General features: G+C 72.2%; 44 protein-coding genes and 1 pseudogene (1 of these 45 running past the window's edge). 25 read left to right on the top strand and 20 right to left on the bottom strand.

Annotation, left to right across the window (positions count from 1 at the left end; genetic code table 11):
* Window positions 1–1,382 carry the 5' portion of an FAD-dependent monooxygenase gene (locus AC07BS_RS23685; protein WP_478934306.1) on the bottom strand. 106 nt of this gene lie to the left of the window's left edge, so only the first 1,382 of its 1,488 coding nucleotides appear in the window; its start codon is at window positions 1,380–1,382; its stop codon lies off the left edge, out of view.
* Between the two features lie 206 nt (window positions 1,383–1,588).
* On the opposite strand from AC07BS_RS23685, the gene AC07BS_RS23680 reads away from it, so the two are divergent.
* Window positions 1,589–2,440, top strand: a complete 852-nt coding sequence (locus tag AC07BS_RS23680; protein ID WP_478934304.1) for a hypothetical protein — start codon at window positions 1,589–1,591, stop codon at window positions 2,438–2,440.
* A gap of 44 nt (window positions 2,441–2,484) precedes the next feature.
* Window positions 2,485–3,081: a hypothetical protein gene (locus AC07BS_RS23675; protein ID WP_478934302.1), complete on the top strand. Its 597-nt coding sequence runs from the start codon at window positions 2,485–2,487 to the stop codon at window positions 3,079–3,081.
* A 24-nt stretch (window positions 3,082–3,105) separates the two neighbouring features.
* Here AC07BS_RS23675 and AC07BS_RS23670 read toward each other — a convergent pair whose 3' ends face one another.
* Window positions 3,106–5,772 carry a SpoIIE family protein phosphatase gene (locus tag AC07BS_RS23670; RefSeq protein ID WP_478934300.1) on the bottom strand — a complete coding sequence of 889 codons (2,667 nt, stop codon included), beginning with the start codon at window positions 5,770–5,772 and terminating at the stop codon, window positions 3,106–3,108.
* 229 nt (window positions 5,773–6,001) lie between these two features.
* Here AC07BS_RS23670 and AC07BS_RS23665 point away from each other — a divergent pair, with 229 nt between their 5' ends.
* The 9 genes and pseudogenes from AC07BS_RS23665 (at window position 6,002) to AC07BS_RS23625 (ending at window position 19,601) form a co-directional block, all read left to right on the top strand.
* Window positions 6,002–8,179 carry a SpoIIE family protein phosphatase gene (locus tag AC07BS_RS23665; protein ID WP_478934298.1) on the top strand — a complete coding sequence of 726 codons (2,178 nt, stop codon included), beginning with the start codon at window positions 6,002–6,004 and terminating at the stop codon, window positions 8,177–8,179.
* Between the two features lie 383 nt (window positions 8,180–8,562).
* On the top strand, window positions 8,563–9,819 hold the full coding sequence (locus tag AC07BS_RS23660; protein WP_478934296.1) for a protein-glutamine gamma-glutamyltransferase: 1,257 nt from the start codon (window positions 8,563–8,565) through the stop codon (window positions 9,817–9,819).
* A gap of 235 nt (window positions 9,820–10,054) precedes the next feature.
* A complete protein-coding gene (locus tag AC07BS_RS23655; RefSeq protein ID WP_478934294.1) occupies window positions 10,055–10,858 on the top strand; it encodes a GNAT family N-acetyltransferase in 804 nt (267 codons plus the stop codon).
* Between the two features lie 163 nt (window positions 10,859–11,021).
* Window positions 11,022–11,484, top strand: a pseudogene (locus AC07BS_RS23650) (IS701 family transposase); the annotation flags it as partial.
* 310 nt (window positions 11,485–11,794) lie between these two features.
* A complete protein-coding gene (locus AC07BS_RS23645; RefSeq protein WP_478934292.1) occupies window positions 11,795–14,389 on the top strand; it encodes a SpoIIE family protein phosphatase in 2,595 nt (864 codons plus the stop codon).
* A gap of 1,439 nt (window positions 14,390–15,828) precedes the next feature.
* Window positions 15,829–16,605 carry an endonuclease/exonuclease/phosphatase family protein gene (locus tag AC07BS_RS23640; RefSeq protein ID WP_478934290.1) on the top strand — a complete coding sequence of 259 codons (777 nt, stop codon included), beginning with the start codon at window positions 15,829–15,831 and terminating at the stop codon, window positions 16,603–16,605.
* 34 nt (window positions 16,606–16,639) lie between these two features.
* Window positions 16,640–17,182 (top strand): papain-like cysteine protease family protein, encoded by a 543-nt coding sequence (locus tag AC07BS_RS23635; RefSeq protein WP_478934288.1) that lies wholly within the window; start codon window positions 16,640–16,642, stop codon window positions 17,180–17,182.
* Complete coding sequence (locus AC07BS_RS23630; RefSeq protein WP_478934286.1) at window positions 17,179–18,555, top strand: FAD-binding oxidoreductase; 1,377 nt, start codon at window positions 17,179–17,181, stop codon at window positions 18,553–18,555. Before AC07BS_RS23635 ends, AC07BS_RS23630 begins: the two co-directional genes overlap by 4 nt.
* The gene (locus AC07BS_RS23625) at window positions 18,552–19,601 is read left to right on the top strand and encodes a hypothetical protein (RefSeq protein ID WP_478934284.1); all 1,050 of its coding nucleotides are present in this window, start codon (window positions 18,552–18,554) and stop codon (window positions 19,599–19,601) included. The genes AC07BS_RS23630 and AC07BS_RS23625 overlap by 4 nt, the downstream gene beginning before the upstream one ends.
* A 47-nt stretch (window positions 19,602–19,648) precedes the next feature.
* Here AC07BS_RS23625 and AC07BS_RS23620 read toward each other — a convergent pair whose 3' ends face one another.
* From AC07BS_RS23620 to AC07BS_RS23585, 8 genes are all read right to left on the bottom strand, one after another.
* Window positions 19,649–23,428 (bottom strand): hypothetical protein, encoded by a 3,780-nt coding sequence (locus tag AC07BS_RS23620; protein ID WP_478934282.1) that lies wholly within the window; start codon window positions 23,426–23,428, stop codon window positions 19,649–19,651.
* A gap of 37 nt (window positions 23,429–23,465) precedes the next feature.
* Window positions 23,466–25,220, bottom strand: a complete 1,755-nt coding sequence (locus tag AC07BS_RS23615) for a hypothetical protein (protein ID WP_478934280.1) — start codon at window positions 25,218–25,220, stop codon at window positions 23,466–23,468.
* 54 nt (window positions 25,221–25,274) lie between these two features.
* Window positions 25,275–26,363: a polyprenyl synthetase family protein gene (locus AC07BS_RS23610; RefSeq protein WP_478934278.1), complete on the bottom strand. Its 1,089-nt coding sequence runs from the start codon at window positions 26,361–26,363 to the stop codon at window positions 25,275–25,277.
* Window positions 26,324–27,607: a hypothetical protein gene (locus AC07BS_RS23605; protein ID WP_478934276.1), complete on the bottom strand. Its 1,284-nt coding sequence runs from the start codon at window positions 27,605–27,607 to the stop codon at window positions 26,324–26,326. The genes AC07BS_RS23610 and AC07BS_RS23605 overlap by 40 nt, the downstream gene beginning before the upstream one ends.
* 49 nt (window positions 27,608–27,656) lie before the next feature.
* Window positions 27,657–28,046: a hypothetical protein gene (locus tag AC07BS_RS23600; protein ID WP_478934274.1), complete on the bottom strand. Its 390-nt coding sequence runs from the start codon at window positions 28,044–28,046 to the stop codon at window positions 27,657–27,659.
* Window positions 28,047–28,068: 22 nt separating this feature from the next.
* Window positions 28,069–28,449 carry a hypothetical protein gene (locus AC07BS_RS23595; protein WP_478934272.1) on the bottom strand — a complete coding sequence of 127 codons (381 nt, stop codon included), beginning with the start codon at window positions 28,447–28,449 and terminating at the stop codon, window positions 28,069–28,071.
* A gap of 35 nt (window positions 28,450–28,484) precedes the next feature.
* Complete coding sequence (locus AC07BS_RS23590) at window positions 28,485–29,381, bottom strand: hypothetical protein (RefSeq protein ID WP_478934270.1); 897 nt, start codon at window positions 29,379–29,381, stop codon at window positions 28,485–28,487.
* A 62-nt stretch (window positions 29,382–29,443) separates the two neighbouring features.
* Window positions 29,444–30,406, bottom strand: coding sequence for a hypothetical protein (locus AC07BS_RS23585; protein WP_478934268.1), 963 nt, complete (start codon window positions 30,404–30,406; stop codon window positions 29,444–29,446).
* A 1,134-nt stretch (window positions 30,407–31,540) separates the two neighbouring features.
* Between AC07BS_RS23585 and AC07BS_RS23580 the strand changes: the two genes are divergently transcribed.
* Window positions 31,541–32,905, top strand: a complete 1,365-nt coding sequence (locus tag AC07BS_RS23580) for an MFS transporter (RefSeq protein WP_478934266.1) — start codon at window positions 31,541–31,543, stop codon at window positions 32,903–32,905.
* Here the strand turns inward: AC07BS_RS23580 and AC07BS_RS23575 are convergent.
* From AC07BS_RS23575 to AC07BS_RS23555, 5 genes are all read right to left on the bottom strand, one after another.
* On the bottom strand, window positions 32,882–34,825 hold the full coding sequence (locus AC07BS_RS23575; RefSeq protein WP_478934264.1) for a helix-turn-helix domain-containing protein: 1,944 nt from the start codon (window positions 34,823–34,825) through the stop codon (window positions 32,882–32,884). The two genes, AC07BS_RS23580 and AC07BS_RS23575, sit on opposite strands and share 24 nt — an antisense overlap.
* Before the next feature lie 23 nt (window positions 34,826–34,848).
* The gene (locus AC07BS_RS23570) at window positions 34,849–35,637 is read right to left on the bottom strand and encodes a 3-hydroxybutyrate dehydrogenase (RefSeq protein WP_478934262.1); all 789 of its coding nucleotides are present in this window, start codon (window positions 35,635–35,637) and stop codon (window positions 34,849–34,851) included.
* Window positions 35,638–35,783: 146 nt separating this feature from the next.
* A complete protein-coding gene (locus AC07BS_RS23565; protein WP_478934260.1) occupies window positions 35,784–36,275 on the bottom strand; it encodes a peptidase inhibitor family I36 protein in 492 nt (163 codons plus the stop codon).
* A 57-nt stretch (window positions 36,276–36,332) separates the two neighbouring features.
* On the bottom strand, window positions 36,333–37,292 hold the full coding sequence (locus AC07BS_RS23560) for a hypothetical protein (RefSeq protein WP_478934258.1): 960 nt from the start codon (window positions 37,290–37,292) through the stop codon (window positions 36,333–36,335).
* A gap of 148 nt (window positions 37,293–37,440) precedes the next feature.
* Complete coding sequence (locus AC07BS_RS23555) at window positions 37,441–38,088, bottom strand: NlpC/P60 family protein (protein ID WP_478934256.1); 648 nt, start codon at window positions 38,086–38,088, stop codon at window positions 37,441–37,443.
* Window positions 38,089–38,440: 352 nt separating this feature from the next.
* Between AC07BS_RS23555 and AC07BS_RS23550 the strand changes: the two genes are divergently transcribed.
* Window positions 38,441–39,391, top strand: coding sequence for an RICIN domain-containing protein (locus AC07BS_RS23550; RefSeq protein WP_478934254.1), 951 nt, complete (start codon window positions 38,441–38,443; stop codon window positions 39,389–39,391).
* A gap of 13 nt (window positions 39,392–39,404) precedes the next feature.
* On the opposite strand, the gene AC07BS_RS23545 is transcribed toward AC07BS_RS23550, so the two are convergent.
* Window positions 39,405–40,376: a glycoside hydrolase family 43 protein gene (locus tag AC07BS_RS23545; RefSeq protein WP_478934252.1), complete on the bottom strand. Its 972-nt coding sequence runs from the start codon at window positions 40,374–40,376 to the stop codon at window positions 39,405–39,407.
* A gap of 67 nt (window positions 40,377–40,443) precedes the next feature.
* Window positions 40,444–40,653 (bottom strand): hypothetical protein, encoded by a 210-nt coding sequence (locus AC07BS_RS23540; RefSeq protein ID WP_478643641.1) that lies wholly within the window; start codon window positions 40,651–40,653, stop codon window positions 40,444–40,446.
* Window positions 40,654–40,928: 275 nt separating this feature from the next.
* On the opposite strand from AC07BS_RS23540, the gene AC07BS_RS23535 reads away from it, so the two are divergent.
* On the top strand, window positions 40,929–41,648 hold the full coding sequence (locus AC07BS_RS23535; protein ID WP_478934249.1) for a GNAT family N-acetyltransferase: 720 nt from the start codon (window positions 40,929–40,931) through the stop codon (window positions 41,646–41,648).
* Here the strand turns inward: AC07BS_RS23535 and AC07BS_RS23530 are convergent.
* Window positions 41,608–42,105: an N-acetyltransferase family protein gene (locus AC07BS_RS23530; protein ID WP_478934247.1), complete on the bottom strand. Its 498-nt coding sequence runs from the start codon at window positions 42,103–42,105 to the stop codon at window positions 41,608–41,610. The two genes, AC07BS_RS23535 and AC07BS_RS23530, sit on opposite strands and share 41 nt — an antisense overlap.
* Window positions 42,106–42,250: 145 nt before the next feature.
* On the opposite strand from AC07BS_RS23530, the gene AC07BS_RS23525 reads away from it, so the two are divergent.
* The gene (locus AC07BS_RS23525) at window positions 42,251–42,913 is read left to right on the top strand and encodes an NADPH-dependent FMN reductase (protein ID WP_478934245.1); all 663 of its coding nucleotides are present in this window, start codon (window positions 42,251–42,253) and stop codon (window positions 42,911–42,913) included.
* Here AC07BS_RS23525 and AC07BS_RS23520 read toward each other — a convergent pair.
* Window positions 42,891–44,615 carry an ATP-binding cassette domain-containing protein gene (locus tag AC07BS_RS23520; RefSeq protein ID WP_478934243.1) on the bottom strand — a complete coding sequence of 575 codons (1,725 nt, stop codon included), beginning with the start codon at window positions 44,613–44,615 and terminating at the stop codon, window positions 42,891–42,893. The two genes, AC07BS_RS23525 and AC07BS_RS23520, sit on opposite strands and share 23 nt — an antisense overlap.
* Before the next feature lie 329 nt (window positions 44,616–44,944).
* Here AC07BS_RS23520 and AC07BS_RS23515 point away from each other — a divergent pair, with 329 nt between their 5' ends.
* From AC07BS_RS23515 to AC07BS_RS23470, 10 genes are all read left to right on the top strand, one after another.
* Window positions 44,945–46,231: a hydroxymethylcytosylglucuronate/cytosylglucuronate synthase gene (locus AC07BS_RS23515; protein ID WP_478934241.1), complete on the top strand. Its 1,287-nt coding sequence runs from the start codon at window positions 44,945–44,947 to the stop codon at window positions 46,229–46,231.
* 149 nt (window positions 46,232–46,380) lie between these two features.
* Window positions 46,381–47,379: a cytosylglucuronate decarboxylase gene (blsE, locus tag AC07BS_RS23510; RefSeq protein WP_478934239.1), complete on the top strand. Its 999-nt coding sequence runs from the start codon at window positions 46,381–46,383 to the stop codon at window positions 47,377–47,379.
* Window positions 47,367–48,302 (top strand): CGA synthase-related protein, encoded by a 936-nt coding sequence (blsF, locus tag AC07BS_RS23505; protein WP_478934237.1) that lies wholly within the window; start codon window positions 47,367–47,369, stop codon window positions 48,300–48,302. The genes blsE and blsF overlap by 13 nt, the downstream gene beginning before the upstream one ends.
* Window positions 48,303–48,364: 62 nt before the next feature.
* Entirely contained in the window at window positions 48,365–49,531 is a 1,167-nt protein-coding gene (gene blsG / locus AC07BS_RS23500; RefSeq protein ID WP_478643655.1) for an arginine 2,3-aminomutase, read from the top strand.
* Complete coding sequence (locus tag AC07BS_RS23495) at window positions 49,528–50,706, top strand: DegT/DnrJ/EryC1/StrS family aminotransferase (RefSeq protein ID WP_478643657.1); 1,179 nt, start codon at window positions 49,528–49,530, stop codon at window positions 50,704–50,706. Before blsG ends, AC07BS_RS23495 begins: the two co-directional genes overlap by 4 nt.
* Entirely contained in the window at window positions 50,703–51,953 is a 1,251-nt protein-coding gene (locus tag AC07BS_RS23490) for an ATP-grasp domain-containing protein (RefSeq protein ID WP_478934235.1), read from the top strand. The genes AC07BS_RS23495 and AC07BS_RS23490 overlap by 4 nt, the downstream gene beginning before the upstream one ends.
* A complete protein-coding gene (locus AC07BS_RS23485; RefSeq protein WP_478934233.1) occupies window positions 51,950–53,185 on the top strand; it encodes an MFS transporter in 1,236 nt (411 codons plus the stop codon). The genes AC07BS_RS23490 and AC07BS_RS23485 overlap by 4 nt, the downstream gene beginning before the upstream one ends.
* A 143-nt stretch (window positions 53,186–53,328) precedes the next feature.
* On the top strand, window positions 53,329–55,221 hold the full coding sequence (locus tag AC07BS_RS23480) for a hypothetical protein (protein WP_478934231.1): 1,893 nt from the start codon (window positions 53,329–53,331) through the stop codon (window positions 55,219–55,221).
* A 56-nt stretch (window positions 55,222–55,277) separates the two neighbouring features.
* A complete protein-coding gene (locus AC07BS_RS23475; RefSeq protein ID WP_478934229.1) occupies window positions 55,278–55,895 on the top strand; it encodes a class I SAM-dependent methyltransferase in 618 nt (205 codons plus the stop codon).
* Between the two features lie 76 nt (window positions 55,896–55,971).
* Window positions 55,972–56,493 (top strand): nucleoside 2-deoxyribosyltransferase, encoded by a 522-nt coding sequence (locus AC07BS_RS23470; RefSeq protein ID WP_478643664.1) that lies wholly within the window; start codon window positions 55,972–55,974, stop codon window positions 56,491–56,493.
* Window positions 56,494–56,496: 3 nt separating this feature from the next.
* On the opposite strand, the gene AC07BS_RS23465 is transcribed toward AC07BS_RS23470, so the two are convergent.
* Window positions 56,497–57,315, bottom strand: coding sequence for an ATP nucleotide 3'-pyrophosphokinase (locus AC07BS_RS23465; protein WP_478643665.1), 819 nt, complete (start codon window positions 57,313–57,315; stop codon window positions 56,497–56,499).
* Window positions 57,316–57,671 lie beyond the last annotated feature (356 nt).

Here is a 57,671-nt window from a genome sequence, read left to right as displayed (position 1 = left end):
CCGCGCACGGGGGTCAGGTGCACGTGGTGCCCGGCCCGGAGGGCCTCGAACAGCCTTGTGGAGGTGGTGCTCGCCGTGGGCAGCAGGACCACGTCAGGGGCCGCGGCGCCGCTTCGGACGTGCGTGCCGCGTCGCGTGGCGCTCCCCGGCAGGCCGGCCAGGCGCGCGGCGAGGCGTTGTCGTAGGAGGGGCGGACGGAGCGCGGTGAGGACGGTGGCGCGGAGGGCGTGCCCCCAGGGCGGGGGCAGCGCGTTGACGTGGAGCATGGCGGAGGTGAGCCGCATGACGTGGGCGGCGGAGCGGCGTCTTTCCTCGGCATAGGCGTCCAGCAGGACCTCGTGGCGAGGGTCGGTGACCGCTGCCGCGAGGCGCCACCCCAGGCTCATGGCGTCGGCCAGACCGGTGTTGAGGCCCTGGCCCCCGGTGGGTGGGTGGACATGGGCGGCGTCACCCGCCAGCACGACACGGTGGCGCCGGTACCGGTCCGCGTGGCGGTGCTCGCAGCGATAGTTGCTGAGCCACTCGACCTCGCGCAGCGCGAGGTCGCGGCCCGTGATCCGGCGGAGCAGCGCCTGGACCCGGGCCTTGCCGCGGGCGTCGGCCCAGGCATCGGCTCGGGCGTCGGCCCGGGCGTCGGCTCGGGCGTCGGCTCGGGCGTCGGCCCAGGCGTCGGCCCGGGCGTCGTGGGCCTCCGAGTGGCGGTAGGGATAGAGGATGACGCGCCAGCGTCCGTCGCCGAACGGCAGGAGCAGCGCCATGCCGTCCGGTCCCCATCGGCTCCACGGCTGTTGCGGCCGCAGGTCGAGCCGCGCGTCGACCGAGATGACGTCATAGGGGTGAACGGTGCGCGACGCGGCTATGCCCGACAGTCGGCGCACGGCGCTCCGGGCGCCGTCGCACCCGGCGATGTAGGCGGCACGTATCCGCCGCACTCCCCCTGAACGCCGGACGGTCAGCTCGGCGCTTCCTTCGTCCTGCCGTATGCGGATGACTTCGGTCCCGCGCGCGACGATCACGCCGTTCTTGAGGGCGTATTCCTCCAGCAGCTCCGTGGTCCGGTGCTGAGGCAGAGCGAGCGCGTACGGAAAGGGGCTGTTCAGTGCGGCGAAGGGCGCGATCTCCCTTTCGTTGCCCAGGGGGTAGTGCCCATAGCGATGACCCTGAGCGACGAAAGGCTCGGCGATTCCGCGCATGTCGAGGAATTCCAGGGTCCGGGAATGCAGAACAAGTGCGCGTGTGGTCCGCGCGGGCCGGGCATCCTTTTCGAGCACGACACAGCTGATGCCCCGAAGGCCCAGCTCCCCGGCCAACTGCAGACCGACGGGCCCGCCTCCGACCACGGCGACCTGAACCGCATCGGGCAGGGGCGCGACGTCGGTCATACGGTGAATTCCTTCGGCCGGCCTCCCGTTGACCGGTCCAGGCTGACAGCCGGCACCACGGGTGTCCAGACCGGCTTGACCCGACCAACGGGATCACGATCCGTAGGATTTTCATAATTACATGTGGCCGGTTGACCATCCGTACGGCTCCTGCCAAGGTGACCGCGGCACGTTCGCGCACGCCTCGTCCAGCCGAACGGAGAACGATGGGCCATTCCATCGGCGATCACGCCTACGGCGAACGCGGAATCGAATTCCTCCTCGTGGACCGGTCCGGGCCACAGCAGCGAGTACGCCGGTTCCGGGCGGACGTCCGCCTGCTGATGGACCACCCCGAGGTCTACCGGGACGGAGAAAACACCCGTCTGAGACCCGTGAGTTCGATCAGCAACGCCGTACTGGCGTTCGGTGCCCGGCACACGGCGTCAGAACCCGAAACCTATGCGCTCGCGCTGGCCGAGCACTTCCTCGCCGAGACCCGGTGCGTCCGGACCGCCGATGTGCGGCTGACCGCCTCCGAGTTCATCCCGCTCCCCTCCGAGCAGCCGCCGTCCGCGGCCCAGCACTTCTCGGCACTCGCCCGCCATCAGGATCACGCTCATCTCACGCTCCCGCGCGACGGCGAACCCGTCGTACGCAGCGGCCTGCTGAACATGGAACTCTTCGCGACCGGCGGCGCGACGTTCACGGGCTTCGCCCGCGACGCGTACACCACCACGCAGACGTTCACCGACCGGGTCTTCGGCGCCCGGGCCGACGTGACCTGGCGGCACTCCGGAACGGACACCGACCACCGCACGTGCCGTGCCCGCGCCGAACAAGCCGTCGTCAAGGCCTTCGGCGAGCACACCAGCCGCTCCAGCCAGCACACCTTCCACCACTTGGGCGCCGCCGTACTGGACGCCTGCCCGGAAGTCGCGGAGGTCCGCGTCGAGGGGGCCCACCTGACCCGCGGCCTGGTGGACCTGACCCCCTTCGGGGTCGACAACGAAGGCCGCGTCTACACGGTGGCGGACCACCAGCAGAGCACCGTCACCGTCGACATCCACCGCACCTGAGAACCAGGACCGAAGAAGAGTCAGGGACCGAGGAAGGGGACCGCGTGAACACCACAGGACCGCGCACCGTCCGCAGGCTGGCCATGACGGTCGCCGTCACGGCGGCGGCACTCACGCCCACGACGCAGACGGCACATGCCGGCGACCGACCGGCCGGCGCTCTCCTGGTGTGCGCCGGCACCGTCGCCGCCTCCTACGCACCGGGGCTGACCTACGCCCCGAGAGCCACCTCCGTCACGTCCCGGGCGGTCGTCGGATGCCCTCTCTCGACGGACAGCCGATTCGCCTCCGCGACCTTCGGCGGAGACTCCGCCGGCACCTTGTCCTGCCTCCTGGGGCCCGCGAGCGGCACCCTTACGTTCCACTGGGGCGGCGACGACAAGGGCAGGGGGAAGGCGTCCCCCCACCACGGCGGCCCCGGCGACCGGACGTCGACCGCCTCGGTCCGCAGCCTCGCCGCCGTACGCCCGAACGGAAACATCGTCACCGTGAGTACGGGAACGATCACCGACGGGGCCTTCAAGGGGGCGGCGGTCGTCACCGAGGTGACCCTCCTCGCCTCCCAGCAGACCGCCTGCCTGTCCCCCCAGGGCCTCACCTCCGCCTCCGGACCCACGACGGTGACCATCACCCGGGCATGACCGCCTCCCTGCGCGACGCCCGGCTCACTCCGCGGTCGGCAGGGGCTGCTCGGTCCAGATGGTCTTGCCGGTGGGGGTGTAGCGGGTGCCCCACCGCTGGGTGAGCTGGGCGACGATGTACAGGCCCCGGCCCCCCTCGTCGTCGGCCTCCGCGTGGCGCAGGTGGGGCGACGTGTGGCCGGTGTCGGCGACCTCGCAGACGAGGCCGCGGTCGCGGATCAGCCGGACGTGGACCGGCCCGCCGGAGGCGTAGCGGACGGCGTTGGTGACCAGCTCGCTGACGATCAGCTCGGTCGTGAACGCCAGTTCCTCGAGCCCCCACTCGCCCAGCTGCCCACTGGTGACGGTCCGGGCCCGCGCGACACTCGCGGGGGCGGCGTCCAGCTCCCAGGCCGCCACCTGGTGCTCGCCGAGCATCCGGGTGCGGACCAGGAGCAGGACCGCGTCGTCGTCCACCGGGCCGGGCAGCAGTTCGGCCACGGTGCGGTCGCAGAGCTCCGCCAAGGGGCGGCGGTGCTCGGTGAGGACGCCGGTGAGCAGGCCGAGTCCCGTCTCGGTGTCGTGGCCCGGGGCCTGGACGAGACCGTCGGTGAACAGGGCGAGCAGGCTGCCGGCGGGCAGCTGGAATTCCACGCTCTGGAAGGGCGCGCCGCCCAGGCCCAGGGGCGGGCCCTCCGGGAGGTCCGGACGGCTGACGGCACCGCCGGCGGGGTCGACGACGGCGGGCGGCGAGTGGCCCGCGCGCGCCATGCCGCACCGCCCGGACACCGGGTCGTAGACGGCGTACAGGCAGGTGACCCCCAGGGCCTCGTCGCCGTCCGCCTCCGGCGTGCCCCCGCCGCGGCCGTTCGCCCGCTCCTCGGCGGCGCGCTCCTCGGCGGTCCGCCCGACCACGTCGTCCAGGCACGCGAGCAGCTCGTCCGGGGCGAGGTCGAGCCGGGCCAGGACCCGTACGCTCGTACGCAGCCGGCCCATGGTGGCGGCGGCGCGCAGCCCGTGGCCGCGCACGTCCCCGACCACCAGGCCGACCCGGGAGCTCGACAGCGGGATCACGTCGAACCAGTCGCCGCCCACCCCGGAACGGCTGTCGGCGGGCACATAGCGGCCAGCCGCCTCGACCCCGGTCAGCGACGGCAGGTGGTGGGGCAGCAGACCGCGTTGCAGTTTGAGTGCGGCGGTGTGTTCGCGCGTGATGACCAGCATCAGGACGACACCGACCAGCAGGGCGCCCAGGCCCACGACGCTCACCCCGCCGGTGCGCCCGAGGAGCGGCAGGTCGAAGGAGGTCGAGCCGTAGTCCGGGGCGGCGTAGACGACGAAGGCCGCGTAGCAGAAGAGGCTGAGCATCAGGAGTCCGCCCAGCCCCGGGAGCACCCCCTTGAACAGCAGGTCCCGGGGGCTGCGGGTGAGCAGCCCGCGGTAGCACCAGACGCAGGCGAAACCGGTGAGGCCGTAGTAGAAGGCGATCGCGAGGCCGACCGCGCTGATGGAGTCGGCCAGGACGTCGTGGCTGATCACGGTCAGCAGGACGAGGAAGCCGATGGAGACCAGTCCCATGCCGACGGTCGACCAGGTCGGGGTGAGGTACCTGCGGTGCAGCCGGGCGAAGCGCGAGGGGACGGCCTTGTGGGCCGCCATGGAGAAGACGGTGCGGGCCAGCGGCAGGACGGTGGTCTGGGTGGACGCGACGGCCGAGGTCAGCACCGTGAAGATGAGCAGCTTGGTGAGGAACCAGCCGGGGCCCGTGGTGCCGAAGACGGCACCGCCCAGGCCGGAGAGCACGTCCCCGGAGTTGGCCTCGTTGCCCAGACCGGTGCCCTCGGCGCCGATCCCGGCGTACGCCTGCGCCGACGTCGCCACCAGGGCGTAGATGCCCAGCAGGAGCACGGTGGAGACGACCGCCGCCCGTCCGGGGGTGTGGCTGCTGTCGGCGGTCTCCTCGTTGACCGTGACAGCGGTGTCCCAGCCCCAGTAGATGAAGACCGCGGCGAGGAGGCCCGCGGTCAGCGCCTTGGCCGACGCCACATGGAGGGGGTTGAACCAGGAGGCGGAGACGTGGATCGCCGTCGGCGGCCCGTCGGTGTAGACCCTGACCAGGGCGGTCACCGCGAACAGGACCAGCATCGCCACCTCGGCGCACACGAGCCAGCGCTGGAGGGCCGCCGACACCTCGATGCCCACATAGCAGACCGCGGTCGTCACCGCGATCCAGACGACCCCCGCGACGGTGGTCCACAGCCGATCCTCGGCGAGTGCGTCGAACCCCAGCAGCCGGAAGCCGTAGATGCCGGCGATCTTCGCGAGGTTCGCCATGGCGATGACGTCGGCGACGATGATGCCCCAGCCGCCCATCCAGCCGACGCGCGGGCCGAAGGCGCGGGAGGCCCAGGTGAAGGTGGTCCCGCAGTCGGCGTCGCCCGCGTTGAGCTCCCGGTAGGCGTACGCGATCAGCAGCATCGGGACGAAGGCCAGCATCGTCACGATCGGCGCCTGGAGGCCGACCCCCACGACGATCAGACCGAGCGTCGCGGCCAGGCTGTACGCCGGAGCGGTGGAGGACAGGCCCATGCAGACCGAGGAGAACAGTCCCAGGGCACCGGCCTTGAGCCCCTTCTCGCCCGGGCCGGGGCCGGGCGCGAGCGGCGCAGCGGACTCGACCGGACCACCGGAGAGCTTCACCTCTGCGTTCATCTCCGCGTCTCGCCTGAAGGGCCGGCGCCCCCGAGAGAACTCATGATCACCATTTTCCCCGTGGTCGATCGGGTCCGCCAGACGATGGCGCGCCGGGCGGGTGCGGGGCGCCGTGTGACCGGAGTGCCCGATGGTTGTGGTGAGCACGTCATGATCCGCGCGGCGGTGTGTCAGAGTGGAGGTACGCCACGACGGCACGGGTGAGGACGCGGGAGAGGGTTTCCCTGTCATGCCGGCACAGCCTGATCGCCTCGCCACCGTACGTCCCGTGTTCCCGCACGGGCGGAGCGAGGAGTACACGGACCTGTTCGGGCAGGCTCCGGTGGTCTTCGCCGCGCTGAGCGGCCCGGACCATGTACTGGAAGCCGCCAGCCCGGCGTTTTTCGACGCCTTCACGGACGGCCGCACGACGACCGGCGTGCCGGTCGGGGAGCTGGTTCCGGAACTGGCCCGGCAGGGTGTCCTCGATCGGCTCGACGAGGTGTACCGCACCGGCACCGTGTGCCGGAACCGAGGCGGGCACCTCGTGCTCGGTGGGCGAAGGGCCCGGCGGGAGGAATTCTTCGACATCACCTACGAGCCCCGACGGGACGCGGTCGGCCGGGTGAACGGGGTGACGGTGATCGCGGTGGAGACCACCGCGTACCACCACGCCCAGCTCCTGGCCGCCGAGCAGCGCGTCCTCCTGGAGCAGATCGCGCGTGACGCCCCGCTGAGCGAGATCCTGACCGGCATGGCGAGGGCGATCGAGGAGCTTTCCCCGGACATGATCGTCTCGGTGCTGCTCCTCGATCCCGACGGCCGTCACCTGCGCCACGGCACCGCCCCACGCCTGCCCGGCTTCTACAACGACGCGATCGACGGGGTCGCCATCGGCGAGGGCGTCGGCTCGTGCGGCACGGCCGCCCACCGGCAGGCGCCGGTGATCGTCAGCGACATCGCCACCGACCCCCTGTGGGAGGGCTACCGCGACCTGGCACAGCGGGCCGGGGTCGCGGCCTGCTGGTCCACTCCGATCAGCGGCTCGGACGGCCAGCTGCTGGGCACCTTCGCGATCTACCATCGCACTCCCCGAGCGCCCACCGACCAGGACCTGGCACTCAGCGCGGCCTTCACCCGCATCGCCGCCCTGGCGATCGAGCGCCACCGCGCGGTGGAGGCGGGCCACGCCGCCCAGGAGCGGGAGAAAGCGGCTCGTGAGGACCTGGCCTTCGTCCTGGAGGCCAGTACCGCCATCGCGCGTCAGCCGCACTATGTCGAGTGCCTCGAGCTCATGGCCCGGCTGACCGTGCCGGAGCTGGCGCCGCTGTGCGCCGTCCACGTGGTCGAACGCGACCAGGTCCGGCGGATCGCCCTCGCCGCCGCCACCCGCGCCGAGGAGGGCCTCCTCGCCTCGCCCGGACTGAGCGGCGAGATCGACGACGTGGTCGCCCGTGTGCTGGCCTCCGGCACCACCGGGACCGGTCGGGTCGGCTCCCGTCCGGGCGGCCTGTCCGCACATCGCCGCGTCAGCGGTTACGTGTGCGTGCCACTGGCCAGCCACGGCCGTACCTTCGGCGCACTGACCCTCCTGACCACCGATCGACCCCTGGACGACCACGGCGTCGCCCTGGCCGAGGAGCTCGCCCGCCGGGCCGCTTCCAGTGCCGACAACGCCCGCCAGTTCACCGACCGGGCCAGGCTCGCCCGCGACCTGCAGGCCGGCCTGCTGCCTCCCGAGTTGCCCGAGGTCCCCGGCGCCACTCTGGCGGCCTCCTACCACCCCGCCGGCGAAGGACTCGACGTCGGTGGCGACTTCTACGACGTCTTCCCGCTCGCCGACGACCGCTGGGCGCTCATGATCGGCGACGTGTGCGGGCGCGGCGCTCGCGCCGCCACCACCACCGGCATGGTCCGCCACAGCGCACGCGCCGCCGCCCGCCTCCTCGACGACCCGGCGGCCGTGGTCACCGCCATCAACGCCGCTCTGACGGACCGGGCGGTCGGCGAGGAATGCTTCGTCTCGCTCGTCTACGGCGAACTGCGGCACACCGCTTCCCACCTGGCGCTGAACCTGATCCGAGCCGGTCACGTACCCCCACTCGTGCGCCGGGCCGACGGCACGGTCGAAGAAGTCGCCCAACCGGGCCTGCTCCTGGGCATCGGCCCCGACCCCGATGCGTCCCCGTACGGCGTCGACCTGTACCCGGCCGACAGCCTGATCCTGGTCACCGACGGCATCACCGAGGCCCGTTCCACCAGCGGCGAACTCTTCGGGGAGGACCGCCTGGCCGAGGCCGTCGGCGCCCTCCGGACCTCGTCTCCCACCGCCGGCGTGCTCCTCGAGTCGATCTCCACCGCGGTCTCCTCCTTCGCGGCCGATGCCACCCACGACGACCAGGCGGTGCTCGTCCTCACCGCCACGTGACCAGGGCGGACGCATGGCCGGATACCACCTGGTGACGGAGTGGCCGGTTTCAAAGCCGTGATGTTGCCGGGGAGTTAACTCGGAGACATGATCACTGCTCGTATCGACCTGATCACTCATCCAGGAGCCGAGAAGTGATACGCAGAGCCGCTCTCCGCGCCCTCTCGACCGTCGCCGTCCGCTACGGCGACCCCGACCGCCCGAGCCGGGCCCGCGTCGCGCTTCGGTGACGACGCCGATATAGCGCCGGCTACGCCCGGCCCGGCCGACCGGCCCACGCCGCCGCGAACCCCCTCCATCCCATCGCGATCTCGCATGCTCTCGTTCCACGAGACGCACCACAGATGCACCACAGACGCACCACAAGGGAGTGGTTGATTTCCATGCACAAACGTCGGAGATTCCTCACCTTGGCCACCGCGGGCGCGGTCATATGCACCGCCGGATTCATCCCGTCGGTCAGCCGGGCCGCCGGCAGCGGCGACGGGGAGAACAGGGCATCCTACGCCGCAGCGCACGGACTGACGGCGGACGACGTCGAGAACCTCAACGCACTCAACGAAAGCGCCCTGGCTCCGGGACAACCCGGCAATCCCTCGGGAGAATTACCTCCGTCCGCCGGCCCGTCCCTCCGGCCCCCCGCCTCCACCGACGACAGGGAAACCCCTCCGGCCGAGCCGCTCGACAGGATGCCCGACGCGTACCGGGCCTACGGAGGCAGGGCCACCACGGTCATCAACAACTACATACGCAAGTGGCAGCAGGTCTACAGCCACCGCGACGGCAAGAAGCAGCAGATGACCGAGGAGCAGCGGGAAAAGCTGTCCTACGGCTGCGTCGGCGTCACCTGGCTGAACTCGGGTCCCTACCCGATGAACAAATTGGCGTTCGCGTCCTTCGACGAGAACAAGTACAGGAACGACCTCAAGAACGCGAGCCCTCGACCCGGTGAAACGCGGGCGGAGTTCGAGGGCCGCATCGCCAAGGACAGCTTCGACGAGGGGAAGGGCTTCCAGCGGGCGCGTGATGTGGCGTCCATCATGAACAAGGCTCTGGAAAGCTCCCACGACGAGAGGACGTACATCGACAACCTCAGGACGGGGCTCGCGAACACCAATGACGCTCTGCTCCACGAGGACAGCCGCTCGAACTTCTACTCGGCGCTGAAGAACACACCGTCCTTCAAGGAGAGGGACGGGGGCAACCACGACCCCTCCAGGATGAAGGCGGTGATCTACTCGAAGCACTTCTGGAGCGGGCAGGACCAGCGGGGTTCCTCCGACAGGAGGAAGTACGGCGATCCGGAAGCCTTCCGCCCCGACCGGGGTACCGGCCTGGTCGACATGTCGAAGGACAGAAGCATCCCGCGCGGTCCCGCCAAGCCGGGCGAGAGCTGGGTCAATTTCGACTACGGCTGGTTCGGGGCCCAGACGGAAGCGGACGCCGACAGGACGGTGTGGACCCACGGCGACCACTATCACGCGCCCAACGGTGGCCTGGGCCCCATGCACGTATACGAGAGCAAGTTCCGGAACTGGTCCGCCGGGTACGCCGACTTCGACCGTGGCACCTACATGATCACGTTCATACCCAAGAGCTGGAACACCGCACCCGACAAGGCGCAGCAGGGCTGGCCGTGACGGAACCGGGGAGGGCCGGCCGGGTGGCCCGGCCCTCCCCGGCCGAGGCACGAGGCCGCGGAAGGCGAACGGCTTGAAGGCGAACGGCTCGGCAAACCCGGTTGAGATCTGACCGGCCATCAGCGACATTACGTCGTTGGGCCGGAGGCGCGGCGAGGACCCGGGTCGACTTCCACTCGGGCCCCGCCCGCCCCTTCGCCCGGATCACCGCACAGCAACTGAACAGGAGCCACCCGTGGCCAATACTCGGCAGACCACCCCCGACGCTCGTGTCGAGGATCGAGGCAGGCAGGACCGTCCGGATCGCCCCGCGGCCTTCGACGACGCGGCGATACGGCAGGCCCGCAACTCCGCCGCGTTCTGGGCCGCGACCGGGAACTCCCGCGGCCACGAGGTGATCCGCCGGCGCGGCTTCCTCGCCGTGCTCGGCGGCGAGCGCGCCGGGACGCGCATCCTGCTCCAGGAGGCCGACCTCGGCACGCACGAGCTCGCCGAGCTGACCGAGCTGGCCGGCCGGTCGACCGGACCGGTGGATGCCGAGGACCCGTTCAGTTCCACCGATCTGAGCCACCTGGGCATGCGCAACTGGCAGATGCCCATCATGGTGCGCCCGCCCGGCCCTGTCGCCGCCCCTGCGATGGAGGTCGTCCGAGTCGAGCAGACGGACGAGCTGCGGACCGCCGAGCAGATCGTGATCGACGGCTTCGAGCTGACCAGATTCGCCCCCTACCGTCCCGGCGAGATGTTCCCCACGGCACTGACCGAGCAGCCGGGCGTGGACGTCTTTCTCGCCGTCCTCGACGGCGAGGTGGCGGGAGCCGGTGTCACCGTCGTCCACGACGGTTCCGCCAGCCACTACTGGGTCGCCACGTCGTCGGCGCACCGTTCCCGCGGCGTCGGGCGCGCCGTCATGCTCGGCTCGCTCGCGCCCCTGGCGAACCTCACGGTGACCCTCACCGCCTCACGGCTCGGCCGGCCGCTGTACGAGTCGCTGGGCTACACCGCCGTCACCGAGTCGACCTGGTGGTCCTCGCAGTGACCACCACGGGGGCGTGACCCCCCGCCCCCGGCAGGTCCGTACATCACTCGCCGGTACGGACCGCGGCCCCCGCCCCGGCGGGCGGGGCGCCACCCGGGAGCCGGGCGGACAACGCCGCGCAGTCCGGGGCCCGGACCTGATACCACCGCCGTCCGGCCGTGCGACAGCGAGCGCGCCTGCCGCGTCGCCGCGGCCGGGCTCGGGCAACAGCGGCCCGGCGGACGAAGGGTCTGACCGGGCTGAACTGCAAGAAGGGTTCGCCGGCCTGCCGTTCGTCATGGCCCTCGAACTCCGCCACGGCACCTGGACCCACGGAGCGGACGCCCACACACCCGTCGACGGCGCCCGCCTCCTGGCCTTGGCGGACCCGGACCATCCCGGCGACTGGTCACCGATCATGCGCACCTTCCGCGACGGGCACACCGCCACCTGGCGGGCCGCCGATGCCCGGCTCGGCCGGTGGGGCCCGGACGGAAGCCTCCGCCTGGTCGTGGCCACCGCCGACCCGGCCAGCCTTGCTGAGATCGTGCGGATCTACGGTCTGCGGCACCTGGATCGAGCAGAGCTACAAACAGGTCAAGGGCCGCGACCCTCCGGTCAGGTCGGACCAAGCCAGGTCAGGTCACGTGGAAAAATGACGTTTCCACAGGTCCGCGACTCGACCAGGGACGTCAGGTCGGCAATGGACCATGGCGGCGGCCAGATGGAGTTGCAGCGTCGGCAGCTACGACCCTGCGCCGGGGCCACCCCTCGTGCAGCCGTGCGATGCCACGGCGTGGTGTGCGCCGTCGCCGCCGCACGGGGCGATAGGGATGGCACATGGCCCGCTTCCCGGGCCGCTCCTCACGTGAGCGGCGACAGCGGCCGCCGGGCTCACAGGAGCCGTCGGCGCGGCGCACGGGACCAGTGGCGAGCGTTCACAGCGTCGCCGGTCAGATGTTCGTGCTGCAGGTACTGATCGTCGTCGTGCTCGTCACGGCCGCTATTGTGACGCTGGTACTCAAAGCACGCACCGACAGGTTCCAGGCGGCACGCGCCCGCTCGCTGGCGGCCGCCGAGTCCTTCGCTCACGCGCCCAGCCTGCCGGCCGCGATGCGCGGTCCCGATCCGAGTGCGGTGCTCCAGCCGCTGACCGAGAGCGCCCGCCGGGCGGCCGGCGTCGACTTCATCGTCGTGATGAACAGGGACGGCATCCGCTACACGAGCCCCAGGCCCGACTGGATCGGCAAGAAGTTCGTCGGCGCCATCGGACCGTCGCTCGACGGCCACGTCACCATCGAGCAGGTCCACGGCCCCATGGCGGCCGAAGTGCAGGCCGTCGTCCCGGTGTGGGACGGCGGCAGGGTCGTGGGCATGGTGTCGGCCGGCCTCAACCCCGGCAAGGTGAGCAGCGCGATCAACCACCAGCTCCCGTTCGTCCTCGGTGCCGGTGTCGCCGCACTCTGCCTGGCGACGGCAGGGACGGCCCTGGTGAGCAGGCGGCTGCGGCGGCAGACCCACGGCCTGGACCCCGCCGAGATGACGAGGATGTACGAGCACCACGACGCCGTACTGCACGCGGTGCGCGAAGGCGTGGTCATCGTCGACGGCGACGGCACGGCCCTGCTCGTCAACGACGAGGCGCGTCGTCTCCTCGAACTCCCCACGGACGCGGAAGGCCACCCCGTCTCAGGTCTCGGCCTCGTCCCCCGGATGGCAGACCTGCTCGCCTCAGGCCGTGCGGTCACCGACGAGGTACTACCGGTCAGCGGCCGGCTGCTGGTGGTGAACAACCGGCCCACCTACCCCGATGAGGAGTCCGGCGGCAGCGTGACCACGCTGCGCGACTCCACCGAGCTCCGCGAACTCACCGGAAGGGCCGAGGTGGCCCAGAGCAGGCTGCGGCTGCTGTACGAGGCGAGCGTGGCCATCGGCACGACCCTGGACATCACGCGCACGGCCGAGGAGCTCACCGAGGTGGCCGTGCGCCGGTTCGCCGACTACGCCTCCGTCGATCTCGCCGATCCCGTCCTGCGCGGCGACGAGCCGACCCCCGGCTCGTACCCGCAAGCACCGGAGCTGCACCGGGTGGCGGTCACCGGCGCCTACGGCGGCCCCCCGCTCCACCAGGTGGGCGAACTCTACGCGTACCACCCGAGCACTCCCATGGCCCGGGTTCTCCTCAGCGGACGCCCCGTGCTGGTGCCCGACGTGTCGGCCGCCGCCGAATGGCGCGCGAGTGATCCCGAACGCACGCGAAAGATCCTGGAGCTCGGCCTCCGCTCACTCATCACCGTGCCGCTCACGGCACGCGGGGTCCTGATGGGCGTCGCCAACTTCTGGCGCACGGCTGACAACCCTCGCCTCGACCAGGACGACCTGGTCCTGGCCGAGGAACTGGCGGCGCGGGCAGCCGTCTGCGTCGACAACGCCCGCCGATTCACCCGCGAGCACGCCATGTCGGTCACCTTGCAACGCAGTCTGCTCCCTCGTGGGCTGCCCGAGCAGAACGCCCTCGACGTCGCCTACCGCTATCTGCCCGCCCGGAGCGGGGTGGGCGGCGACTGGTTCGACGTCATCCCGCTTCCCGGGGCCCGCGTCGCCCTCGTCGTCGGCGACGTCGTCGGACACGGACTGCACGCCGCCGCCACCATGGGCCGGCTGCGCACCGCCGTACAGAACTTCTCCACCCTCGACCTGCCCCCGGACGAACTCCTCGGCCGTCTCGACGAGCTCGTCTGCCTCATCGACCACGACACGGCCCCGGCGGGGGACGAACCCGCCGTCGCAGGCGCTACCTGCCTGTACGCGATCTACGACCCCACCGACGGAACCTGCGCCCTGGCCCGCGCCGGCCACCCTCTCCCCGCTCTCGTCCGCCCCGACGGCACCGTCGATTTCCCCGAGCTCCCCGCGGGACCACCGCTCGGCCTGGGCGGCCTGCCCTTCGAAGCGGTGGAACTGCACCTGCCCGAGGGCAGCAGCCTCGCTCTCTACACCGACGGTCTCGTCGGCGGACGCGAGCGCGACACCGGTAGCGGCCTGGCGATTCTCGGGACGGTCCTGGGAGTGCCCGGCCGCACGCCCGAGGAGACCTGCGAGGCCGTGCTCGAGGCCCTCCCTCCCGGCCGGCGCAGTGACGACATCGCCCTCCTCGTCGCCCGGACCCGCCGCATGGACGCCGACCGGATCGCGGCATGGGACGTCCCTTGCGAGCCCTCCGCCGTGGCCGGGGCCCGCGCCGACATCACGCGGCAACTGACCGAGTGGGGGCTGGAGGAGACGGTCTTCGCCATGGAGCTGATCCTCAGCGAACTGATCACCAACGCCATCCGCCACGCTGCCGGCCCCATCGGCGTCCGCCTCCTCCACGAGCGCACCCTGATCTGCGAGGTCTCCGACACCAGCAGCACCTCGCCCCATCTGCGCTATGCCGCCGACGAGGACGAGGGCGGGCGCGGCCTCTTCCTCGTCTCCCAGCTCAGCGACCGCTGGGGCACCCGGTATCACGCCCGGGGCAAAATCATCTGGGCGGAGCAAGCGCTGCCGTAGCGAGGAGCAGTCCCGGGTGCGGACCGCGGCTCGATCCGCCCTCCCATGGTCTGCTCGCCGCAAGGGCACCGAGGTCGAGCGGCCGGACACGGTGACGGCGTCGAAGGCGCCCTGAAGCGGACCGTCGAAAGCCTGAATCGGGCCGCCGACCTGCTGGAGCTGTGCCGGAGAGGTTCCGCATCGTCACGTGCACATCGCGTGGCTGGGTGACCGTGCGGAGGGTTTCGTTTCCGCCCCGCTCGCCGAGCGTGTGACGATGGCCGCCGTCCCCGGCAACCACGGGGAAGCCGTCCGCGTGAACGGCAGGGGCGTGACCCGATACGACGACTCTCACGACACCGAGTCGCTGATCGTGGTGACATCCTCAGCCTGGCTCCGGAGAAGTTCGAGTACGCCGAGTGCTACGTCCCCGCCGACGAGCCGACCCGTCGTCGTGCCCTGTTCCGGGACTGTTGTGGCGCACGTCCGCGGACATCAGTGGCAGCCTGGCCCGCCGTAGTGCATGACCGCGATCGCCCGGGTGAGCGGGGCGATCGCGGCTTCAGCCGTCTCGGGGTTGATGTCGAAGGTGACGGGCCGACGTCGACGCGGACCGGGCGGGCGCCGGTCTGGAGGATGGTGTTGGGGGCAGCCAAGAGCGAGAACTCCCAGGCTTCCCGCGACCAGTCCCACCGCACGGGTGTCCCCCTGGGAGGCGGCCCTCGACGGCCCGCATGATGGCTCGGACCACGCGGGGCCCGGCGGGGCGTGATCGCTCCGCCGGGCCCTGGCCCGTTCCGTCCGCTCGCTAGTAGGGCCAAACCGACCGCGTTGATCATTGATGACACGGGCTTCCTCAAGGACGGCGATGGCTCGGCGTGCGTGACACGCCCTCGCGCATGCCTCCAAGCTACGTCTCCACCAGCGGCCTCAGCCGCGGCAGCTCGGCGGGCCGCCACCCGCCGGACTCCGCGCAGACAAAGGCTGCGGCGGCGGTCGCCTGCGCCGCTGGCTGCGACGCAGGCAGGTCGTGCCGCGCACCGCCCGCCGCGGGAGGGCAGACTCAAAGCCGTCTGGGTCCCACTGTTGGATGATCGAACGCGCCCTGTCGTGGACGGGCGGCTGCCGCTGCCTGCACCGCCGCTACGAACGACCCAGCCACTGGTTGACGCCGAGTGCGTCGAGGGGCCGACTGAAGCGGCGGTGCAGCGATCTGGCCTGGTGTCCAGCCGCGGTCAACTGCCGCACACGGCCCGCCGAGGAATCCGCTGCCTCCAGTGACCACGACCTTCGCGGGGCGCCCCGGTGGTGTCGGGAAAGCACCAGATCGCCGGGATGAGTTCGGCACACGCCTGTCCTCCGGGACCTAGCGGCACCCCTCGGCCGTTCGTCATCCTTTCAGCCGATGGCGACGGCGATGCGGCGCATGCCCCGCGGTCGTGCAGGTCATCATGGCGCCCATGGAGAACGACTCTTCCTCCGAGGCAGGACCCGGCAAACGTGCGTTCGCGGCCGCGGCCGCGGCGCTACTGGGGACGGCGATCGCGACCGTGCTGCTGCACGGTCCCCCCGCGCATGCCGCCGCGGACAGCGGAAGACCGGCGACCTGGAACGTCCAGGGATCGGCGAGCCGGTGGGCGGCGGTCGGGAAATTGTCCGCCGCCCGTCATGTCGTCGCGCTCCAAGAGGTCTCCGCGACTCCGCCGGCCGGCGTGGAGCGCGAACAGAAGCTGGGGCCGAACCTCTCGGGCTGGAAATGGAAGGTGGGCACCAGCACCCGCCACTACACCCGCTACCTGTACGTCCTCCGGCACTCCTCCAAGAACCTCGGGATCGTCACCGACTGGGCCCCGGCCGCCACCGGCGTGGTGGAGGTGCCGGGCCCCTACCGGCCACTGCTGTGCGTCAAGGACGTCGCCAACAGCACTCTTTTCTGCTCCGTCCACGCAAGCGCCAACGGCGGCGGGGACGCCGCGAAGCTGGTGAACACCGCGGCCGCCTATGCCACGCAGAACAAGCTGAAGTCCTGGGCCGTCCTGGGCGACTTCAACCGCGGCCCCGCCAAGCTGCAGCAGGACCCGCAGTTCCCCGCAGGCGCGAAGGTCTACGCGCCCAACCAGGCGACGCAGCGCAGCGGCGGGATCCTGGACTACCTGGTATCCGACGTCTCGTCCACCAAGTGGAAGGCCAAGGTGCTGGTCAGCAAGGACAGCGACCACTGGCCCGTGCAGTGGTGAGCGACCGGACGGGGCGCGGACGGCGGGGGTAGGGGTGCTGCTGCGCGTCGAACCGCCCGCGGCCGCCGAGCCGACGGCGGCCGATGTGCGCATCGTCGGCCGGGTGCTGGGCGCGGTGGTGGAGCGGCAGCGGGGCGGGCGATGGTGCTGGGCCGCGGTCGCCGCCGGCGTGGCCGCGTACTACGGCGCGGAGTGCACGCAGGAGGACGTGGTCCGTGCGCTCGGCCACGGCGGCGGTCAGAGCGTCGATCCGTCCGACGGAACCGGCGGCGCCAGGCTCGACGAGGCGCTGATCGTGGTGGACTGCTTCTCCCACTGGAGCCCGGGGCGGCCCACGTGGGACCGGCTGGTAAGCGAGCTGGTGGCGGGCCGGCCGGTGGGAGTCCAGATCCGCTGGAGCGGCGGCGGTTCGCACTTCGTCCTGCTCTGCGGGGCCTGGGAAGGACTCGTCCACGTGGCCGATCCCGCTACGGGGGTGGCCGCCCTGCACTTTCCGGACTTCCCCCGGGCGTATCGCGACGGCGGCGTCTGGGACGGCACCTTCTGGACCCACCCGCCCGAGCCGTGCGCCCGATGACCGGGGCGTGGGAACGGGCCCTGGCGGGCTGGCTCGCCGCCGTCGGACCGGATCACGTGCACACGTCCGGGCCCGTCTGGCAGCGCTTCAACGCCGGCACCTATCCGGGCGGCTGGGACAGCCGCGCGGTGGTCCGGCCGGCGAACATGCGGGAGGCCGCCCGGTGCGTGCGGGTCACCGACCGCTGCGGGGTGCCCTGGCAGACCGTCTCCACGGGCCGCAACTGGGGCTACGGCGGGGCCCGGCCGCGGCTGCCGGGCACGGTGGTGTTCGCCCTGGACCGCATGACGGAAGTCCAGGTGGTGAACGATCGCGTCGGCCACGTACGCGTGCGCCCCGGCAGCACGTTCGGAGCGCTGGCCGAGCACCTGGGGCGGGCGGGCGGCCGGTGGTGGCCGCCGACCACCGGCGCGGGCCCGGATGTCTCCGTGCTCGGCAACATCCTGCAGGACGGCATCGGCAGCGGACCGTACCGCCGCATGGCCCGCCATGTGGTCGAGGCCCGCGGCTTGGGCGGCGACGGGCGTCCCGCCCGGGTGGCCTGGGCGGGCGCCTCGACCGCCCGGCAGCTGCGGGAGGCGGGCCTGACGATGGTGACGGACCTGACGCTGCGCCTGCACCCGGCTCCTGCCGTCCGTCAGCACCTGTGCTTCGTCCTCGCGGACGGAGCCGTGCTCGACGACGTCCTCAGGGCCGGCGCCCGGCTGCTCAGCGGCAGGCTGACGGCCGACCTGGACGTGCTGTCGGACCACCGCATCGCGGCTCAGCTTGGAGTGGGCGCCGCCGCCTCCGGTGACGCGCCGGTCGCCCGGGATCGGCTCGCGGCGCTCCTGCCCGCCCCGTTCTCGGGGCGCTGGAGCGCGATGGCGGGCATCTGGGGCAGCGACCGGGCCGAGTTGGCGGCGGTGCGTGCCGAAGTGGAGCGGGCCTGGGTGCCGTTCGCGGCCGCGGCGGTGAACGGGCCGGTCGAGGAGGGGTGCGAGGTCCCCGATCTCGCGGGGCTGCGCACCGCCTACTGGTGCCTGCCGAACGGGATGCCCACGCGGCCTGATCCCGCGATGGACGGGTGCGGGGTGCTCTGGTTCGCCCCGGCGCTGCCACCGGGCGCTCCCGCCGGGCAGGCGATCGAGGTGTGGGAGGACGTCCTGCGCGCCCACCGGCTGGCCCCCTGCTGGGCGCTGCGCCTGGACGACTGCCAGGTGATCGCGGTGCTGGCACTGCTGTGGGACCGCTCCGTGCCCGGTGCGGACGCCCGCGCGGTGGCGTGCTTCCACGCGTTGGAAGAGGCCGCACGGGATTTCGGCGTACGACCGTACCGGCGTCCGACGGGACTGTCCGCGGACGCGCCGTCCGAACAGGAGAAGTGCCGATGAACATGGTGCGCGTACCGGCGTCCGCCGCCGGCCTGACCGAGAGTCCGCTGCTGGACCGGGCCGACCGCCGGCTCGTGAGCGCCTGCCTGGGCCCGGCGCTGGAGATGGCGCCGGTGGTGGACCTGAGCGATCGGCTCGGCGCGGCGCTGATGGCGGCGACGGCCCGGCTGCCCGCGGAGCTGGCCGCCGCGGGCGGGGAACTGCTCCGGGTCTACGCCGGCACCGCCCGCCCCGAGGACTTCGTAGGGCTGTTCCCGGTGCCGGCCTGGTCCTTCCTGCACTGGGCGCGTGCCGGAGCGGTCGACGGCGGGCCGGGGGTGGAAGACGGAGAGGCTCGCGCCTGGCAGGCGCTGGAACAGGCCCATGCCCTGAGCCTGTTGGTCCACCTCCTCGATGACCATCTCCTGGACGGCCAGCTGTCGGTTGACATGCTCGGGCTCCAGCTGCGGACCGTCGCATGGCAGTCGATGGACCGCTTCGCCCGGCGGGCGGCCGGGGCCTGGGAAGTTCCCGAGTCCGTTGTGGCCGGCCATCTCGATCGCTACGTCCAGGCACTGGCGTCCTCCGGTCCGGTGTACCGCCTGGACCACTACCTTGAGGTCTTCACCGCCCAGGCGGCGATCTGGCTGCTGGCGCCCCGCCTGCTGGAGGAGGCCAGGAGGGCCGCCCCGGGAACCTCCGACTGCGTACGGGACTTCGTGGTGGCCTGGCGGCTGATCGACGACGTGGAGGACGCCGCGGAGGACGCGGCGTCCGGTACGCGCAGTGCGCTGTGGTGGGCCCTCGACGAACGGGGGCGGAAGGCCTGGGCCGCGTACGGGCGGGAGGTCCGGGCCGGGGGCCGGACCGAAGAGCGTGCCTGGCGATCGCTGGTGCGGGCCGTCGAGGACTGCGGCGCCGCCGCCCGGCTGGTGGACGACGCCGACGCCTTCCTCCAGCGGGCCTCCGCCGCGGCGAACGCCGCCGGACACCACGGCTGGACGACCGAGGTGCAGTGCGTACGGATGGGGCTCGGGCGCGAACCGGTGTTCCCTCTCCCGGGCTGAGCCGGGCCGAGCCGGGCGGTGGCTGCGGGCCGGTAGCCGTGTGCCGGTCAGGCGGCCATGGCCGCCCGGGTGATGGGGCACGCCTTGAGGAGACTGTCCAGAAGCTTGCGGGCTTGCTCGGTCGACAGCTTCCAGACCGTGACGAGGGCGTCCTGGATCGCCTTCTCGGTCATTCCCCAGACGTCCTTGAGCGCCCTGATCGCCTGCTCGGCCGTCACACCGGCGTCCTTCAGCAGCTTGGCCGCCGTGTCGGCGGCCACCTTGAAGGAGTCCTTGAGGACGCGTGCGACGTCCTCGGTGATCTTGATGAATCCCTCGCCGACGAGCTTCGCCCAGACCTGCACGTTCTTGAACAGCCAGGCGAGGGCTTCCTTGGGATAGTCGGTGAAGTACTTGATGATCTCGTCGCGGAGACGGTTCCAGTCGCGCAGGTCATTGAGGTCGAAGTCGACCTGGATCTTCTGCTTGCCGAGGGCCAACATGCCGCCCACATGGAAGCGGAAGCCCGGGCTGGTGGTGATGGTGACGGCGGCCGCGAGGGTGACGGGGACGTCCATCTTGGGGAGCACGGTATGCCCCGCGATCTTCACCGGGGTGTTGATCGTGAGCCGCACGGACAGCTCGCCGGCGACCTTTCCCGTGAATGCCTTCTTGTCCAGTTGGCAGACGACTTTTTCCTTGAAGACCTTGAACTGCGATGCCTCCCACTCGAAGTGCAGCGTCCCCGACCGGTCGGCCTCGGCCTTGATGCTGCTGGTCATCCCGAGCAGGGTGCAGCGTGCGTCCAGGAAGAGATACGGCTTGTGCGGACCAGCGGACGAGGTGATCTTCGTGGTGTCGATGGCCGCCCGCGGTCCGGTCCACTTCCCCTGCTCGTTCTTGGTGGTGCTGGTGAACTCCACGATGTCGGGGACCAGACGGATCGGCTTGTCGACGTGCCCGAAGGCGGTGATGCCCTCCTTGCTGAGCCGCACCCCGAAGACCGCGTGGTAGCTGAAGATGACGAGATCGCCACCGACCCACAGACCCGGATCCCACGTCTGCTTGGTGGCGGGGTTCTCCCAGGGAACGGTGACCACGGCCATCATGAGCTTGCGCAGTTCGAGGTCGCGCAGCAGTGGCACGCCATTGAGGTCCTGCTGGGTGAACTGGCTGAGCAGCGCGGCGAGGGTGACGCCCTTGTCACCGTTCCCTCCGGCCTCGAGGTGGAACTCGTAGGCGTTGGGCTTGACCACCGGCCCCTCGATGGCCACGCTGACGGCCAGCCGCAACTGGACGTGCCCGCCGCCGCTGGCCGCGAGCCTCACCGCCCCTCCGAGCCCCACGGACAGTCCGGGCGACTTCGCCAGGAACCCGATCTCGCCCCAGAAGTGCTCGATGGTCAGTCCCTTGATCCCGAGCGCGTCCTTCCACCCTGGGGCGTTGTCGGGAGGCTTTCCGGGCTCGTGCTTCACCAGGCCGGCTCCGCCGGTGTAGCCGACCAGGGCGTCCATCCACTGCTCGTTCTCGATCCCGGCGGCCCTGACGACGAACGTCACCAGGAGGTCGCCGGACAGCCCGAGCGCGCCCCCGGCCACGAGGCCGAGCTCCACCGTGCTGCCGGTCAGGTCGCGGAAGCGCAGACGCATCTCCGCGCGCAGGGCGAACTGCAGCAGCTTGGGCTTCACGTCGAGGTGGAAGGACTCCACGCCGATCGCCGGGGCCTTGCCCAGGCGCAGGCTGATGGTGGTGTCCGCGAGCTTCTTCGCCAGGGTCGCGGAGAGCGGGAGGCCGTGGAAGTCGGTGACCCCGATGGCCTTCAGCGCCGGCTGGAGAGCCGGGCCGAAGCCGACCTGGGTGAAGAAGGTGACCCCGGCCGCGGTCTTCGACGGCAGGCTCTTGGGGGGTTGTTGCCCGTCCCACTCCAGCTGCGCCCCTGACCGGGTGGCGATGAGCAGTCCGGTCTCGCGGAAAGTGAGCACCCCCAGCACTTGCTTCAGGGTTTCGTCGCAGCCGGGCAGGTCGCCGAGCGAGAAGGTCCAGCCGGGCTTCCACAGGGCGGCGGCCACCACGGTCTTCGTGCCGCTCTTGCGGGCCAGACACACCACCCGGACCAGCTCGGTCCCGCCGATGCTCACGGTGCCGCCGGCCCGGAGGTCGTAGACGGCGCCCTTGCCGTTGGTGCCGCCGCCGTTCCCACCGCCCGGGGCCACGGTCAGCGCGAGGGCCGCCTGCGCGATCTCGATCGTGGGAAACTCGTCCGGCCAGGTGAGGGCGCCGTCTCCGGCCAGGCCGGAGACGAGGGACGGCAGGCTGAGCTTGGGTACGGAACCGGCGAGGCGGAACGTTCCGGGGAGCCCCCAGGTCGCCGAGAACTGCGGGACGCCGGCGGCGGCCCCGTCCCCGGACTTCCGTTCGACCTGGGCGACGGCGGTGAGCTTGCCACCGGTCGGCGGGCCGGGATTTCCCTTCTTCTCCGGTCGGCTGAGTCTGAGGGCGCCTTGGGTGAGGTGAACTTCGGCGCTGCCCAGGTTGAGGCTCCACTTGCCGTCGACCTGCGCGTCCACGGTGAAGGGACCGCGCGGCACGGTGACCTCCGCGGCGAGCGCCTTCATCCGCAGTTCCGGGCACCCCCCGTCCATCGGCACGCCGGCCGCCGACACCAGGGCGGTGAGCGAGGTGCCCTCCTTGGCCGCGAGGCGGAACGTGGCGGCCTTCGCGGTGAAGGTGCCCTTCGCTTCCAGTGAGACCCCGGAGCCGAGCGCCACGGTCCCGCCCGCGGTCGCGGTCACCTCGCGCTTGGCTTTCGTCAGCGGCGCGGCGATCTGCGCGGTGACCGCGATGTCGGTCAGGTTCAGGCGGCTGCCGTCGAGGCTCCAGGTTCCCCCCTTCGCCAGTGCCATGGCCAGGCGCAGGTCGCTCACGGCGGTCGCGAGGCCTGAGCGCAGCGACCCGGTGTCGAGGTCGATCTCCAAGCCGCTCAGCGTGACGAGCGACCCCAGCTTCAGTCCGCGCAGGGGTGCGTCGAGGGACTCGCCCACCCACTGGGAGAGCGTGTCGGACCGATGGCCGGTGCCGGAGGCCGGGGCGGTCCGCAACAGCAGCTTCTTGTCCTGCGTGCCGAGGTCGGCGGTCAGCAGCAGCTTGGTGCTTCCGGTCAGTTGTGCCTCGGCGGCGACCTCCACCCTGTGCTGCCAGTGCTTGTTGTCGAGCCGTGACGCCAGGCGCAGGTAGAATGACAGCTTCGGCGTCTCCACCCCGAGACCGCGGGTGCGCAGCCGGATCTCCGGCTGAATGCCGTCCTTCGTGCCGGGGAGCCCCGACGCGGCGGAGATGGAACCGGTGATCGGCAGTTCGTCGGCCGCCTGCCGCAGCAGGTCCACGACGTCGCGCAACCGGCCTTGCGGGGCGAGGAGGTGCCGCGCCTTGACACCGAGCCCTGCGGAGGAGAGCTGGAAGGCAGCGCCGGAGAGCGCGAGCTTCGCGAGGGGGGTGTCCTTGAGGACGGGGAAAGACGTGGCCAGCGAGTACTTGTCGGGCAGCTGGAGGGGGATGCGGAGGGTGGGGATGCCCTCCGGCGCCGGGCGTCCGTCCTTGTCGACGAGGCCGAAGACGAGCCCGCTGACCTGGTGGTCGACCAGGCCCAGCAGGCTCGTCCTGCCCGAGGCGACGACGGTGTCGCCGACTCGTTTCAGCGAGGATTCCGCGATGTGCAGGCTGGGCCCGACCCATGTGGTGATCAGGCGACCGGCCTCACCGCCGACCAGTTGAGCGGGCAGGGACCAGCGGCCGTCGCCGCCCGTGCGCGAGGGATCCGTCAGCAGCCGGTGGAGGGCGTCGATCTTCACGGGCGGCCGTCTCCGCCGGAACCGTGCGGGCGGGGGCTCATGCCGGGTCCCCGAGCCGGGTCTTCAGCATCTTCCGGACGTCGGCGGTGACGGCCTCGGAGATCTCCTTGAGCCGTTTGTCCAGTTCCTTCTGGATTCCTTTGATGACCTCCAGGTAGATGGCGCGCGTGTTGATCGCCTTGTTGATGTCGTCTTCGAAACTCGTCTTGGCCTTGAACTTGATGTGCGTCTTCACCGGTTCGTTGAGAGCCAGCTTCGTGAACGTCAGGGTCAGGTCCTCGAGTGCGGTGCCCGACGGCCTCATCACGCTGTCCAGGGCACAGTCGGTGATCTCCACCTCGATCCTGCCGTCCAACGGGGTTTCCTCGACCCTTGTTTCGAACTTGCTCTCGAAGCGCAGTGGCGGCTTGGAGATGGGGACGGTGACATCACCTCCTGTGCGCCGTGCGACGGCGTCTCCCGGCTCGGCCACCGAGGCCAGCCGGACCCTGCCGCTCACCAGGTCGTTCTTGTCGGTGAAGGTGTCCACCGGAATGAAGGCGTTGGAGAGGCCGACCGCCGTCACCTCCTTCAGACGGAAGTCGGACAACACGAAGTCCGTCCCGGAGAAATTGAGCCTGAGGTCGCCGAGCCTGATCTCATCGGTCTTGTAGGGGTCCAGGGTGGGCTTGGTGAGGGAGAGGACCACCGACGGTGCGAACAGCGGGGACTTCCGGTCACCGACGGCCGTGCGGACTCGGTCGAAGAGATAGGCGTCCACCGGTGTGCCGGAGCTGCCCGAGGGGCTGGCGGGGGCGCCCTTACCGACGCTCTGTTCGAGGGCTCTGGAGATCTGCTCGCCGATGGCCTGGCCGAGTCGCTTCCTGGTGTCGGCGGATCCCAGCTGCCCGGCGATCGCGCGCATCACGAAGTCGGCGGTCTCCTTCGCGGTGAAGAGGTTCAGCGCCGCCTTCCGCCGCATCTGCTCGTCGAACTTGTCGTCCTTGATGTCCGCGGTCTTCATGGTGAAGGCATCGGTGTCCACGGTCATCTTCTTGGCGCCGGCATTGATCTTCACGCTCTCGATCGCCGTGGTCAGCGTGCGGCTCGTACCACTGCCGGCCACGCGCACCCGGGTCAGCACGGCGGCCGTGAGATCGTTGAAGTGGAAGCGGAACTTCCCGTAGGCCAGGATGGGCTGAATCGGCCATGACTTCAGATCGGGGTGCGGTGCCGGCCTCTTGGTGAGCTTCCGTGGTCTGTTGTTCTTCTTGTCCTCCTCCTCTTCCTCCTTGGTCCTGACGTCCGACACGCCCAGGGTGAGATTGGCGGTGTACTCACCATCGACCGTGACGGCGTCGGCGCTGACTCCGTCCGCGGTCTTGTAGTGGCCGAAGCGCAGGACGACGTCGCAGAGGTAGTCGCCGCCGTCCTCGCGAACGGTGGGCTTTCCGTCGAGGAAGACGTTGTCCAGCCCGGTGACGGTGGCCTTCGTGGCGGTGAGCACCGGCCATCGCTTGTCGGCGTCCGGGTGGTGAATGACCTCAAGCCCCTTGAGCTTGGCCCCGTCGTTCACCAGGTCCTGGACGGTGGCCCACCAGCCCTGGGCGAAGATCGACTGCAGCGAGATCCCGTTGCTGCCCTCGATCGCGCCCACCTTCCAGTCGGTGCCCTTGACCGGGAGGAGTGTGCCCTGGCCTCCCTCGCCGGGGAGCTTCTGCAGCACGCGCGGCAGCCACATGGTGGGGTGGGCACGGTTGTTGGCTCGCGCGGCGACCGCGGTGAAGAGGAGCCGGAAGAGTTTCTGCGCCATGGGCGGCGGCCTTTCGTTTGTCAGGTGTACGACGCGTGCACCGCGGTCGAATGGTCAGGGCGCGCGGTCCACGACGTAGAGCGCCAGGTCCTGGAGCGCTCTGCGGTAGCAGGAAGGGGGAAATGGCCGCAGGTACTCCAGGGCGTCCAGGGCCTGTTCCCGTGCCTGGGCCCAGCTCCTGCCGAACGCGGCCGTGGCGCACACCTCGTCCAGCAGGCCGGGCAGCTCCCCCTCGGCCAACGGCGCGCCGCGCAGCACCCGGGCGACCCGGTGGTCCGGCCCCAGTTCCTCCGCCGCCAGGACGAGCGGCAGCGAGGGCCGCCGCTGCACAAGGTCCATGCCGCGTGGCTTGCCCGCGGCGGTGTCCGAGGAGGCGAGGTCGAAGAGGTCGTCCATGATCTGGAAGGCCCGGCCGACCCTGCGGCCGTAGAAGCCCAGCCGACGGGACTCGCTCGTCCGTCCGTCGGCGAGCGCGGCCCCGGCCTCGCAGGCGAGTCCGAAGAGCACCGCCGTCTTGCGTTCGATGGTGCGCCAGTAGCGGGTCACCAGCTCGTCGACAGGTGCCGAAGGGTCGGTGGCCAGCTCGTCCAACTCCCCGCAGCACACTCGGAACGCGGTGTCGAGGACGAGTTTGACCAGGTCCATGTCGCGGCTGTGGTCGATGGCCTCGACGAAGCCCCTGATCGCCTGGACGAACTGTAGATCTCCGACGAGGACCGCGGTCGCCTCGCCGCGGGCGGCGTTCACCGACGGCAGTCCCCGGCGCAGCAGCGAGTCGTCCACCACGTCGTCGTGGATGAGCGTGGCGACGTGCAGCATCTCCAGGGAGACCGCGCCGTCCACCGCCTTGTCCGGCAGCTCGGTGGGGCCGTGCACCAGGCGCGCGGTGAGCAGCAGGAGAAGAGGGCGCAGTTGCTTTCCCGCCCGGTAGAGCTGGTGCTCGGTGTCGGTGAGGTAATCCTCCTGCGGGCCCAGGGCCTCGGCCAGACGCCTCTGGTAGCGGGGGCGGTCCTCGGCGAGCAGTTCCGCCCAGATCCGGGTCGGCAGGTCACGATCGCCCTGATCGTCGAAGACGTCGGGCCGGGCGGGGACGAGTGCGGTGCTCAGGGGGACTCCTCTGCGGCGTCCGGGGCGTCGGGCCATCCCTTGAGCGCGGCCCGGCGCAGTCTCGCCCTGACCGCGTCGTGGAGCAACCGCTGGGGGAAGTGCGTACGACGCAGCCGGTCCCGGGCCACGTCGGCGGCAGCGCCCGTCCAGACGGCGTCGTCGAGGTCGAGGTCGAAGGCCGGGATGTCGACGCGGAGGGAGGCACCGGGCTGCCGCACCAGGCGCACCCCCTGGATCCGGGCGGTGACGGTGCCGCTGAACAGAGGGCGCCCGCTGCCGTCCGGGTGGGCGGCCTCCCGGCGTGCCGCGTCGAGGTGCACCTGGCGCACCAGGACCCGTTCCTCCTCGGTGAGTGTGTAGGGCCCCGGTGCGGCGGCGGCGCCGGCGCCGCCTTCGCCGGGCTCCTCCTCGTCGTACTGCGTCAGGTCGGCGAGGGTCGGCGGCGGGAGGTTGACGGCGCTGGGGGGCGGAGTGGTGACCGCGGTGTAGACGTCTTCGCGCGTCATCTTGGCGACGGCGTCGGACTTGTTGCCCGTACCTTCGACCTTGCCCCTGAAGTCGAGGATCGCCAGTGCCGCGTCCGCGTATTTCTGCTGCTCCGCCTTGGGCTTCTTCTTGCGCAACCGGCTGAGCTGAGCCGTCACCATCATCTGTCGCTGGAAGGCGTGGGCGTTGTACGGCTGCTGAACGTTCTCCTTCTCATTGAGGTAGGACTTCTCGTTGATCACGGTGTTGTCCTTCACCGACAGGTGGGTGTCGGCGCACATCGCCCGGGTGGTGTCTCCGCGCCATTGTTCGATCACGTCGACCTGGCGGAAGAGTTCGTCGTAGATCTCGTTGTGCTTGTCGTACTGGGCGAGCAGCTTCTTCCCGTTCGACATCTTTTCCAGGCGTTTGCGTTCGTTCCTCGCGGCATCGGCCCACTGGGGAGCCTTGGGGTCGGGCTTGTGGGTCTCCGCCGGGTCGGCTCCGCCCTCGGTGGGCTGGAGGGACTGGGCGGGGAGGAAGTCGAGGTTTCCCCCGTGGTCGATCTCGCACACGGGGTCGGGGACGGCCGTGATGTGGTGTCGCCCGGTCAGTTCCAGATCGCACACCGTCTCGTTCTCGCCGTCGCGGACGACGCCGGTGGCCCGTAGCACGAGGTCCGTGAGGTGGAAGCTGATCGCGCCGGTGGCGCACCCGAAGTCCTCGGGCATCGCCACTGTGCGGGCCAGCGGAAAGGGAGCGGTGTCGGGCACGTCGAGCGTGGCGCCCGACGGCCGACTGTCGGGGTGGGTCATACGGGCCTCCAGCTGGGAGCACAACGGGACGGGGTGGTGCGAGGCTCGCTCAGCTGACGACGAGGTCACCGCTGATCAGGAGCATGGACTGGTGATTGGCGAGGGAAAGGTTGGCCGGGGATGCCTTGACCTTCACTCCGGACACGTCGAAGTGGTAGCCCAGGGCGCCGCCGAGATCCAGGTTCATCTCCTTGCCGACGACCTCGTCGCTGACCTTCTTGGGCACTTGCTCCACCATGTGCTTGGTGAATGCCGCCACTGCTGACGCCAGGAGCTTCTGCACGGGTGGGCCCAGGGGTTCCAGACTCACCTTGAAGGAGTTGATTTTCTTGATCTTCGCCTTGAGTTCTTTGTCGGTCAGCCCGGTGATCTGAACGTGAACGGTGATCGGAGGGCTGAGAGCGACCCGGAACATGATGAGCGCGGGAATGACGGACAACGCGGCCTCCTCGGCGCTACGTTCACTTCACGGTGAGGGAAGAGCTCAGCCTCAACATCCCATCGCGGGTGTCCATGGCCGGATTGTCGATTCTCAGGGCGATCTCCTCCCCTCCGATGCGCTGGGTGATCTCGCCGAGCCCGAAGGCGGTGAAGCTTCTCCCCCGGACGAGTCCCGAGATCAGCTGCGGCAGTACGGTCGCCCCCAGGATGTCCGCCAGCGGCTTGGCGATCGTGCCGAGGATCTTGTCGCCGATGTTTCCCTTCGGTGTCACCGAGAACCGGAAGGCACTCATATTGCTGATCGTCACTGTCACGTCCTTGCCGTTCAAACTCAGGCGCACAGCAGAAACGACCGGCTGGTCGAGCACGTTGATGTCGTAGAAGATACGCATCGTGGCCATGAGGCATCTCCGAACGATGGTGCGGGGTCGGCTTTCTAGTACTTCTTCTTGATCGTGTCCCAGATGCCCTTGATGGCATCGCCGAGGTCGATGCTCCCGCTCGCCTCGGCGTCGAACCACAGCCGGAGTCGCAGCTGGCTGGGGTCGGACTCCGCCTGGGCACTGGCATCGTTCAGCTTGACCCCGGCCGACCAGCTCGCCGCTCCGTATTTTCCGCTGGTCTTCTGCCACTGCCCCCTGATCGAACGCACCGTCGCCTTTGCGCCCTCCTCGACGGTGCGTCCGCTGAGCAGCACCGTGAAGGGGCGGTCGGAGAGCGCGGAGGTGCCGGGGGCGGCAGGGGTGCCCCGCCCGGACAGGTTCGCCGCGAGGGCCAGCCGGCTGTCACCGACCGAGATGGCGACGTCGCCGAAGCCGATCCCGCCGATGTTCAGCCGGGGCAGCTGCAATCCGTTCTGACCGAGCACCCTGTCGGCGGTGTCGAGGATCTTCGGCACGATGATCTTGCGGTAGAGCACCTTGTCGATCGGGGAGACCTGGCTGAGGTCGACCACGCAGGCCACCGGCCGCAGCAGAACCGTGTTGTTCCTCAGCTCGACGGTGCAGATGCTCCGCACCTCCGTGGTCGCTTCTTTGTCGGTGTCGTGGCGCTTGGCCCAGAACTTGGGGAAGTTCACCCAGAGGGCGCTGCTCGTCGGCCGTGTCTTCTGGTCGGGGCGCGGAATCGCCTGCCCCCACTCGTAGTCGGTGGGGGCGGTGAGCCGCACCACCGGAGGCTCTTTCACCTCCCATGACACGTCGAGGTTCTTGCCCTCCCAGCCGACCTGCTGCCGTCCGCCGAAGACGGGCCGGAGAGCGGGCCTGCCGTAGAGATTGGCCACGGTCTGGGTGAGTGTTGATTCGTCGACACCGACCACAAGGTCGCCGTCCATGCGTGTCCTCCATGATTCGTACGGGCGCGGGGTGGGTGCAGCGGTGACGGGCGGCGCGGGGGTCAGGACCAGCTGCCGGCCGACGCGATAGGGCAGCCCTTTCCGTCAGAGCCGGTGCCGGGCGCCCGGAGCACGGCGGAGAAGTCGACGACCGGCTGACAGGAGCTCTGTGTCATGTCATTGGCATCCACCTTGAACCCGCGGATCTCCTTGAGCTTCGCCTTCACCTCGCCCTTGCACCCCAGGAAGTCCTTCGACACGGAGCCCAGGTCCCTGCCCTGCTGCTTGGCCGCGGCCTGCTGGAGCACGGTCTCCAGCAGGCGATGACTGAGGAGCGTGAAGAACGCCTTCTGCGCCGGCCAGGTCGCGCTGCCGTTCGGAGTGCCGGGAAGCGTGGCGGTGAGCACCAAGTGACTTCCATCGGTATGGACCGTCTGCGGCGTCAGGTCCACTTTGGTACCGAACAGTTCACCCGGAATCGAGATGCCACCGAGCAGCTGGCGCCCCATCGTGAACATCCGAGGGATGATGATCTTCTTCAGGATCACCTGGTCGAAGGGCTTGATCACCGACTCGTCGAAGCGGACGGCCAGGACGTCGATCGTCACCTTCTTGCCGTTCACCACACCCCGGCAGTAGGCGCTGATCGGGCCGGTCCCCTGCTTCGGGGTTCCATCGGTGGGGGTCCACTTCCCCATCGCCTGCGGCAGCAGCAGCTCGAACATGTCGGCCGGCGGCGCGCCCTGCGGGCGCTTGCCGTCGGGGCCGACGGACTTGGACCAGTGCTCCGCCGACGGCGGGCCGAGCTTGAATTCCGGGGCCTTCTGGATGTCCCACTCCGCCACACCGGTGGGAGTACCGGACTTCAGCTGCTCCTGGCCGGAAAACAGCTTCTTGCGGGCTTCGGGCTTGGCGTACACCCCGCCCATCGCCGTGGTCAGCGCTTGTCCGCTGATCCCCACGGCCAGATCGAAACCTGCCACCGACGCACTCCTCCACAGACCCACCTGAACCGAAAGCGTCACTCTAAGCAACAGGATCCATGCATTTCGTCGCAAACCGATACACCCTGGCCGTTCGGGCGTGTCTGCGGAACGAATTGGGCGACCCGACACGGTGCCCCTCCACCGGAGCCTCTTAACCCAGGGTGACCATGGTGGTGACGACCCGGAACGAACAGGACGCCGGAAACCGGTGCGGGAACACAGAGTCCCGGTACGAACCCGAGGCCGAACTCCGTCGTCTGATCGCAGCCTCACCCGTGCCCTCCCCCGTGGCCTCACCCGAGAGCACGGCTGGCACCTTCTCGAAGCCTTCCTTCACCGTGATGGACTGACCGAGGCCTGGCGCACCCAGGAGCCCTCTCATGAGCCGTGTGAGGGGATTTCGCGCGTCCGGCTCGCACGCTTGCCGAGAAGTGCGGTCAATCCGGCGGTCAACTGGGGCGGCTTCCGCGCCCCGGGACCGACGCTGGTCATCGATCACCAGCGCATGCCGGAGCGGGCCCGGTAGGACGTGGACGAAGCACTCGGGGACCTCGCCAAGCTGCCCGGACTCACCGTGCGACAGGAAGGACGCCGCAGCAGGTGAAGGAGGGAGCGTCCCCCGGCGATGCGACTGAGGGGGCCTGACGCCCACTGGTCCGATCACGGTGAACGCCGGGCCGACCTTGAGCGGTCTTCGTCGTGGAGGAAACGCGGACCCACAATGTGGATGGCCCAGAGCGTTCACCTACGTCCGACTACCTCTTCCTGACGCGACAGGCAGAGCGGGACGTCTTGCACTGAAGATCCGAGCTGGGCGATCCGCTGGCGCCGCCTCCACACCTCGGGCAATCACATCCGCGGAAGAACATCTTCACCCGCTCAGCAGCGGGGTGACGCGTGCCGAATGCCCTAGTTCAACGCTCCGTAGTCAGCACCAAGTCAGCACGGTAGTCAGCATCCGGGTGTCAAATACTGCCAATTGCGACAACTCTCTGCGTCGATTTCCTCAATCGAGTCGGGGGCCCCAGCTGGCTTTACATCTCCCTCTCATGGGCCCTCCGCGCATACCCTGACCCCGAACTGTGTAGCCCCACCACATAGGTCTCTGACCTGCTGCTTCCTACCGTGTGGCGACGCAATGACGCACTACTCCCCCACCCGGAAGCGGTGATCATGACCACCCCCGCCACACACCCACCAACTCCCAACTCGCTCCCCAGAATCGTCGTCGCCAGCCTCATCGGCACCACCATCGAGTGGTACGACTTCTTTCTCTACGGTTCCGCGGCCGCGCTCGTGTTCAACAAGCTCTTCTTTCCCGGGTCCGATCCGCTCGTCGGGACGTTGTTGTCGTTCCTGACGTACGCCGTCGGGTTCGCCGCGCGGCCGTTGGGGGCGTTGGTCTTCGGGCATTTCGGGGATCGGCTGGGGCGGAAGCGGCTGCTGGTGGTGAGTCTGCTCATGATGGGCGGCGCGACCTGCGCCATCGGGGTGTTGCCCACGCACGCCTCCGTCGGGTCCCTCGCGCCCGTCCTGCTCACCGGGCTGCGGCTCGTGCAGGGCTTCGCCCTGGGGGGTGAGTGGGGCGGGGCCGTGCTGCTGGTGTCCGAGCACGGGGACGCGCGGCGGCGGGGGTTCTGGGCCTCGTGGCCGCAGACCGGGGCGCCGGCCGGGCAGTTGCTGGCGACCGGCGTGCTGTCCGCGCTGACCACCCTGCTGTCCGACGCGGAGTTCACGGCGTGGGGCTGGCGGATCCCGTTCCTGCTGTCCGGCGCGCTGGTCGTCGTCGGCCTGTGGATCCGGCTCTCCGTCGACGAGTCCCCCGTCTTCCAGGCCGCGCGGGCCCGGGCAGAAGCCGGCCGGCGGGACGGCGGTGCCCGCGAGCGGATGCCGGTCGTCACCGTGCTGCGCGACCAGTGGCGGGACGTCCTGGTGGCCATGGGCGCCCGCATGGCCGAGAACATCAGCTACTACGTCATCACCGCCTTCGTCCTCGTCTACGCGACCGAGCACACCCACCTGGCCAAGCAGACCGCCCTCAACGCCGTGCTGATCGGCTCCGCCGCGCACTTCGCCGTCATCCCCGCCTGGGGCGCCCTGTCGGACCGCGTCGGGCGGCGGCCCGTGTACCTGCTGGGCGCGGCCGGCGTCGGGGCCTGGGCGTTCCCCTTCTTCGCCCTCGCGGACACCGCGTCGTTCGGGGCCCTGGTCGTCGCCGTCACGGTCGGTCTGGTCTTCCACGGCGCCATGTACGCGCCCCAGGCCGCCTTCTTCTCCGAGCTGTTCGCCACCCGGGTGCGGTACTCGGGCGCGTCCATCGGAGCCCAGTTCTCGTCCGTGGCCGCCGGCGCCCCGGCACCCCTCATCGCCACCGCGCTGCTCGCCGACTACGACAGCGGCACCCCGGTCGCCCTGTACGTGATCGCCGCGGCCGCCCTCACCCTCGTCGCGGTGGGCTGCGCCCGGGAGACCCGGCACCGGGAACTGGCCGACAGTCCGGATAACGAGATCGTTTCATCCGTCGCCCAGCGCCGGTGACAGGCCGTGGAGGCGCAGCGCCAGCTGGATCTCCAGGGCGCGGGCCGGCGACTGCCAGTCCGCGCCGAGGAGCCGGCCGACCCGGTCGAGCCGCTGCGCGACCGTGTTGACGTGGACGTGCAGGGCGTCCTTGGTGCGGGCCGGGCTCATGCCGCAGCGGAAGTAGGCGTCGAGCGTACGGACGAGGGCGGTGCCGCGCCGCGCGTCGTAGGCGACGACCGGTCCGATCGTCCGGCTGACGAACCGGCCGGCCTGCTCGCCGCCCCCGCCCGTGCCGGTGAGCAGCAGCCCCAGGAAGCCGAAGTCGTCGGCCGCGGCGCCCTCGCCGCCCCGGCCGAGCGCGTGCAGCACCTCCAGGCAGCGGCGGGCCTCGGCGTAGGCGGCGGCGACGTCGCCGGGGCGGGCGGCCGGGGCGGGGACGGGTGTGGAGGCCCCGACGGTGACAGGGGCGTGGACGGCCTCCCCCAGGCGGCGGGCGGCGGCGCCCGCCGTGGCGGTGGCGCTGTCCTCGGGGCCGTGCGGCAGGAGCAGTACGGCCCCGCCGTCGCGGGCCACCGCCAGGCCGTGCCCGGTGGCGGCCAGGTGGGCGGCGGCGGCCCACAGCCGCTGCCGGTCGGCGGGGGCCTCGGCGGACTCGTCGGCGACGCGGGCGGCGAGGACGACGTGGGGTGCGTCGAGGTCGGCGCGCAGACGGGCGGCGCGCCGGCGCAGGAGGCGGGGCTCCCGGCCCGGCGCGTCGAGCAGGTCGTCCAGGAGCTCGCCCCGTACGCGCTGCTCGGCCTCGCTCGCCGAACGCCGGGCCAGGCGCAGCAGCGAGGTGACCATGGCGGCGCGTTCGAGCGTCCGCCGGTCCGCGGAATCGAGCTCGGGGCGCCCGGCCAGCCGGATCGCGCCGAGCGGTTCGTCACCGGCCGAGACGGCGGCGACCCAGTCGTCACCGTGCCGGACCGCCCGGCCCTCGGTACGGGAACGCTCGACGGCGGCGAGCGGACCGGACCCGGGAGCGAGGAACTCGGCCTCCCCTCCCAGCACTTCGGCGACCGTCGCCAGGACGTCGGGGACCCCGCCGCCCCGCAGGACGAGCTCGGTGAGCCGGTCGTGGATGTCGGCGGCGCGCTCGACGGCGGCGCTGCGTTCGCGGACGATCGCGTTGGCGGCCTCCAGCTCGGCCAGCGCCGAGCGGGTCTCCGCGAGCAGGTTGGCCGTGTCGATGGCGACGGCCGCGTGGGCGGCGAAGGACGACAGCAGGGCGATCTGCTGCCGGTCGAAGACGCGGGAGCGGCGGTCGGCGGCGAAGAGCACGCCGATGACGCGGCTGCCCAGCCGCAGCGGCACCCCGAGGATGGCGACGAGCCCTTCGTCCCGTACGCCGGAGTCGATGGCCGTGGTGTGCCGGAAGCGGGGGTCCTCCAGGTAGTCGTCGGTGGCGTACGGGCGTGCCGTCTGGGCGACCAGCCCGCCGAGCCCCTCGCCCATGCCAAGGCGTAACGCCTGGAAGCGGGCGGACACCGACCCGTCGGTGACGCGCATCGAGGTGTCCCCGGCCGCCGCGTCGTTCAGGGTGAGGTACGCGGCGTCGGTGCCCAGCAGGGCGCGGGCGCGCCGGACGATGGCCTGGAGCACCTCGTCGATGTCCCGCAGCCCCGCCAGGTCGTGGGCGGTGGCGAAGAGGGCCGACAGTTCGGCCTCGCGCCGTCTGCGGTCCTCCAGTTCGGCCCGTACGCGCAGCGCGAGGAGCCGGGCGTGCTCGACAGCGGCGAGCCGGTCGGGCGGCGCCCCGTCGGCGCGGGCGCGCAGTACGGGGCGTTCGTAGGCGTCGGCGGGAGCGCCGTGCGCGAGGAGTTCCAGATAGGCGGCGGAGGCGCTATGGCCGTGGGTGTGGTCGCGCGTTCGGTCGGTGCTGTTGCGCTCGTCGGGCATGACGGCATCGTCACCCGTCCGCCTCAACGGGCGGTCCATCCGCCGTCCATCGTCAGTGTCGTCCCGGTGATGAATGAGGTGTGCGGCCCGCACAGATAGGCCACGGCCTCCGCCACCTCCTCGGGTTCGACGAGGCGCTTGAGCGCCTGCCCGGCCAGCAGGACGTCGCTCAGGACGCGTTCGCGCGGCAGGCCGTGGGCCTCCGCCTGGTCGGCCAGCTGGCGTTCGACCAGCGGGGTGCGGACGTAGCCGGGGCTCACACAGTTGGACGTGACGCCGTGTCGGGCGCCTTCCAGCGCCGCCGTCTTCGACAGCCCCTCCAGGCCGTGCTTCGCGGCGACGTAGGCGGACTTGTAGGGCGAGGCCCGCAGGCCGTGGACGGAGGTGATGTTCACGATCCGGCCCCAGCCCCGCGCGTACATGTGCGGCAGCGCGCCGCGCAGCAGGCGGAACGGGGCCTCCAGCATGACGGTGACGATCCGGTGGAAGGCGTCGGGCGGGAAGTCCTCTATGGGGCGTACGACCTGGAGGCCGGCGTTGTTGACCAGGATGTCGGCACCACCCGCCGCGTCCTCCGCCGCGTCCAGGTCGCTCAGGTCGAGCGGCAGGGTCTCGACCTCCAGGCCCGCCTCCCGTGCCGTACGGGCGAGTTCGGCGAGCCCGGTGCCGTCCCGGTCCAGCGCGCGCACGCGGGCCCCGGCCGCGCCGAGCCGCAGGACGCAGGCGGCGCCGATGCCTCCGGCGGCGCCGGTGACGAGGGCGGTGCGGCCGGTGAGGTCGCGGGCGGCCGGAGGTGGTGTGGGGTCGCTCATGGCGGCACCCTAGGAGCCTGCCGGGCGGGGAACGACGGGGCGCGGCCACACAGAACCGGCGGCGGGGATGGGGGACGGCCACATGCCGGCCGGTGGTCCGGCGGCTCGTCGGCCGCCGGACCACCGTCACCCCTCCCGGAGCCGTCTCAGCAGGCGTCGACCCAGTCGTGCGAGGAGACGTTGTCGTTCACGAGCTGACCGCTTCCCTTCCCGGGGGCGGTGAAGGTGGTGCCGGCGGCGCCGAGGTCCGGGATCGACTCGCCCTGCTGGAGGCAGACCCAGGAGCCGGTCATCGCCAGCCCATAGAAGAGCCGGACGTCCTCGCGCCGCCCGGGAAAGCCGTTGTTCCACACGTCGGAGATCTTGTTGCGGCAGCCGGACCAGTTGGCGTTCTCCTTGTTCCAGCGGCAGTGGGCGCCTCCGGCGTGGGCGTGCTCCCAGGCGTTGAGGTAGCCGTCGGGGGCCGCCGCGGCCCGGGAGTGGGCGGCGGCCGGGGCGGACGGGGCGGACGGGGCCGCCGCCTGAGCGGTGCCCGGGCCACCCGCCGGGACGAACGTGGCCGTGGTGACGGCCGCCAGTCCGGCCAGCAGGGCCCGCGCCCGGACCCGCTTACCGCTCGTACGGATCTTTCGCATCATCGTTCTCCTTCTCCTGTGTCGTGTTTTCTTCTCGGTGTCGCCGCGGTGGGGATGTCGTCAGCCCTTTCCGAGGGCCTCCACCACCGCGCGAGCCTTCGGTACGGCCCGCTCCCGCAGGCGGGTCCGCAGGTCGATGTCGTGGCGGTACCGGCGGCCCAGTTCCGCCGCGTAGTGGTCGTCGAGCCGTCGGGCGGTCGTGCCGAACCCGGTCCGCCGCGCGCAGCGCGCCTCCGCCACGGCGAGGGCCGTCCGCCGGTCCCGCGGCATGGGGTTGATGGTGGAGAGCGCGGCGGCGCGGGTCCGTCCCGGGTCGGTGTACGGGTGGCCGGCGCGCCGCATGCACCGCGCCCATGCGGCGAGGTCGCGGGTGTAGTGGGGGTCGGTCAGGACGTGGTTCCGGCGCACGGTGTCCAGGGCACGGACCGTGGCCGAGGCCTGGAACCACGCCCTCAGGTCGCCGTACAGCTCCCGCTGGGCGTCCGAGACACAGCCGCGGTCGCTGCGCTGGACGGTGCCGCCGGTGGGCAGGGTGGCCCGTACGCCGCCGGGGCCGGGCCCGTTGGCGGCGACGAGGGCCTGGGCGCGGCGGGGCGCGGGCAGCGAGGTGAAGTACGCGCGATTGGGGTCCCGGGCGGCCGCCGCGTCGCCCGGGTGGTCCGGCCGCTCCTCGCCGCCGTACCCGTGCTCGCCCGCCCGGGCCGGGTCGTCCAGGACGTAGGGGAACGCCTGGTCGGCGGTGGCCGGCCGGACGGGAACCGGGTGGTAGTCGAAGCCGGCGCGCCGCATGCAGGAGCGCAGCAGCAGTTGTTCCGCGTCGTGCAGCAGCCGCGTCATGGGGCCGGCCGAGGGGGAGGCGGCGCTCGTGGCGGGGCCGGGCGGGCGCCCGGTGCCGCTGTGGGGCGGCCATCGGACCCAGCCCCACCAGGCCGCCGCCGTCACGACGACGAGGACGGCGGCGGTGGCGCCGGTGGTCAGGAGGGCGGTCAGGGCCCGGGTACGGGACCGTGGGACGGGCATGGTGGCTCCGGGGGACGGTGCGGTGGAGAGGGGTGGGGGTGGGGGTGAGGGTGGAGGGGCTGCTGGTGCGCGGGGCTCGCGGCGTGGCGCTGACACCGCGCACCAACAGCCCTGAAGGCGTACGACCGGATCGGCCGGATCAGCCGGATCAGCCGGTGATGTTGACCGGGCGGTACGCGTGGTACCCGTCGCGCCCGCTCACCCCGTAGGAGTGCTGCTGCCAGCGCGTGCCGACCTTGCCCGCCTGCTCGTAGGACTTGTAGGCGGTGTGGGCGCTGTTGGCCCAGCCGTCGAAGATGACGACGTGGCGGAAGTCGGCGCTGTCGCTGTTCGCCTTGATGACGAGGTCACCCGGGGCGAGGTCCTTCATGGCGATCTGTCGGGTGTAGGCGCTCTTCTTGAGCGAGACGGTGTTGGGGCCGGGTGCCGGCAGGCGGAGGGTCATGGAGACGTAGCCGGAGCAGTCCTGCCGGTAGCCGTCCTTCCAGTACAGGTTCTGGCCGTACGGGACGGGACGGCCGTTGTTGGCGGTCAGCCAGGTCTTCGCGCGCTCCAGCACCTGGGCCCGGGTGATGGCGGGTGCCGCGGCAGGCGCGCTGCGGACCGGGCCGGCAGAGGTGACGGAGGTGGTGGAGGTGGTGGAGGTGGTGGAGGTGACGGGCGTGGCCGACGTGGCGGGGGTGGCCAGTGCCACGGAGCCCGCGCACAGGAGGGCGGTCAGCGCCGCCATTTTCCAGCGGTTGGGGCCGGCGGTGGGCACGGCGGTGGACATGGTCGTGGGCATGGTCGTGGGCATGGTGATCTCCCGTGTCGTGTGTGGAGGGTGACGCGGCTCCGTCGAGGAGGGCCGCGAGCGCTGTGTCCGCGCCCGCCTTCGTGCAGCCCTGACGGTGCGTACGACGGCGGTCGGTCGCTGCCGCCGCCGGGTCCGCGGAGCCGGTGGAAGGAGTCTGCGGCGGCGCGCTCACCCGTCGCAAGAATGTCCCGCCCGATTCCGCGAGGACGGGATCCCCAGGGCTCTGACCTGCTGGGACACATCCGTCCCGGGACCGGGACGGGCTCTTCGGGACAGCTTCCGGGACGGTCGTCCGCGCGTGGACGAGGACGCGGGTGCGGCAAAGTGGAGGCAAAGACGGGAAGGGGTCGGCATGGCCGGAGGCGGCGAACCCGGAGGCACCCCGGCGCAACGGCTGGGCAGCGCGTTACGCGAGTTGCAGCAGAACTCCGGCCGAACGCTGCGCGACCTCCAGAGCGAGTTGTCAATCAGCGACTCGTCGCTGTCGCGGTACTTCTGCGGGCAGACGGTGCCGCCGTGGCCCACCGTCCGTGCCCTGTGCCGGGCGCTGCGCGCCGACCCGGCCGAGTACTGGGCGCTGTGGCAGGCCGCCGAACGGAGCCCGTCCGGAGCGGCGGACACCACTGACGCAGTGACCTCCGAGGCGCCGGCGGTCGCCCCTTCCCCGGCCGCCGGCACGGGTACGGAACCCGCCCCCGGCGACGACGGCGACAGCGATGGGCGGGGCCCTCGCGCTCGTCGCTGGTGGGGCGCGGCCCGCACCCGTCTCGGCGGGCGGTGGGCGTTCGCCGCCGCGGGAGCGCTCGGCGGCGCGCTGCTCGGCGTCTGGCTCGCCTCACCCGCCCCGCCGCCGGCCCCCGGCGCCGGTTCCGGCCCACGGACGGCGGCCCAGCTCCGGCCTCACGGCCAGGGGGAGGCGACGGGCGCCGCCGCACCCGACGACGTCCGTCCCTTCGTCAGCCGGGTGACGGGCCTGTGCCTCGACGACAGCCTTGACAAAAAACTCCGGACATTCGACTGCAACGGGATGGCCTACCAGCGGTGGACGGTGCGCCCGTTCCCGGACGGCACCCGGCAACTGCGCAACCACGCCACGGGCGCCTGCCTGACCGACGACGGCGCGGGGCTGCGCGCCGTGCCCTGCTCCGCCGGGCCCTCCACGGCCCAGGCGTGGTCCGTGACCGACCTGCCCGACGATTCGGTCGAGGTGAAGAGCCGGGCGTCGGGGCTCTGCCTGGACGACGGCGGCGCCGGGCTGCGGACCCTGCCCTGCGAGCGCACCACGCGACAGCGGTGGGGCTGACCGCTCTCCGGCGTCATCCCTCCACGACGGGGCGGCCGTCGGTGAACCGGAGTCCGGCCGCGTACATGGCCCGGTACCCGTGGCCGTTCCGCCAGCCGTGGAAGACGATGCGGTCGCGGCCGTCCGGGCCGGTCACCACGTCCTGCCCGCCAGGCCCCACGACGGCGTCGCCCAAGGATTCGGTCGTCATCAGCGGGCCCCCGGCCTTGGTGTACGGGCCGGTGAGGCTGTCCGCCGTCGCGTAGCCCGTGGCGTAGTGCCGCCCGTCGTAGGAGTTGCCCGAGTAGAACAGCACGTAGCGGCCGCCGCGCTTGACGAGGGTGGGCGCCTCGACGACCTTGCCCTCCCAGGGCCGGTCCTGCTTCAGCAGCCGGACGGCCTCGCCGGTCGTGCGGGTGCCGTCGCGGGTGACGGGCTGGAGGTGGAGCCAGGTGTCCCGCTCGCAGCAGTTGCCGTCGTTCTTCCAGAGGATGTAGCGGTGGCCCTTCTCGGTGTAGCTCGCGGCGTCGATGGCCCCGCCGTCCGCGATCGGACAGACGAGAGGAGCGTCACCGGACGGCCGGAACGGGCCGTCGGGGGACGGGGACAGCGCGGCGCCGACGCACTGCCTGTCGCCCGCCCGGTCCCGCGCGGTGTACAGCATGGTGAAGCCGTGGCCGTTGTCGAACACCTCCGGAGCCCACACCCTGCCGGGGTCGTCGACGGCCCACCGCCCCGGGGCGGGCAGCGCGTCGGGGCCGGCGACCGTCCAGTGGACCAGGTCGGCGGACGTGGCGTGCTGGATCCTCTTCCCGCCGGTGTTGGTCGCGTACGCGTGGTACGTGCGCCCCACCTTCACGATGTCGGGGTCGGCGAAGTCCCGGTCCAGGACGGGTTCGCGCACGGCGGCGGCAGCGGACGTCACGAGGTGTCCGAGGTCCATGACGAGAGCCATGACGAGGGCGGCGACGAACGGCACGAGGCGCGCGGGGAGGAGTCGGGGCACGGGGGTCAGTGTGGTGGGCGGAGCCGCGCGGCGGGGGCCCGGTCGGCGGGGGTGTCCCCCGTACGGGTCACCTGTTGTGGTCGCCCTCGATGCGGAGCCGCTCCTCCACCTGCCACTCGTTCTCGTCCATCTTCACGGCGTCCTTGCCGTTGGCCCGCCGGTCGGGGTCGTCCTCCGGGTAGCCCTCCTCCTCGGCGCGTTCCTTGGCCCGGTCCTTGGCCCGTTGTTCAGCCCGGTCGTCCGTCCGGCGGCCCTTGAACCGGTCGAAGATGCCCATGCGACGGCTCCTCCCTGGGGTGTGGCTCCCAGCCAACCCGCCACGCCGCCGCACGGCCCGCCGGCGTACTCCGTGCGGGTGATGGTCGTGAGCGGCCCGAAGGCCGGGCGCGCGGCACAATTCACCGGACATTCACCCGGAGTTCACCCTGATACGGGACGGCCGGGCGGAAGGTGGCGGTACGGGCGGTGCACGACCAGGGGCCGCGCGCGGCGCTAGCATCTGTGCACTCATCGGTGCACGTCATGAGAGTTCCGCTGGCGGGAGGGTGCGCTGTGCGACGCCTCGCGACGGCCCGGCGCGCGACCCGGGTGGCGGGCCGGCCCGACCGGCTGCACCGCGCGCTGCTCAGTCTCCTCGACGGTGCCGACATCGCCTGGCACTCCCACTGCCGTGACCTGCCCCGGCGCGCCCGGCGCCTGGTGTGGGCCCGCCCGGCCAACGGCGGCACCCTCCCCTTCCGCCGCCGGGGCCGCCTGGCGGCCGGTGCCGTGCTCGCGGTCCGGGCGGTCCTGCGCCGGCGCGTACGGCTGTCGGACGGGCGGCACGTGACGCTCCGTCGCACCCGCCCCGCCCGCCGGCGGGACCGCCGGGCCGTCGGCACACTGCGGGTGCTGTGCGGGAGGACGACCCGCTCCTGGATGCCGGGGGAACCGCTGCCGCCGGGCTGGCACGGGCGCGGCGTCCTGGCGGTGGCCGCGGGCGGGCGGGCCGTGGGATGGGCGGGGCTGGTCGGGGACGCGCCGGGCACCGAGGTGGTGCTGCTGATCGCCCCGGCGTGGTGGGACCGGGGCCTGGGCGACGTCCTGGCGCGCGAGATCGTACGGACCGCGGACGCCCAGGGCCTGCGCACCCTGTGGACCCGCACCGCCAGCGGCGACACCGGCACGGCGAGCGCCCTGCGCTCCACCGGCCTGGAGGTGGAGTCGGGCGACGACGGCACGACGTCGACCCTCACCCTGCACCTCCCGACGCCGGACCCCGGACGGGCATGACGTCGGCCTGGAGCAAGCGTGAGGAGACCACGAACCCGTGCCGGGCGTATGCCGTGACGGCCCGCTCGCTGGAGTGCACGGTGACCCGCTCCAGCCCGAGACCACGGGCCTGTTCGAGAACCGCCTCGATCAGCTCACCGCCCAGGCCCCGCTCCCGCTCCTCCGGCACCACGTACACGCATTGCACATCGCCCGACGCCCGTTCGAAGGCGCGTGGGTGCGGTACCCGCTGAGTGACCGCCAGCCAGGCCATGCCGATCACGTCATCGCCACGGGCCATCACCACGCACCGGTGCGACGGCTCATGAGCCCGCGCCCACGCCACGAACCGGGGCACGAACGCGTCCAGCGCTGCCACGCCCGCCGTCCCGTGGACTTCCCGCACCCACCGCCAGCGCAACGCGGCGACCGCGCGCAGGTCCTCGGGACGGGCGAGGCGTATCGCAATATCGTTCACGACGCCATCCTGGCGTACGCCCACCGCCCCGGCCCGGACGGAGCACGTCGTCTCGCCCATACGTCCTGGGCGGACGACACTGGAGGCAGGGAGGGCGCGCCGACGCCCGCCCTCGTGCGTGCGTCTAGCGGAAGGACGGGACGGCATGGCTGCCGACGACCGGCCGGTTCCCTTGCGCGTGCTGGTCTTCGGTGCCGCCCTGCGGGCCGGGTCGACCAACGCGCGGCTCGCCGGGCTGGTGGCCCGGTTGCTGGAGGAGGGCGGGGCGAGCGTCGATCACGCCACGATGCGCGAGTTCGACATGCCGTTGTACGACGGCGACGCCGAGGAGGCGCGGGGGCTGCCCGAGGGGGCGCGGCGGCTGCACGACCGGATCGCGGCGTGCGACGCGCTGGTGATCTCGTCGCCGGAGTACAACGCGTCGGTGCCCGGGCTGCTGAAGAACGCCATCGACTGGGTCTCCCGCTTCCGGCCCCAGCCGTTCAAGGACAAGCAGGCCCTGCTGATGTCCGCCTCGCCCTCCCTCGTGGGCGGCAACCGCGGTCTGTGGTCCCTCAGGATTCCGCTCGAACACCTGGGCACCCGCGTCTACCCCGACATGTTCAGCCTCGCCCGGTCCCCCGACGGCTTCACCGAGGACGGGCTGCTGGCCGACCCGGCGCTCCAGCGGCGTCTGGCGGAGACGGTGACGTCCTTCCTCGCCCTCGTCGAGGCCGACACCCGCTACGTCTGTCTGCGCCGGCGCTGGTACGAGTTCCTCGGCGACTGCAACGATCGCCAACCCGTCACACTCCGCGCCGAGGGCTGAGGGTGCCGCCTTCCGCACCGGACGGCTCGGCCGCCCCCTTGCCCCGGGCGCGCACGACGCGGCCCTCGTCCCAGACGGGTTGGGTGGTCTCCACGACCCGGCCGTCCTCGCGGAAGACGAGGTAGCGGTCGAAGGCCCGGGCGAACCAGCGGTCGTGGGTGACGGCGACGACCGTGCCGGTGAAGGCCGCCAGGGCCTCTTCCAGGGCCTCGGCCGACATCAGGTCGAGGTTGTCGGTCGGCTCGTCCAGGAGCAGCAGGGTGGCCCCGGAGAGCTCCAGCAGGAGGATCTGGAAGCGGGCCTGCTGGCCTCCGGAGAGCGTCTCGAACGGCTGTCGGCCGGCGGCGGCGAGGCCGTAGCGGCTGAGGGCGGACATGGCGTCCTGCAGGCCCACTCCCGGCCGGTCGCCGTCGCCCCGGCCGAGGATGTCGACGGGGGTGCGGCCCGCCCATTCCGGGTGCCGGTGTGTCTGGGCGAAGAGGCCGGGCCGTACGCGTGCGCCCAGGCGGCACTCGCCGGTGTGGGCGACCGACGGCGGGGCCCCGCCGTCCGCCCCGCCGTCCGCCCCGCCGCCCGTCTCGTCGAGCAGGCGCAGGAAGTGGCTCTTGCCGGAGCCGTTGGAGCCCAGGACGCAGACGCGGTCGCCGAAGAAGACCTCCAGGTCGAAGGGGCGCATGAGGCCGGTCAGTTCGAGCTCACGGCAGGTGACGGCCCGCAGGCCGGTCCGGCCGCCGAGCAGGGCCGGGGCGACGCGCTGGGCGCGGGGCGGGGCGGGTGGTGGGCCGGCCTCCTCGTACTTCCGCAGCCGCGTCTGGGCCGCGTGGTAGCGGGAGGCCATCTCGTCGCTGATGGAGGCCTGCTGCCGGAGGGTGCGGACGAGCTCCTTGAGCTGTTCGTGCTTCTCGCTCCAGCGCCGACGCAGTTCCGCGATTCGTTCCCAGCGCGCCTCGCGGGCGGCGTGCCAGGTCGCGAAGCCGCCGCCGTGGGTCCACGCGGAACCACCCTCAAGGGTGACCACCTGGGTGGCCGTACTGCTGAGGACCTCGCGGTCGTGGGTGATGAGCAGGACGCCCTTGCGGGTGTTCCGGAGCTGTTCCTCCAGCCAGCGTTTGCCGGGGACGTCCAGGTAGTTGTCGGGCTCGTCGAGCAGGAGGAGCTCGGCGGGGCCCCGCAGCAGGGCTTCGAGGACCAGGCGCTTCTGCTCGCCCCCGGAGAGGGTGGAGACGTCGCGGTACTGGGCGGTGGTGAAGGGCAGGCCCAGGGCCGCGACGGTGACGGTGTCCCAGAGCACCTCGTACTCGTAGCCGCCCGCCTCGCCCCAGGCGGTGAGCGTCTCGGCGTACCGCAGCTGGGCGGGTTCGTCGTCGTCCTCCATCAGGACGAGCTCGGCCGCGTCGACGGCGGAGGCGGCGGCGCGCAGCGGCGGGGGCGCGACGGACAGCAGCAGGTCGCGTACGGTGCGGCCGTCGCGGACGCCGCCGATGAACTGGGGCATGACGGCGACGGCCCCCTGGGCGCGGATCGCGCCCCGCCCGGCCGGGAGCTCTCCGGCGAGCATGCGCAGGAGGGTGGTCTTGCCGGCGCCGTTGTCGCCGATCAGGGCGACGGTCTCGCCGCCCGGCACGCGGAACGACACGTCGTGGAACAGCTCGCGCCCGTCGGCCAGGGTGTGGGCGAGGGTGGTGGCCTCGAGGTAGCCCATGCGGGAAGCGTAGCCACATCGCGCCCGCCTCCGGCTCATTAAGGCCATACGGTTGGCCTGGGCGGCCGTACGCGCCCCCCGGCGCGCGCCGGGCAGCGGCGGGCCTTCCCCTGTCACATGTAGCCCACCCGCACCGCTTGCCCCACCGTTCGACTTGTCATTGCCTCACTGACCACTAAAAGTGGATTTAACGTACTTATCTGCCGTCACCTTATTCCTCCTCGGCCGACTGGAATCCACCGATACGGCCTTGTGCCGCCGGTGGGATTCCGTGAAGGCTGGCTCCGGCAACCTTCACGCCCGTCCATAGGAAGGCCGCGGAGAAGACGATGCGCCCGGTTCCCGATGTGCCACCGCCGAACCTCCGACCGACCACCGACGCGCGACCGCCGGCGCCGGACGGCGGGCAGGAGCCCGTCACCGTCGCCCTGTCGGGCGCCGAGTTCGGCTGGGGCAGCTCGGGGAAGCTGAGCGCCGTGCTGGCCGCGCTGCGCGAGCGGTCCCCCGTCCCGCTGCGGTTCGTCGGCCTCGCCTCGGGCATCGGGCGGCCCCTGCTCGCCGAGCACTCCATCGACGCCTGGTACGACCTGCCCGACTCCGCCGAGGGCCGGCACGCCACCGTCGAGGAGATCGTCCGGTCGCAGGGGGTACGGGCGGCGGTGGTCGTCCTGGACGGCCCGGTCGCCAAGGCGCTGGAGTCGGCCGGCGTACCGACCGTCTTCGTGGACAGCCTGCCCTTCCTGTGGACCGAGGGGGACCGCGCCGCCCTGCCGCTGGACGTGACGGTCTACTGCGCCCAGCGGTGCGTCGAACTGCCCCCCGAGTCACGCGACGTCCTCGCCTCCATCGCGTCGCTGCGCTGGGTCGAGGCCGTCATCGGCACGCCGTCCGCGGCCCGCCCGCGGCCGGAGGCCGCCCTGCCCTGGCGCAAGGCCCTGATCAACCTCGGCGGGCTCCGGGCCCCGCGCCTCGCCGACTGGACGGCCTACCCGCGCCTGGTCGTCCCCGCCGCCCTGGAGGCCCTCGCCGCCCACGGGGTGCGCGAGGCCCACCTGGCGGGCAACGTCCCCGTCGGGCTCCTCGCGGGGCTCGTCGAGCGGCCCCCGCTGCGCGTGACCGCCGGGCCGCTCCCCCACGGCGCGTTCCTCGCCGAGCTGGCCTCCTGCGACGTCCTCCTCACCTCGCCCGGCCTCACCACCCTGCTGGAGGCCGGCCACGCCGGGGTGCCGGCCGTCTGCCTGCCCCCGCAGAACCTCAGCCAGATCTTCAACGGCCGCGCGCACTGCAAGGCCGTCGGCGCCGACGTCCGCGTGGTGTGGCCCGAGTCCGTCTTCTCCGAGGACGAGGCGGTCACCCTGCGCGCGAAGGGCGAGGACCACGCCCTCGAACTGGTCTACGGCGCCATCGGCAAGGCGGCGGCGCGGGAGGGCGACGCCCCCGCGGGCGGCACCCCCACGACCGCCGCCCTCCGCCGCGCCGTCCTGGACGCCCTGCGCCAGGCCGGCGAGGTCGCCGACTGGGGCGCCCTCACCACGGCCGTCGGCACCGGCGGCGCGGCCCAGGTGGCCGACGCCGTACTGGCCGCGGCACGCCCGGCCGCCGCGCCGCCCGCCTGATCCCCGCCGATCGGCCGACGGCCGCGACGGCGGCCCCAAGGCGTCCGACCGGCGCCGGCCCCTCGCGCCCCGCGCCGGCCCCAGGCATGCCCCGCCCCTCCCGTCTCTCCCCTCCCTTCCCGCGCACGGTCCGAAAGGCCCCGCATTCGATGCCCGAGCGTCAGCGTGACCGCTATCTGTTCATCCGGATCCTGGAAGCCTGCAACGCCGACTGCTTCATGTGCGAGTTCGCGCTCTCCCGCGACACGTACCGCTTCGGCACCGACGACTTCGCCGACCTGCTGCCCAAGGCCCGTGCGGCCGGGGTTCGTTACGTGCGCTTCACCGGCGGCGAGCCGCTGATGCACCAGGACGTCGTGGAGCTGGTGCGCGCGGGCACGGCGGCGGGCATGCGCATGTCCCTCATCACGAACGGCATGCGGCTGCCGAGGATGGCGGAACGTCTCGCCGGCGCCGGCCTGGCCCAAGTGATCGTCAGCATCGACGGCGGCTCCGCCGCGACCCACGACGTCTACCGCCGCTCCCCCGGCATGTTCGGCAACGGGATCGACGGGCTGCGCGCCGCCGCCGCGCTCGGTGTCCTGCCGAGGGTCAACACGGTCGTCGGACCGCACAACTACACCGAGATGCCCCAGCTGCAGAAGGTCCTCACCGAGGCGGGCGTGCGCCAGTGGGAGCTGTCCGCGCTGAAGCTGGACCGCACCATCACCTATCCCGACCCCGACCACGTGCGCCGGGTGTGCGACCCGATCTACGACGCCGACCCGCAGGACCTCCTCGTCCCCCTCGGCAAGCGGTTCTACGGCGACACGCCGCCCGAACAGGAACGCTACTTCGCGGAGTCCCTCACCCCGCGCGCCTCCCGGCCGCTGTGCCATGTCGTGGACGACGTCATCTACATCGACGGACGGTTCGGGCGGATGTACGCGTGCAGCTGCCTGCCGCACCGGGACGGCGACGACGGCCCGGCCGGCGGCGCGCCGCTGCGCGAGGGTGGCACCCTGCTGCTCGACACGCCCGTCTTCCGGGCGCACGCCGGCTTCTTCCGCGAGCACGGCCCCGAGCTGTGCGCGGGCTGCTCCACGACCGCCGCGGGATACAGCGACGACGTCGCCCGGCTCGGTTCGGTGCCGCCGTGGCGGTACTGACCCCGGGCGGCGTGCCCGCCCTCCGTCTGCGCGTGCTGCTCGTGTCCCGGGACGAGGAGCTGGACTCCGTCCTCGCCCTCCGCCGTGTCGCCGCGCACCTCGGCGAACTCGCCACGACCACCGAGGCGTCCCCCGACGCGCCGCCGGACGCGGCCCTGGTGTGCGACGACGAGGCGGCGACCGACCGGCTCACTGCCCTCGGCGTCCCCGTGGTGCACCTGTCCTCGGGCCACCACGTCGCCGACGGCCCCGACGGCCCCACGGACGGCACCCCGGGCGCGCCGGCCCCGGCGGGGCGGGCGACGCTGCGCAGGGCGCACCGGCCCGGCTGGCTGCCCGGGCCCGGCCGGCGGCCGACCGGGGTGCTCGCCCCGGCCCGTACGGCCAGGAGCCGCTCCCGGTCGGGCACCCTGGTGCTGCTGTCCCTGTGGGGCGTTCCGGACGACGAGGCGCGGGCGGTGTGCGGCGGGCCGCTGCGGGAGCTCGTACGCGCCGCGGTGGAGCGCACCGGGCGGTGCCGGGTGGTCTGCGACACCGCGCTGGACGTCGCCGGCGCGGCGCTCGACGGGCCGTCCGGTTCCGGTCGGGTGCCGCTGAGCCGCGCCGCCGAGGTCGACGTCGACGGGCTGCACGCCGGATGCGAGGTCCTGCTGGCCTCGCCGACGCTGGGGGCGCTGGCGCTCGCCCAGGCGCGGCGCGCGCCCCTGGTGTTCCTGCCGCCGCTGGGAGCGGCGCAGGCGGACCTGGCCGAGCGTGTGGCCCGCGTGGTGCCGGTGCCCGTGGCCGGCGACCCCGGCGATCCGGCGCTGTGGGCGCCCCCGGACGGCGGGCCGTGGGGGGTGCTGGACCCGGCCGCCGACGACCTGCGCGGGGCGCAGCGCGTCGCCCGCAGCGTGCGGCAGCTCTCCCTCGCCCCTCCCTGACCGCCCCTCTCGCTCCGCCCGCCCCTCCGAAGCACCGCTCGCCTGTCGACCCTGGAGCCGCCATGTCCGGCACACCCGGCGAACACGACGCGACCGCAGACCCGGCCGGCTTCCGGCCACGCATCCCCGCCGAGCAGTGGGACGACTGGCGCTGGCACATGCGCAAGCGCGTCAACACCACCGAGAAGGCCCGGCAGTGGATCCGTCTCACCCCCGACGAGGAGAAGGCCGTCGCCGGTTCCGCCGGCAAGTACCGGTGGAGCGTCACGCCCTACTACGCCTCCCTGATGGACCCCGACGACCCCTCGTGCCCCATCCGGTTGCAGGCCGTGCCGGCGCCGGCCGAGCTGACGGAGTTCCCCGGTTCCGACGTCGACCCGGTCGGGGACATGTTCTACCGGCGGACCAACCGGGTGGTGCACAAGTATCCGGACCGGGTGATCCTGCTGGTCACCGAGGCGTGCCCGGTCTACTGCCGGCACTGCACCCGCAAGTTCCACACCACCGACGTGACCGGCACCTATTTCCGTGACGACGAGGGCGGGTCGTTCGAGGAGGACCTGCGCTACATCGCCGACCACCCGGAGATCCGGGACGTGCTGCTCACCGGCGGCGACCCGCTCTCGTACCAGGACGGCAAGCTGGAGGAGCTCGTCTCCGGGCTGCGGGCGATCCCCAGCGTGGAGATCATCCGCATCGGCAGCCGGTTCCCCGTGCTGCTGCCGCAGCGCGTCACCGACGGCCTGTGCGCGATGCTGGAGCGCTACCACCCGGTGTGGCTGAACACCCACTTCAACCACCCCAAGGAGATCACGGCCGAGTCCGCGGCCGCCGTGGACCGGCTGCTGCGGCACGGCATCCCGGTCGGGAACCAGACCGTGCTGCTGCGCGGGGTCAACGACGACGTCGCCACGATGCGCACGCTCATGACGGAGCTGCTGCGCATCCGCGTCCGGCCCTACTACCTGTACCACTGCGACAACGTCACCGGTGTCTCGCACTTCATGACCTCCGTGGAGAAGGGCTGGGAGATCATGGAGGGCCTGCAGGGCCACATCACCGGGTTCGGGGTGCCGCAGTACGTCCTCACCACGAGGATCGGCAAGATCCCCGTCGCCCGGCCGTACTTCACCCTCACCGCCGACGGCCTGCGGCTGCGCAACTTCCGCGGTCAGGAGATGGTCGTCGACCCCGCCGCGTACCCGATCACGGAGGCCGACGCCCCATGAGTCTCGACAAGCGCCTCGGACAGCGGTTCCTGCCCTACGGGGCCAACTACCTCGACTGGTCGGACATGCACGAGCTGCGCGCGGCGATCGAGGACGGCGTGCTGTTCCGCTACCAGACCGAGGGCGAGAGCATCGCCTCCCGGCTGGAGCGGCGCGTCGCCGAACGGCTCGGCGCCGGGCACGTCCTGGCCGTGCACAACGGCACCGAGGCCCTCCGGCTGGCGCTGATCTCCACCCGGCCGCGCACCGGCGACGTCGTCCACATCCCGGCGGTCACCTTCGTGGCGGTGGCGGGGGCGGTGCTCGCCAGCGGGCTGGTCCCGGTCCTCGTCGACGTCGACGCATCGCTCTCCCTCGACCCCGCCCTGCTGCCGCCCGGCGCCGAACGGGTGATCGTCGCCCATATGGAGGGGACGGTGGCCCGGCTGCCGGAGGGCGTGCCGTACGTCGTCGAGGACTGCGCCCAGGCCCTCGGCGCGCGCTTCCCGGACGGCCGGTACGCCGGCACCGCCGGGTACGCCGGGACGTACAGCTTCCACCACAACAAGGTGCTCACCTCCGGCGAGGGCGGCCTGGTGGTCACCGGCGACCCGGACGCGTGGGCCACCATGCGCCGCTACCACGACCACGGGTCCGCGCGGGTGCCCGGCCGCTACCCCACCTGGAACCCGGACGCCCATTACGGGGAGAACTTCGTCACCAGCGAGGGCGTGGCGGCCATCCAGTTCCAGCAGTTCCGTCACCTCGACGAGCTGATCGCGGGCCTGGAGCGGCAGCACGCCCTCGCGATGGACGACCTGCCGGCCCGTACGGACCTGCGGGTCCTGCCCCGACCCCCGGGCGATATGAAGATCAGCCTGCGCTTCCGCTGGGAGAGCCGGGAGCTGCGCGACGCGGCCGTCGCCGCGCTCACCGCGCGCGGCATCGCCAACTGGACGCTCGGCAAGTACTTCCTGCCGGAGCATCCGGTGGTCGCCGGCCGGCGGTCGCTCTACGCCGACGGCTTCCCGTGGAGCCTGGCGCCCGACGGGCCACTGGCGATCAGCCGCGACGGGTTCGCCCGCACCCGCGATCTGCTGGACCGCACCCTGTGCGTGCCGCTGTCGCCGGAACTGTCCGAGCAGGAGCAGATCCTGGCCGTCAAGGCCCTGCGCCAGACCCTGGAGGCCGTGTGAGCGGGGAGGAGACGGGCGCGGACGGGACGAGCGGTGCCGCGCCGGTGCTGCTGCTCGTGGACGACCGGCCCTGTTCCTTCGGCCGGTACGCGGTCCGGGCGCTGCCCGGGCGGCTGGTGCTGCTGCGCTTCGCTGAGGTGCGGCGCGACCTGCCGGACGACTATCTGCGCGAGACCGCGCACCTGCCCGCGTTCTGGGTGCGCGAGGGCGTCCCGCTGGAGGAGGAGGCGCGGCGCTACGAGCGGTGGGCCGCGGACACGCTGCCCACCCCGCCCGGTCGCTTCTGCAATCCGTCGGAGCCGCGGCAGGCCGTCGCCCAGCGGTTCGCGGAGCTCGCAGGGCTGCCGCACCTGACGGGGCGGCAGGTGAGGTGGGTGCGCGACAAGGCCGCCATGAAGGACCGGTTCCGGGAGCTGGGGCTGCGCACCGCGCGGTACGCGCGGGTGGCGGACGCGGCCGGCGTCGAACGGTTCGCGGCGGCGCACGGCTGGCCCGTGGTGCTCAAGCCCGTGGACTCCTTCGCCTGTGTGGACACCTTCCGGCTGACCGGCCCCTCCTGCCCGGCGGGGATCGGCTTCGGCGACCGGGAGTGGATGGTGGAGGAGCACCTCGGCGGCACCGAGTGGGAGGTGTGCGGGCTGATCCACGACGGGCGGGTGCTGGACGCCTGGCCCAGCGCGATGCCGTGCCGCCCGCTGGACATCGTCGACGGCGCCATGAACGCCAACATCAGCGTCGCCACGGCGGAGGCCCCGCCGGTGGACCTCAGGGCCCTGCTCCAGCGCATCGCCACCGGCATGGGCCTCGACCACGGCTACGTCCACATGGAGTTCTTCCTGATCGACGGCGAGGTCCACGCGGGCGAGATCGGGGTCCGGCTGGCGGGCTGCGAGATCACCGCCAACCACGGGCACGCCTACGGCTTCGACGTCTTCGGCGCCACCCTCGACGTCTACCTGGGCCGCCGCCCCGCCCTGCGCTACGGCGAGCGGCGCTGCGCCGGCGACCTGCTGCTGCCCCTGCCCGGCTCGGGCGTCGTGCGGGCCGTCACCCCCAGGGAGGAGCTGTTGCGCATCCCCGGGGTCGTCGACGCCGTTCTCAAGGTGGGCGTCGGCGACGCGGTGGCGGCACGCCGTGCCTCGCACAACGCGTCCGGGTACGTCCATGTGACCGGTACGTCGATCGGCGAGGTGGAGAACCGTATGCGCGAGGTCCTCGACGCGTTCACCATCGAGGTGGCCGCGTGACGAACGGGCTGCCCCGCCGCTTCCTCGACCTGCTGACCCGCCATCATGTGACGGGCGCGGCCTGGTGGAGCGTGGTCTCCCGGCTGCCCGTGTACCTGATGTCGCTGGCCGTGGTGCTGGTGGTGCGGGAGCAGGGCGGCAGCTACGCCCAGGCGGGGATGGTCGCCGCCCTCTACACCGCGGGCATGGCCGCGGGCAGCCCGCTCGTCGCCCGGTACGTCGACCGCAGGGGGCGGCGCCCGGTGCTGGTCGCCACCGGTCTGGTCTATCCGGCGGCGCTCGCCCTGCTGGTGTGGGCCACCCGGCCGGGCGGCTGGGGCCAGCCGGTCACGGCGGTCGTCGCCGGGGTGGCGCTGCCGCCCGCCAACGCCTGCATGCGTTCGTTGTGGGCGCGGCTGCCGCTCTCGGACGACGAGCGGGAGATCGCCTATCTGTGGGAGGCGCTGCTCACCGAGGTCCTGGTGATCGGGGCGCCGCTGATGCTGGCGGCGCTGATGGTCCCGGGCTCGGCCGGATCGGCGCTGACGACCGTGGCGGTGACGGGCGGCGTGGGCGCGTTCGGGCTGGGTCTGGTCCTGGCCCGGCTCCCCGGCGGGGCCGGGGCGCGGGACGCGGAGGCGGCCGGGGGCCCGCGCCATCCGCTGGGGCCGCTCAGGGAACCGGCGATGCTGGCGCTCACCGGCGTCATGGCCGTGTGCGCGGTGCCCATCGGGCTGATGACGCTGGCCATTCCGGCGTTCGTCGACGAGCACGGCTCGCCGGGCGGCACGGGCGTGGTGTACGCCTGCTGGGGTGTGGGCAGCGCGGTGGGGGCGCTGTGGCTGGGGCGCGCGCAGTCCGAGGTCGCGGTGCACCGGCGGTTCCCGCGGCTGGTGGCGGCCTATGCCCTGGGCACGGCGCTGCCGGTGGCGGCCACGTCCGAGCTGACGCTGGGGGTGGCGCTGGCGGTGGGCAGCGTGCCCATCGCCCTGGTGGCGGCCAGTGAGATGACGCTGGTCAGCAGGGTGGCGGACGGCCGGCTGCTGACGGAGGCGTTCACCTGGGCTTCGCTGGCGACGGTGGTGGGCGACGCCGTGGGGCAGCAGGCGGGCGGGCTGCTGATGGATCCGCTCGGGCCGCGGGGGGTGTTCGCGGTCGCGGCCTGTGCGGCCGCGGTGGGCGCCTGTCTGGCGTTCGCCGGCCGGGGGACGCTGGGCCGCCGGTCGGCCGTCGTGGCGGAGCACGCGGCATGACCGGCCGCCGCCCGCCCCGGGCCCCACCCCGTAGCGGCGAACCCCGCCCCCGTTCCGTGCCTCCCCCATCCCTGCTCTCCCCGCGCGGCCGGCGCCGCCCGGCCCGGCCCGCGGACCGGCGTACGAACACGAGGTGTCCTCCCATGAACCCTGCCGTCAGCGACCAGCGGCACGAGCGGTCGTCCGCCGCGCCCGGCGACGGAGTCTTCCGCCCGGTCGCCCCCGACCGGTTCCCCGGAGCCGTCGCGGACTTCCTGGCGGCTCCCGGCCGCGCGCCCGTCCCCGTCCTCGTGGCCGGCGACCGTGCCGACCTGGAGGGGAGCGTGGCCGCGGCGAACGGCCTGTACCGCGGCGTCCGTACGCCCGCGCCCCTGGACCGCGGCGTGCTGCTGGGCGCGGACGAGCTGCCCCCCGGGGTGGCGGAGCTGGCCCGTCCGCTGGCCCGCGCCTGGCTGGACGAGAAGGAGCTGGAGGACGCGGCCGGCTTCCCCGCCCGGCACCCCGGCACGCTGCTCGTCGTCGGCGCCTACGACCGGCTCAACCTCACACCCGTACGGGCCCTGCTGCTCGCCACCCACCGGGGGCCGGAGCGGGCGCTGACCCTGCTGAGCGGGCGCGACGGCGCCTCGGCCGCCTGGAACGTGGCCAAGCAGTACGCGGTCGCCGGCCCGGACGTGGCGGCGCTGGGCCTGTTCACCGACACCGACCGGCCGCCCCGCCTGCCGGGCGTACGGGTCTTCGACGACCGCGATTTCGAACGCGCCGACATCCAGGGCGAGATCCTGGGCACCCGCTGGCGCCGGGTGGTCTTCCAGGGCCATGGCAAGGACGACAGCGTCAACCTGGGCGAGTTCACCATCTGCGGCCTCAGTCCCGCCGTGCCCGCCGTCCCGGGCCTGCTGGGGCCCCGGTGCGCCTACGGGCTGCCGTGCTACAAACCCGAGGACAAGCTGGTCCCCCTGCACCGCGTGGAGGCCGTGGAGGTCGTCCTCAGCGCCTGCAACAGCGGCCCGCTCGCCGACCTCGCGCTCTACGACCCCAAGTACCAGCTGCTGCTCAACGCCCTCGACGGGCCGGCCCGGACGGTCGTCTCCGCCGTCTCCGTCCACGACTCCGACCGGCCCGAGAACGTCGCCTGGATGCACGCCGCCCTCACGGGCGCGGACTCCGTGGACACCCTCAACGCCAGCCTGGCCGGCTCGCACCCGTACCCGGCGTTCATGCGCTTCGGCCTGCCGGAGGCCCCGGAGGCGGCGCCCGCAGCGCCCGCGCCCTCCGACCACCGGCCCGATCCGCTCCTGCTCACCGCCGGACGCCGGCTCACCGCGCTGCTCGCCTCCGGGCTGCTGCCGCACCAGCACGCGCTGCGCCCCCGGCTGACGAAGCTGGCCCGCAAGGTGGACCTGTGGGCGGCCCGGCCCACCCATCTGGCCGACCAGTCGCCGGAGGAGATCCGGTCCTCCCTCGCCGCCGACCTCCAGTCGCTCGACCACGCGATCGCCGAGCAGGTGGCGGCGAACCCCGAGGACGAGATCATGAACTATCCGGCGCACTTCGGCGACCGCAGCTCCCTCGACCCCGAGGTGCGGAACGTGACCTGCCACTGCGGTCGCCCCGCCCAGGAGTTCACCCGGCGCGGGCTGCTCCCGTACGTCCTGGACACCACCTGCGCGGTCTGCATGCGCTGCGGCGACGTGACCTTCCGGGTGCCCGAGGCGCCGTCGCTGCTGGCGTACGCACCCGACGAGGTGGAGCAGGGCGGTGTGCTGGAGGTCCGCGCCGCGCTCACCGCCGCCCGGCCCGGGCCCGTACGGCTCGGCCTGTTCGTCCCGACCTACCTGCGCGAGGACACCGCGGTCGAGCCGCGCACGGTCAAGGTCCGCGGCAGCGACGAGCGGGTCCGGGACGTCGCCTTCCGGGTACGCTGCGCGCCCTCGACCGCCCCGCAGGCCTACTACTTCACGGTCTACGCCGTGCAGGACCTCGCCGTCTCCACCGCCCGGCGCCACTTCGGCGTCGTCCCCCGCCGGGCGTGAGGACGGCGGTACCAGCACCATCCATACCGGCACCGGACGGACGAAGGACGGTTGTCATGCGGAACGAGACCACACCTCCCATCGAGCTCGTCGAGCACGACGGCGAGGTGACCCTGAGCATCGACGGCGAACAGGCCATGCAGGCCTGGGAACGCGACCTGATGTGGGCGAGCGCCGACATGCTGTGCGAGTACGGCCACGACTTCTACGAAGTGGGGCTCGGCCTCGGCCTGTCCGCCCTGCGCATCGCCCGCAACCCCGCCACCCGCAGCCACACCGTGCTGGAGCTCTTCGACAAGGTCGAGGAACTCTTCCGCGCCCGCAACCCCGACCTGCCCGGCAACCTCGCCATCGAACGCGGCGACTTCTTCCGCCGCGTCTTCGAACTGCCCTCGGAGAGTATCGACGGGATGTTCTTCGACCCGGCCCTCGACATGGACGTCTGGACGGACAAGGAGCTGTGGGCCAGGACGATGCCGGAGGTCGTGCGCGTGCTGCGTCCCGGCGGGGTGTTCATCCCCTTCTTCAGCACCAGGCCGGAACTGCGCTGGCAGTACCTGCCGCACTTCCGCACCATCCGGGTCGAGCGCCACCCGTACACGGCCTACGACACGACCTCCTACACGTACGGCACCAGCGGCGACGCCTACATCCAGTGCTTCCGCAAGGAATGAGGACCACCGCACGCGGCGGCCCCCCGACACCACCCCTCGGCGGACCCGGCGTCCGCCGCCCTGGAGGCGTACACCCATGACCACCGCATCCGGCACCGCATCGGGCACCGAGGCCGGCACCATCCGCTCGGTCTTCCTGGCGGGCCCCTTCCTGCAACTCCTCGACCCGGCCACCGGGGAGATGTCCGGGGACGCCCGGGCCCCCTTCGACATCCTCATCAAGCACTTCGAGGCGCAGGGCCTCTCCGTCCACAACGCGCACCGCCGGGAGGCCTGGGGTGCCCGGCTCATGCGCCCGGAGGAATGCACCCCCATCGACCGGGACGAGATCCGCGGGGCCGACGCCTTCGTCGCCCTCCCCGGGCATCCGGCCTCCCCCGGCACCCATATCGAGATCGGCTGGGCGAGCGCCTTCGGCAAGCCGATCGTCCTGCTGCTGGAGCGGGGCCGCGACTACACGTTCCTCGTCCAGGGCCTCCACACGGTGGCCACGGTGGAGTACGTCGTCCACACCGACGTCGCCGCCGCGCTGCCCGCCGTCGACCGGGCCCTGCGCCGGGCGGTGTCCCGGCACCGCGAGACCACCGCCCGGCGCTGAGGGTCAGCGCCGCGACGCCGCTCCCGCTCCGGCGGGAGCGGTGAGCGCGGGCACCCTCGGCGCCGTCAACCCGGGGGCGCCGGCGGGCACGGGGACGGACGCGAAGATGGCGTCCTGCCGCTCCTGGAGCTCCTTGCGGCGCTCCGGGGTGGTGGAGGGCAGCCGCTGCTCCTCGTAGAGCTTGTGCGTCTCCTCCTGCGCCCGCTTGCTCGCCGGGGTGTGGAACTGGACCTCGAAGAGCTGTCCCGAGCGCGGCGCGCGCCAGCCGGAGTTGAGGCCCTTGTAGCCCTTCTCCCGGCCCCAGGTGTTGGACCACTTGGTGCTGTCGTCGCCCTGGGCCGCGAGCACCCGCGAGGCGACGGTGACCCCGGTGACGTAGCGGCCGTCGGGCCACCGCAGGGTGTAGCGCACCGCGTCGCTCACCCCGGCGAGGACCTGCCCGACCTTCTGGCCGGGGTGCTCCTTGAGGGAGGTGGCGACCTTGCGCTTGAGGGAGTCGGGGGACTTCAGGCGCTGGTCGAAGCCGATGACGTCGGCCCCGCTCAGCACGGCCGCGGTGCGCACCCGCGGGCTGATCGAGCGCTCGGCCCGCCGGGCGTCGGCCAGATAGGCGTCGACCTTCCGGTTGTCCGCGGCGTTCAGGTGGAGCCCTTCGCCGTCCCAGCCGCCCGGTTCCTCCGCTCCTGCCGCGGCCGTGACGGCGGTGTGGTGCTTGCCGGTCTTCTCGGCGTCCGATGCCGCGAACGCCGACGGGGTGGTCGTGCCCAGGGCGAGCGCGGCGGCCAGGGCGGCCGCGGTCCTGCCCGCGAACTGACTGATCATGTGGCGGAGGGTGTCCCTTCTCGGTGCTGTGTGTCCCCGTGTCACCAGGAGACAACCGGACTCGCGGCCCCCGGGTGGCGCGCGACCTCGGCCCGGCCGGGAGATTGGCGCGATCACCGCGATGATTGGCGGGAAGCCCGCGTGGCGTACGGCCCATGACGGGACGTCGGTGATATCAGCGGCTGATCAGGGCGGCATCAGGCCTCGCTGTCAGAGTGACGACGTCAACGGCATGGGAGACCGGAGCTGCCCTCTCCGCGGACGAGGACGAGCCGGCCCGATCCCGGGCAGGGCCTCGCGGGGACGTCTCCAGGCGGGCCGTCCCCACGGCCGACCCGGTGTGGCGACGCGCTCCC

Source organism: Streptomyces sp. NPDC044063 (genome assembly GCF_056434285.1).
The sequence above is the reverse complement of the archived record's forward strand: the minus strand, read 5'-3'. Positions and strand labels throughout refer to the sequence as shown.

Coding starts and splice junctions, on each gene's coding strand:
- blsE (WP_478934239.1), top strand. CDS start 46,381: ATGCCCGAGCGTCAGCGTGACCGCTATCTGTTCATCCGGATCCTGGAA.
- AC07BS_RS23475 (WP_478934229.1), top strand. CDS start 55,278: ATGCGGAACGAGACCACACCTCCCATCGAGCTCGTCGAGCACGACGGC.
- AC07BS_RS23570 (WP_478934262.1), bottom strand. CDS start 35,637: ATGAGCGACCCCACACCACCTCCGGCCGCCCGCGACCTCACCGGCCGC.
- AC07BS_RS23615 (WP_478934280.1), bottom strand. CDS start 25,220: ATGGCGCAGAAACTCTTCCGGCTCCTCTTCACCGCGGTCGCCGCGCGA.
- AC07BS_RS23625 (WP_478934284.1), top strand. CDS start 18,552: ATGAACATGGTGCGCGTACCGGCGTCCGCCGCCGGCCTGACCGAGAGT.
- AC07BS_RS23680 (WP_478934304.1), top strand. CDS start 1,589: ATGGGCCATTCCATCGGCGATCACGCCTACGGCGAACGCGGAATCGAA.
- AC07BS_RS23605 (WP_478934276.1), bottom strand. CDS start 27,607: ATGACCCACCCCGACAGTCGGCCGTCGGGCGCCACGCTCGACGTGCCC.
- blsG (WP_478643655.1), top strand. CDS start 48,365: ATGTCCGGCACACCCGGCGAACACGACGCGACCGCAGACCCGGCCGGC.
- AC07BS_RS23590 (WP_478934270.1), bottom strand. CDS start 29,381: ATGGACGGCGACCTTGTGGTCGGTGTCGACGAATCAACACTCACCCAG.
- AC07BS_RS23575 (WP_478934264.1), bottom strand. CDS start 34,825: ATGCCCGACGAGCGCAACAGCACCGACCGAACGCGCGACCACACCCAC.
- AC07BS_RS23595 (WP_478934272.1), bottom strand. CDS start 28,449: ATGGCCACGATGCGTATCTTCTACGACATCAACGTGCTCGACCAGCCG.
- AC07BS_RS23470 (WP_478643664.1), top strand. CDS start 55,972: ATGACCACCGCATCCGGCACCGCATCGGGCACCGAGGCCGGCACCATC.
- AC07BS_RS23555 (WP_478934256.1), bottom strand. CDS start 38,088: ATGCCCACGACCATGCCCACGACCATGTCCACCGCCGTGCCCACCGCC.
- AC07BS_RS23580 (WP_478934266.1), top strand. CDS start 31,541: ATGACCACCCCCGCCACACACCCACCAACTCCCAACTCGCTCCCCAGA.
- AC07BS_RS23610 (WP_478934278.1), bottom strand. CDS start 26,363: ATGGCCCGACGCCCCGGACGCCGCAGAGGAGTCCCCCTGAGCACCGCA.
- AC07BS_RS23525 (WP_478934245.1), top strand. CDS start 42,251: ATGGCTGCCGACGACCGGCCGGTTCCCTTGCGCGTGCTGGTCTTCGGT.
- AC07BS_RS23640 (WP_478934290.1), top strand. CDS start 15,829: ATGGAGAACGACTCTTCCTCCGAGGCAGGACCCGGCAAACGTGCGTTC.
- AC07BS_RS23550 (WP_478934254.1), top strand. CDS start 38,441: ATGGCCGGAGGCGGCGAACCCGGAGGCACCCCGGCGCAACGGCTGGGC.
- AC07BS_RS23495 (WP_478643657.1), top strand. CDS start 49,528: ATGAGTCTCGACAAGCGCCTCGGACAGCGGTTCCTGCCCTACGGGGCC.
- AC07BS_RS23520 (WP_478934243.1), bottom strand. CDS start 44,615: ATGGGCTACCTCGAGGCCACCACCCTCGCCCACACCCTGGCCGACGGG.
- AC07BS_RS23540 (WP_478643641.1), bottom strand. CDS start 40,653: ATGGGCATCTTCGACCGGTTCAAGGGCCGCCGGACGGACGACCGGGCT.
- AC07BS_RS23565 (WP_478934260.1), bottom strand. CDS start 36,275: ATGATGCGAAAGATCCGTACGAGCGGTAAGCGGGTCCGGGCGCGGGCC.
- AC07BS_RS23480 (WP_478934231.1), top strand. CDS start 53,329: ATGAACCCTGCCGTCAGCGACCAGCGGCACGAGCGGTCGTCCGCCGCG.
- AC07BS_RS23630 (WP_478934286.1), top strand. CDS start 17,179: ATGACCGGGGCGTGGGAACGGGCCCTGGCGGGCTGGCTCGCCGCCGTC.
- AC07BS_RS23665 (WP_478934298.1), top strand. CDS start 6,002: ATGCCGGCACAGCCTGATCGCCTCGCCACCGTACGTCCCGTGTTCCCG.
- AC07BS_RS23465 (WP_478643665.1), bottom strand. CDS start 57,315: ATGATCAGTCAGTTCGCGGGCAGGACCGCGGCCGCCCTGGCCGCCGCG.
- AC07BS_RS23645 (WP_478934292.1), top strand. CDS start 11,795: ATGTTCGTGCTGCAGGTACTGATCGTCGTCGTGCTCGTCACGGCCGCT.
- AC07BS_RS23660 (WP_478934296.1), top strand. CDS start 8,563: ATGCACAAACGTCGGAGATTCCTCACCTTGGCCACCGCGGGCGCGGTC.
- AC07BS_RS23515 (WP_478934241.1), top strand. CDS start 44,945: ATGCGCCCGGTTCCCGATGTGCCACCGCCGAACCTCCGACCGACCACC.
- AC07BS_RS23560 (WP_478934258.1), bottom strand. CDS start 37,292: ATGCCCGTCCCACGGTCCCGTACCCGGGCCCTGACCGCCCTCCTGACC.
- AC07BS_RS23670 (WP_478934300.1), bottom strand. CDS start 5,772: ATGAACGCAGAGGTGAAGCTCTCCGGTGGTCCGGTCGAGTCCGCTGCG.